The organism is Pantoea sp. UYEF8 (genome assembly GCF_040546285.1).
GTDB lineage: Bacteria > Pseudomonadota > Gammaproteobacteria > Enterobacterales > Enterobacteriaceae > Pantoea > Pantoea brenneri.
In genome coordinates, this window is the sequence record NZ_JBEPNM010000013.1 from 57672 (window position 1) to 114753 (window position 57082).

Genomic DNA, 57082 nt, shown 5'->3' on the forward strand with positions numbered 1-57082 from the left:
TTGTTCCTACGCTAAAATCCACCGCGCGCAGTCAGAAAAACCAGATGAATGCGATGGACGTTACGCAGGATCTTAAACAATTGTCTCTGGTCCGATCGGAGGGGTATGACAATATCAAGATCCTCGGTGCCCGGCTGGATATGGATAACGATTTCAAAACGTGGGTGGGGATCATCCGTGCTTTTGCCACGCACGAGTGTCTGGGAGACACGGTAACGCTTTCTTTTGTCGAATTCGCCAAACTGTGTGGCATTCCCTCTGTTCGTCTCTCGTCGAAGCTCAGGAACCGTCTGGACGCTTCCCTGACGCGTATCGCCTCCAATACCTTAACCTTCACCAGCAAGGGCGGCGAAAACTACACGACGCACCTGGTGCAGTCCGCCAAATACAGTATTAAAAAAGATACCGTGACGTTGCAGGCCGATCCCAAGATCTTTGAGTTGTATCAGTTCGACCGTAAAGTGTTGTTGCAGCTCAAAGCCATCAATGAACTGGCGCGAAAAGAGTCCGCCCAGGCGTTATATACCTTCATCGAAAGCCTGCCGCCGAAGCCTGCGCCAATATCAATGGCCCGGCTGCGCGCCAGACTTAACCTGACCTCTCGCGTGATCACGCAAAATGCGACCGTCAGAAAAGCGATGGAGCAGTTGAAAGAGATCGGCTACCTCGACTACACCGAAACCAAGCGCGGCTCGTCAGTCTACTTCTGGGTCCACTATCGTCATCCGAAACTGCGGCCGGCAGAACTGCCGCTCAGTCAGTCAGGTTTAATTGACGATGATATGGATGATTATGACGATATCGACAGCGATACGGAGCTCATGGATATGAGTCTGCCGGATATCATTCCGGAAGAGGAGGAGAGCAGTGAGCTGGTGATGGTGTCGCGTGAAGAGAAAGAGCTCCTGAATAAAATCCGTAAAGAAAAAAAAGGCTAACTGCCTTGCGACACCAGCCGCGAGAATGTGAGCAATGTCGCAAACTAACCACTGTAGCGAGAAGGCTACCGTTTCAGGTAACCGCTGTAGTGAGTACTAACCACTATGGTGAGATAGATCACTCGCTATAGTGGTTATTCATTTCCTCCTTGGTGCCTGCTTACCTGCTAAGCCTTGCCATGTCTGCTGTTATTGATCACTGACACGGTTCTCCCCGCTATGCTGCTCTCGTTCAGCCTGCTGCTACCAGCCAGCGCGTTTGCGATGCTCATCACAGTGGTTATCCGTATTGGTACCACATACGCTGAAAAGGGAGCCTTGCCTGTGGTTCTGCTCCTGTGCAGCTTCACACGTCGCTCGTCAGTCTTAACGTTCTCGCTATAGTGGTTGTCAGCCACATCTGCCTTGTCTAAATCCTCTTTTAACTGCCTGAAAACAGCGATTTCCTCGCCGGTTTACACTTCACAGTGGTTAATTGCTGGTTTTTAAGCCAGATTAGCTACTTTTTTGTTCGGATAATGTTCAGTTACGCTGTTACTTTCTCGCTACAGTGGTTATCAAATGGGAACAAGCAGCGCTGGGCAGACTCAATACTCGCTATAGTGGTTATCAAACACAGCTGGCTTCAAATGATCTCTCCCAACAGGTTGATAACCCGGCTGAAAGCGGATTTTTACTCGCTACAGTGGTTAGCACAAATATGCGAGGCTTCTCGCTATAGTGGATATTGAGCGGTCAGGATGGTGCTGCCTGAGACCGACAGCTAAAAAAGGCTGCAAACCGGGCAGGGAATCACTCGCTATAGTGGTTAGCTTGCAACGAATGCAGACGATCACCCTACAGAGCGGGCTGAAAGGGCACGCTGCCGTGTTGAATGAAGGTGTCAATGCGCGTTATAACGCCGAGGTTAGCGGCTTCCCGCTTTCAGGCTACTCGCTACAGTGGTTGGCTGAGCGCGAAAAGCAGCGAGGAGGCATAAACAATTGCGATAAGTTGTTGTGTGAGTCAGTGCTCAGCGCTGAGTAAGAGAGTGATAGCGGAGAGAGAAGGACTTCTCGCTACAGTGGTTATGGGTGGCGATGTTGCGGTAGGCGGGCACTCACTATAGTGGTTATCCGCTGAAGAATTGATCGGCTAAGCCTCTTTCGCCGGAAACCCGGATATTTATTGCGCAAAATTACTCGCTACAGTGGTTGTTGATGATCTTTGCAGGCTATTTTTACTCGCTATAGTCGATATCTTTGCCGCAGGTGCTGAGGTTTATCAAAGCGAAACAGCGTCTCAGAAGTGATACGGTCACTCGCTACAGTGGTTAGTCTGGCTTTTTACTCGCTACAGTGGTTATGCAAATTAAAGCGTCTTTGCTGTCCCCTGAATCGAGGTCGCCCGGCAAGCATTGCTTCTCCCTGAGAATAACACCGGATCGCCTATCTTCAGGCTGAACACCATGACGACTGTTTGATCATCCGGATATCCTTCTCTGCCGCTGCTTCACCCGCCGTAATCCATCCTCTGTGACGATAGAATCCTGCGGCGCGGGTCGCTTCACCGGTTTCCAGCCAGATGAGGTCATGATGAAGAAACAGCTGGTTTTCAGCTTCCTCTGCCAGCCGTTTGCCAATGCCTGCGCCTTCATAAGCCGGAAGGACGAAAGCGGCAAACAGACAGCCTTCTTCCGGCAGGATCATAGAGAACCCCACCGCTTTGCAGCCAGACACTGCGATCCATGCACAGGTTGAGGTATTAATCATCGCTTCAATCGCGGCCGGGGTAATGCCCAGCGCCTGAAGATCCTGGTGAGACAGCACATTTTCAGTCACGGAAGTCCGGATATGAAACAGATCGGCTGTATCGGCGGCGGTCGCGGCTCTGACGTGAAGGTTCAATGTGGTACGCACTCCCGGCAAGGTTGTCGTCTGCGCGCGATCAATAGCAGAACAGGTGCCGCAGATCACGATAAAAAAAGGCCCGCCATACGGCGAGCCCCGTTCAGGTGTTGTCCCGCTGTGCGGCGATTACATCGCTTCGCGGTATTCCGGCCAGGCCACCGACTCTGGATCATAACGTCCAGCAGCGGCAAACAGCGTCCCCTGAAAGTTAATTACGCCCGCCGCTTCCAGCCACATCCACTCTTCAGCCTGCACAATACCGGCTGCGATCACCGTAATTTCCAGCGCTGAGCAGCATTTAATAATCGCCTGTACCACCGCTTGCTTTGGTCCGCTGCGGTGAACATCGCGGGTGATGCCGGCATCGATGCGGATACGATCTGGCTGAATATGGGTCAGTAGCGACAAGCCAGCTGAGCCGTCACCAAAGTTGTCGACAGATAAGCTGATCCCCACCGCTTTAAGCTCGCGCACGGCTTGTGAAAATGCATCAAGCTGTGAGATGACAGCAGTTTCGCTGACCCCGATAACCACCTGCTCGGGCACCAGACCCGCTTGCTCAATCGCCGCCACAATCAGCTTCACCGCATCCGGCACCACCACCAGCGTCATCGGCAGCAGGCTGACGTAAAGCGTCATGCCGTCCGGGCAGACCAGGCCGGCATGGGCAAAGGTCTTTTTCACCGTTTCAAGATCGTCAAAATAGAGCTGCTGGCTGGCTGAATCTTCAGACAGCGATCCTGCCGGACGGGTAGTGGTCGCTTCGATAGCGGTGACCTGACGGGCCAGCGGATCGACGACCGGGCGAAAGCTGACCCCTTCGGTGACGGGTCTGGAATCCGGCACATCGCTGCGTTCAGAAATAAACTCCCAGTAGCCTGGCGGGAGAACTTCGTAGTAGTTTTCTTTCTCGCGTGACTCAACGAAGGTACGCAGAAATTGCAGCGCCCGATCGTCATAGGTCAGGCGATATTTTGACGTGCCTTTATCGAGCACCGCCTGCAGTACGGAAGAACGATCGTGCTCGCGCAGATCGAACAGTTCCATGCCGGCGTTACCAAAACGGCGTGAAGGCGCATAGTCGCGCATCAACTCCACCACATTGTGATGGCGTTTATCAGCGCAAATCCGCCGGTAAACGGCGAGTATTCCCGCTTCAGGGCCTTCCAGCAGCTGAAAGAAATGGGTGCCGTTGAACAGTAAAATACCGGTCACATCGTGAGCCGCATTAATTTTGCTGGCATTTACGACCATTTCGGGCACCGTTTTGATCGGAAAGTCATCCGAAATATGGCTGCGATATATTATTGTGGTCAGCATGTGCAGCTCCGATTTAATGTGATTGTCGGGCACACGCTAACATTGTTCAAATAATGTTGCATCTAACCTTATTCACTGTCGCACACACTGCACCATCACAGGTGGCAGTAAGCGAAACGGCAAATTTGCCGTTAACCTGTTTTTAACCGTAGCGGCTAAACGCTGACCCGATGCGGCCCGTCTGAACCGGCAGTAATGAGGTTTAAGACGGAGTGTGAAAAGGGGGCACAGGCTGAGCGTGGTAAAAGCAGCAGGCAAAAAAAAAGCCGCCTTGCAGGCAGCCTTTATACAGAACAGATGGGCTTATTTAATCAGCTCAGCCGACACATAGGCGCGGTTGTCGACGCGGGCACCGGTAATTTTGTATGACGCGCCAGCATCTTTCGCCTGTGCAGCGACTTTTGCTTCAGCCGCGTCCAGAGTAGAGGCGGTAGCCGTGATGCTCTGGGCAAAACCAGCGAAAGAGATCAGGGAAAGTGCAGTAACAGCAACGAAAGTTTTGATGGTTTTCATGGTCATTTCCTCAGTTCATTTTAATTCGGAAGAGGCGTTCTGCCTCGATGGAATGAATAGTAGGCGCAATGACGGTAAAGAAAAATAGCCTTATTTTGCTGTTAAAGGTCAATTATTTTGAATGACTATCGTGGCGCCTGATTTCCCCCGCCTGATCGCCGACAATAAAAAAGCGCTGTCTGTTACAGACAACGCTTTGGCTATTCCCGGCCGGACCTGTGCCGTGCCAGCCTCAACGGCATTCGCCGCGTAGCTTCCAGTGAAGCCAGTGATTGAGGGCTTCTTCGGTTAACGGTTTCGAGTAGAAGTAGCCCTGTGCCTGATCGCAGCCATATTCAGTCAGCGAGGTCACATCATCCGGGCACTCGACGCCTTCTGCCAGCACCACATAGTCCAGCTCTTTCAGCATGGCGATAATGCTACGGGCGATGATACGGGAAGCGGTATCTGAAGAGAGCTCACTGATCAGTGAACGATCCAGCTTAATCACATCAAGCGGCAACCGTCGCAGATAACTGATATTGCTGTAGCCCGATCCGAAATCATCGAGTGAAATGCCAAAACCACGTTGTTTGAGCATTTCCAGCCCGCGTAACGCCGTGGGACTTTCAATAATGCGTTCGGTTTCGAGACACTCGATACCCAGCAGCGACGTCGGCAATTTTGCCTTCAGCATTTTATTTTCAAGCGCAGCGGCAAAGCCCTCGCGTGAGAAGTCGCGCACGCTGACATTGACGGTTAAAGGCAGCTGGATACAGTTATTCCGCAGTCGCCGCAGACGATCTACCGCCTGATCGATTACCCAGGCCGTCAGCGTCGACAGCAGGTCGGTTTGCTCCGCCAGCGGGAGAAAACTCGCCGGGGAGAGTTCGCCGCGCGTGGGGTGATGCCAGCGGACCAGCGCTTCCAGCCCGACCGGCTTACCGCTGTGCAGACAAATTTTTGGCTGATAGACCAGATAGAGCCCGATATTGTCACGCAGCGCTATTTTGAGATCGGTCATCAGAACGAAATCTTCGGTGCGCTGCATTTCGGTGGCGGCGTCAAAGCGTTGCGATGGCACTCCCCGGCCCACAGCTTCGTTGAGCGCACTGACGGCGCGACGGAGCACTTCCGGCGCCGGCACGCTGCCCGCAGTAAAGTCGGCTTCGCCGGTATGCGTAGTGAGCGCCACCGACAATCCTTCGTCCATATCGGCACTGATCCCTTCCAGACGCCCGGCGACCCACGCCGCACTCAGGCGGCTGTCCGCCCGGGTCAGGATAGCGAACCGGCCGGTGGCAACCGTATAGATCATTTCACCGACCGCCGGGCGCAGGCGCAGCGGCAGCAGGGTCGCCATATCTTTGAGCAGATTTTCAACCGGCCCCATACCCATGGTGCGAGCCAGTTCGTAAGCGCGTGACATATCGATGCAATCAATCAGCACCAGACGGCGCGGCGTGGTATCGCCCGCCACGGCCAGATATTGCAGATCGCGGATCAGCCGCTGACGGTTTGGCAGGCCGGTGACCGGATCGGCAAAGCCAGCGGAATGCCACGCCTCCAGAAACGACATGACCAGCGTTGAAAGTAATTTCAGCGTAGTGACCTGATCGGCACCAAAAGGGTGGGGATGGGTATCGGTGACGCATAAGGTCCCCAGAATAATACCTTCGCGGTTTTTTAACGGCACGCCAGCATAAAAACGAATAAAGGGAGCGCCGGTAATTAACGGATGAGTAACAAAGCGTGCATCAAGATAAGTATCAGGAACGATAACGGCGCTATCACTGTCGACCACGTGACGGCATAAGGAGTCCTGGCGTGATGAACGCTCAAGGGCAAAATTGTGTGCTGCACGTACCGTCTGATATTCATCATCCAGCACGGAAATAAAACTGCTCGGAATACTCAGCGCCTGGCTGGCTAACCTGACAAATTTCCTGAGGACATCGTCGCGGCTTTCGTCAGGCCGGCTGAGCGCCTGCAAAGCACGGGTACGGCGTTCATCGTCGCCGTTTAAATTTTTTAGCATCTGTGTGTGTCCTTCGTACTGTCTGGTGACGGCACGAAATAAAAAGAGAAATTGTACGGTAACTGACCGGAACCAGGTGCGGTTCGGGCGAAAGGAAATAACGCATATTTATTGTTTTCACAGTGATGATAAGTGACTCGACGGCGGGTGTCTCTTACTATTTTCTTTAACGCATTTCATGCCTGTTTACGATTCGGTAATTTTATCGACAGCCGTTTTTATTTTCACAGTCAGGGCGCAATACTCTGTAAAGAGGCTTAACGATTATTAGCCGACTGATAATCAATTATCATTCATTCTGCAGACAATTAATTTGGGATTATATTAATGGTTAAAAAGTAAACTCAGCGAATAAACCGTCAGCGCCCTGACGGACCAGGGCGGGTAACATCCTAAATTAACAGATAAAACCCCAGCAGGGCAGCCAGACTGATCTCAATTATCCCTCTCAGCCGTCCTCACTGCGGGGCCGTAAACCGCAGGAAGAACGACGCTGACGTTGACGCTCCGGCGGCCATCCGTTTAACGCTTGCCAGTCGTTTTTGGCTGCTGCGGCTGTCGCGGCGGTGGATTTTTCTCCAGCCAGTCACGCACGTGGTCAGCCTGCGGACCCGTCTCCCGGATGGCGCGTGTCAGCCGCTCCTGGGTAGTTTTCAGTTCCTGAGTCCAGTAAGTGATTTGCCATTGCTCTCGTATCTCCACCCGCGACAGATCTTCAGGTACGCGCCGCTGAATAGGGTTTTTCATCGCTTTATTCTCCTCTGCTTTGTTTGGTTATCGGTCCTGAAAATTATCCTCAGGTTAAACCGACCATCCTGATGAATGATGGGAAGGCAGAGTAGCGGAATAATCCCTGATTTAACGCACGCGAAAATATCAGGAAAATTCCTGGTGTTGGAAATAACACATTCTAAAAAACTGAAAAATGACGATTTACTGGCAGATTAAGCCGCTTCGCTTATTCACTGACTGCACATAAAAGATAAGCCTGACATTTGACATTTAATTAAAATGGTCAATTATTCTCATGTCAAAACATCCGGGCCGCGTCCATAACGCTTCGCTTTCGATAAAAAGCGGCGTTGAATTTTTTGCGCGGGTCACTCATTTCAAAGGAGTTTTTTTTGGTTAATCGTCCTTCCCAGCAGCCTGTAGTGGTTCAGAATAATGTCCGTGAACTTCGTCTTGCTGCGGGACTCTCTCAGCAGAGCGCCGCTGAGCGCTTCGACCTCAGCCTGCGCGTCTGGCAAACCAAAGAAGCCGCAGTAAACCCGACGCTGTTAAGTCAGGGCGAATATGAATTGCTGCTGCTGCTGGCCGGCCGACATCCGCACTTTTGCCTCGCTCCCCATTCAAAGAAATAGCGCTTCATCACGGGCGATATTATTTAATAAACGATTGCTTTTATTAGGATAAAAAATTTATTTACGGGACTTGAAAGCGCAGAGAAAGGCATTATTTATACCAGTGACCGGCGATTGATAACCGGTCAGATGAGCTTTTGGATGAACATTATTCAGGAGGTTGTCACCATGTCTTTACATCAGATCTCTGTCTTCCCATCGCTGGCCGATTCCGCGTTATCAGATCGCTTCAGCCGCATTGATAAACTGTTCAGCCAGCTTACCGGCGACCGTCAGGTCGCGTCTGTACCGGCTTACGATCTGCAGCGGCTTGACGATGCCCGCTACGCACTGACGGTGAGCGTGCCCGGCTGGAAAGAGCACGAGCTTGAAATCGAACTGAGCGGCGGACGCCTTTCGGTCGCCGGTAAGAAAGAAACCACGGCATCCGACGGGGCTGAGGAGGCGAAAGATGAGAAAAGCGGCTGGATCTACCGGGGCATCGCGCGTCACGATTTCCGGCTGAGCTTCTCGATCCCTGAACACATGAAAGTGACCGGCGCCAGCCTGGCAGATGGCCTGCTGAACGTAGGATTACTGCAGGAAATTCCGGAAAGCGAGAAACCTCGCCGTATTCCGATTGAGGTTGGCGGGGCACCCCGGACGCTGGAACATCAGGAATAAGCGGTGGGAGCTAAACAGTATGGCGGAAGGCGGCTCAGGAGGCCTTCCGCCTTTTTGATCGTCAGATCCGGCCGGAGGTTTATCCGACGACGCTGCCGCAGCGGGCGAGGATCAGGCGCTGGCAGCCAGCAGGGTTGTTTCTGCTTCTGCTTTGAGCCGGGTGTCGGTTCCGGTCAGCATCACCGGTTTGCCTGCCTCCAGCATCGATTGATACGCCGCGTTCATCAGCGGAGTGATCCCATCACTGCACCACATCAGGTGGTGCTCAAACCGGTGATGCGCCACGGCGGGTTCGCCAGACGCAATTGCAGCCACCTCAACCCGAAATCCCTGTCCATTCAGTCGAATGGCTTCCATCCAGATCTCAGTTTCATCGGTGACGCTCACCGCCTCAAGAAACAGCGGCACGGTGCTACGCCGCTGGGCAGCCAGCGCCAGATGTTGCCACTGGGTGACAATCGCAGAGTGGAAGCGTTGCTGACGTGCTGCTGCCCCTTCACTGGCGTCGCTACGTAGCCAGAGGTTTAGCGGTCGCAGATAGCGATTCACATAATCATCGCCACTGTAGTTCGCGCCCATCGTGCGTAATTCACGTGTGATGTCGTCATCGGCGTCATGCCGTAATAGCTGCAACAACTCTTCTTCCCGACAGGCCCAGCCTCCCTGCAGCTTAAGTGCAGGCCAGCGAAGCGAGGTGTGAATATCAAAAAGCGTATGCCCATCCGAGGTCATGTCGCGCACACACAGCGCACGCGTTAGCTGGCTGTCGGAATAACCGGCCGGGCCAGGAGGCGTCATGAGTCCGGCACGTCGCCAGCGGCGCAGCGTCTCAGGCAGAACACCGACGAGGCCGCAGACCGTGTCGGTAGAGTGTTGGGGCATGATAAATTTCCGGAGGGGATTCAGATCCCGCTGAAAGGGATGACGCCGGCAGTATGCGCGCCGTAACCGAATAAAGAAACAATCATTTCCATAAGAATTGCAGACAGATTAAGCGACTATCGGATAAAGGCAGAATGAAGAAAAAAGCGTGCAGCAGGTGGAGGAAGATGACGTGCCGGGCGCGACGTGGCCCGGCGAGAACAGCTATTACCAGCGGTATTTGTTCGAATCTTCCCACTCTTTCACTTCTTTTTCGGCCCGATCTTTCTCGTAACCGTAGCGTTCCTGAATTTTACCGACCAGCTGATCGCGCTTCCCTTCAACAACGGTCATATCGTCATCCGTCAGATCGCCCCATTTTTCCTTAACTTTACCTTTGAACTGCTTCCAGTTACCGCCAATGCGATCTTCGTTCATGGTGAACCTCCACTTTAAGGCTGTTATCCAGGGGACTAAATCATTACCGGTCAGGCGTTATGCCTGCGGGTGGATTAAGCCTGGCACAGCCTTTGCTGTTTGCAGCGAAGCGGTGTGAGCCAGGTCAAAGTTCGGAAAAAGAGTCGATTATCCCGGAAGACGCCGCTCAGGCCAGCTTACCGGCGGAATGGCATTAAGCGCTGGCCGGGCAAACAGGAAGCCCTGATAATAGCGAACGCCGGCGCTTTCCAGCCACAGCCACTCTTCAATCTTCTCTACGCCTTCTGCAATGACGGTGATTTCCAGCGCGTTGCAGCATTTAAGGATCGCCAGCACGATGGCCTGACGGGGACCACTGCGGTGAATATCCATAATCAGCTTGCGATCGATTTTGACCTTATCCGGCTGAAAATCCGCTAACAGCGACAGGCCGGCAAAGCCCGCGCCAAAATCATCCAGCGCCAGGCTGATCCCGGCGGCTTTCAGCTGCTGAACGGCAAACTGAAACTCATCAAAGCGCGAAATAACTTCATCTTCAGTCACCTCGACCACCACCTGCTCAGGACGTAAACCCTGTCGGGTGATCTGCCGGATTAGTCGATCAACCGCATGCTCAATCACCACCAGCGACATCGGCAGCAGGTTGACCGACAGGGTCTGATGCTGCATGCCCACGTGGCGAGCCAGCTGAAACGCATAGTTTTTTGAATCGAGATCGGCCTGGTAGATCATCTCTTCAGGCAGCGTGGCAAAGTAGTCTGCTGGCGACGCACCCTGCGGGCCGCGGATCAGCGCTTCACAGGAGACAATCCGGCGACTGGCGACATCGACAATCGGCTGTAACGCAAACTCACATGGCTGGCCGGGGGCAGGGCGATAAGTTAACGGTACCTCCGCTGATGGCGGAGTGATCAGTTGCCAGGCATCTGCCGGGTCAATCGCAATAAACGTCTCTTTATCGCGCCCTTCAACAAACGAACGTAAAAATTTCACCACCCGATCGCCTTTCACCCGCTCGGCATTCAGCGTGACACGACTAAGCAGCGCATCAACCACGGTGCTGTCCTGGTAGTCGCGCAGATCAAACAGCTCCATACCGGCGTGGCCAAAGCGGCGGGCTGGCGCGTAATCCCGCATTAATTCAATCAGGTTGAAATGCCGATCGTCCTGACTGATGCGCTGGTAGACAGTGAGAACCGCCTCCATGGTGCCTTCCAGCACCTGAAAAAAATGCTGACCATCAAATAACAGGATCCCGGTCACCTGAATGGCCGCATTTTTCGAACCGGCATGATCGACCAGCGCCTGCAATCTCTCAGACGAGACGCAGGACGTCAGCTGGCTGCGGTAAATGATGGTGGAAAGCATAGGCGGACTCACATGGCTGGTGTTGGCTTTGCAACCATAGCACAGCGTCGTTAGCGGTTAGCGGTTAGCGGTACAACAGCGGGGTATTCATGCCTCTGCTGGGCGCATGGTTTGCGTCAGTATCGGGGCAGAGGTTCACTATCCACACAGGCAACGGTAGTTTTGTTGGCAGAGCATTAGCGGGAGACGGCGGGAACACCGTGAAAAATAAAAGCCCCTGCCAGACAGGCAGGGGCAAGAAAACGGGCAGAACATTTTTTTATTGGTTGACGGCTTCCCTGGTGAGGCGCCGGTTAATAGGGTGTTAACGGGATTATTACGCTTTTTTATCGACAGTTTCCACGCCATTACTGACTAATTTTTAGACGCCAAAAAACTGCCGAAACGGTATTAAGGAAAAATTGCATTACTTTCAACGTAATATCATCCGTGATTTCGGCAATAACTCAGATTGTTGAATTATAACGTTACAAATAAATAACCGTTCCTAACTATATCGATCGTTAAATGCGCATTTGACTTGATTCTGCACGTGCTAATCCCCGCAATCAGGCGACGATTCAGCACGTTTCAGCGGATAGCGAAGCGGGAGATAAGGCCTGTATTGTGGAATAACATCTGAGCCAGCGGAAATAACCGGCGAGCAAAAAAGAGCCCCCGGTAAAAGGGGGCAAGGGTAGGAGTTAGATCACTCTGTAAATGAAGTGGATTTCGTTACAGAGCCATTTAAAGATAGGGCAAAACCGCCAGCTTTGCCGTTACGTTTACTCAGTTTTTTAATTAGATATCAAATGATTAAAAAGCGAAGGGTGGGTGATGTTGTTGCTTATCAATGCGTTACGCTTATATGAAAACGTTTTCTAAGATTTGGCTTAAAGTCACCGCTGCAGAAAGGCAAGCGGAGAACAGCGGGCGGAATGTGCTCAGCGGCGAATTAATTAAAAATCAATAAAATTAAAGGATTATAAAATTAATCGCTCGGGGCAGGCGCACCCCTTTTTCCCCGATCAGGCGCGTCAGGCAGGGGTCTGGCGTCCCAGCAGAGGCTGGAGTGTTACAGAGGCAGGAAAAGACCTTTCAGAACCAGCAATAAAGCAGCGAAAAAGAGAAGCCGCTTGATCAGATTGGCGATCGGTAATACTGTTTATCTATACAGTCTCTGTGAGAAAAGAAGAATGCCACAGTCAGATGAGATTCATAGCGCGTTCCATCAGGTCATGCGCCGCGGCGGCAATGGCAGGTGGACGGTAAGTACCCGTGATTTTGTCGCTGAACTGGAACGGCGTAACCGGCCGCATACTCTGCGGGCCGCTAATCAGTGGATAGAGATCCACATTACGTTGTTTCGTGACATCTCGATTGAGTCAGGTGACTATCGGCTGTTCGAGCTGTCGGAAACAGCGCTAACGGCAGGCTTTGCGGCAACAGCGATTCAGGTGTCCGACCAGCCTGACCGCTAGCGATCAGGCTGAAGAGACGGCCGCCGCCGCGATCAGAACTGGCGACTGGCTGAGTGCGCGACCGGACGATTCAGGCTGGCGGGATAACTCTTTTCACAATTGAGACGTGCAAGGTTCACCGCCACTTTGCGTTTTTTAAGCCGCAGTTTAGGTAACCACTCTTTAAACTGGGCGGTCAGCGATTCTGCCTGCTGCTCATTCAGTACGCGGCAGATGAACAGCTTACTTTTGGTCTGACGGCTGACATCAATGGCATAAATCTCGACACGATCGCCGCACACTTCATATTCCACATCGGTAAATTGCATATGTGGCCAAAGGCCGGTTCTTGCTTCAAAAGTGGCTAAATCCATAATGACTCCTTTTTTTATTGTAAACGCTATTGCTGTGGACCTGGCCTGAGCCTGGTCGGGCCAGTGAGCATAGACCACTATTCTGTTAATGCCAGCCCGATCACCGGTTTAATTTGGTCCTGACAGAATCAGCCCTGATTACCGGCCTGTTGTTCAGAGTGACTAAAAGAATCCCCCATTTTTTGATCAGATATTCTGATGTAATTCAGCCGCCATCCTCCGTGAGTTTTTTATGCCTTGTGGCGCGTAAGCTGAAAATCACCCTCAAATGCAGGGCTGCTGACTGCACTGGCAGACAATATTGTTTCGCTGTGAGAAATTCCGCACACCGCTAACCCAAATTAAAATTGCACAATAAGCGGGCTAATCATCAGGGGCCAGAAAGTTACTGCTGCACAGACTCTCACGCCCGGCAGATTAATTGTGGCACTGAGAAAAAAATCAATAATCGCAGATGTAAAATAATGTATCCCTTCCGGCATAAATAACGGTTAAATCATCCGCGTTGCATCGTTCAGAATGCACGGCTTGCAAGTAATAATAAAAAAATATAGTACCGGGAATTAATTAAAGTCAGGTTAAACAGCGCAGATAAGATCGATTCAGCTAATCACCTTGTTCTTTTTTTAATCTATTACACAGAGAGCACCTATGACTATTACACAGCGACTGGTATCGCTATTTTCACTGCTTGCAATGTCCCTGATCGTGCAGGTAATTATTTCTTTATCAGTGATATCGGGCTTCCAGTCTCGTTTTGAATATGTGCAGGTGAACGCGATTTCCAGCATCCGTGATTTAAACAAATCGATCAGTGCCACCAATCAGCTCGGCATTGCGTTGTATCGTCATCAAAGCATGATGGATAGTGCAAAACAGCCGGCGGCGGAGCAGCGAATCGATCAGCTGATGCTTGATATCTCTGCGACGTCAGAAGAACAAAACAGTGGCATTGCGCAAATCAACGTTGCGGTTAACCAGATGGACCAGGCAACGCAGCAAAATGCGATACTGCTTGAACAGTCTGCTTCCTCGGCGAATGAGCTGGCCACTGTTTATCCCGGTTCTGCGGTTACCCGTCGCGGTCCTGCAGACAGTCCAGATAGATTTGCCCCGATCGCATCACCTTCTCTTTCGCCTGCTGGCGAATATCCTGACCTTCGAATGCGCCGTAAACCTGCCCGAACGTCACGCCCGCCAGCCGTTGCATTATGCGCTGCACCGCGGCAGCCGGGAGCGGCAGCATATTCGGGTAACTCCACATAAATGAAACGCCATGCGCCCCGGGCGTGACCTGCAGAATGTCGCCCGCCAGGATCACGCCGTCACCTTCGGCCCAATGCAGCACGCAGCCGCCGGGAAAATGGCCGCCCAGCCGCAACAGCGTCAGTGAAGGCAGCAGCGGCAATGAGTCGCCCTGCCATAGTTTGAGATGCGGGCTGTCACGCACAATCCATTCGCGATCGCGATCGTGCAGATATATCGGTGCGTTAAATGCGGCGGCCCACTCCTGCATCGTGGTGTAGTAGTGCGGATGAGAAATGGCGATGGCGTGCAGGCCACCCAGCGCGTTCACCAGCGCCAGGGTCGCCTGGTCAAGATTGGCAATGCAGTCCCACAATACGTTTCCGTGCGGCGTGCGCAGCAGAAACGCCCGTTGATCGATAGCAAATTTCGGCACAGTTTTGATACTTAGCAGTGCCTCGCCGTGCGCCGTCCATTTATTGGCGTGGCGCGCGGTCAGCTGATCGAAATCGATCCAGCTCTGTCCGCCTGCAGGCACGTACTGACGCGGGTCGTCGCAGATTTTACAGCGATCTGTCGGGCTGTGCGGTGGCTGATACGCGGTGCCACAGGCGGTACATAGCCTGATCATGCTGAACTCCTTCTCTCCCGGCTGGGAATGGGTGAATTATGATGCGAATCGGCCACGCCACGCCTGCATCAGTCGCGCGCCATACAGGCCGATCGTCAGACCGCTGACAATAATTAGCAGTGCAGCCAGTTTCAGCGCTGACAGCTGCTCGTCGAAAATCCAGAACGATCCCAGTAAGCCAAACACCGGCACCAGCAACGAAAGCGGCGCGACGGTCGAAACCGGATAGCGTTTCAGTAAGGCGTTCCAGACCCAATAGCCGAACAGGGTGTTGGGATAGACCTGGAAAAGGATCGACAGCAGCGTTGTCCCATGGGCGTGAGTCAGTAAACCGTGAAAGCCACTCAGCCCATTAACAGCATAAGACAGAATGAATAACGGGATCGGGGCGAACAGGCTCGACCAGATTAAAAAAGCGAATACCTGATGACTGTTCGCTTTCTTATACAGGATATTGGCCACGCTCCAGGCGATAGCGCCGAACAACACACAACCCAGCCCGAGCACTGAAACAGAGCCATCGGTCAGAAAAATGATGCACGACAAACCGGTGAGCGCAATGGCGATACCTGCCGACTGAAAGCGCGACAGCGGTTCGCGAAACGCCCAACTTCCCAGTAACAGGGTAAACAGCGCGCTGAATTGCAGCACCAGCGAGGTGACGCCGGCAGACAATCCGAGCCGGATGCCCAGATTGACCATGCCCCATAGGCCGACGCCGAATACCAGCCCATAGCCGATCAGCTAGCGCCATTTCACCGCGGGTTTAGCGATAAAAAACAGCGCGGGCAGGGCGCACAACAGAAAGCGAATGCCAGCAAGGACAAAGGGATCAACTTCCTTCAGCCCCAGTTTAATCACTGAAAAGTTAATTCCCCAGATTGCGGTGATCACTACCGCCAGCAGCAGATGGTGCATTTTCATTTTATCGATCCTGCAGGAGAGTGAGCGTCAGCAGAAGAGGGACGTAAAGTCGCCCACCAGAACAGCAGTGCCGCCAGGCTGATGGCGCTGCCGAGCAGACAGACTCCCGGCCACTGCCAGCCGGCATAGACCCGGGTGGCGGCGCTGGCCCCGAGGGCGCTACCGACAGAGTAGAAACACATATAGGCAGCGATCAGCCGGTGATTTGCGTCGGGCCGGCCATGAAGCAGCAGGCTCTGACTGCTGACGTGTACCGCCTGCACCGCAAAATCGAGCAGGATCACCCCGGCGATAAACAGCCAGATTGAGTGATGTAGCCACGCAAGCGGCAGCCATGAGAGCGTCAGCAGCAGCAGGCCGATGCCGGTGGTACGTTGGCCATATCCCTGATCCGCCCAGCGTCCGGCCCGGATGGCGGCCAGCGCCCCTGCGATACCCGCCAGGCCAAACAATCCGGTTTCGGTATGGCTAAAGTGAAGCTGGCTTAACGGCAGCACCATGGCGGTCCAGAACACGCTGAAAGCCGCAAAAATCAGCATGGCGAGGATTCCGCGCACCCGTAATAGCGGCTCATCCAAAAATAGCCGGAAGAAGGCACGCATCAGCGTTCGCCAGGCGGGCCTTTTCATCGGCACGCTCTGGCCGGGCGCGGTTCGCCAGAGGATCGCGGCCAGCAGTACCAGCAGCGCGGCAGAAGAGAGATAAACCGCCCGCCAGCCAGCGAGATCGGCGATTGCGCCAGCGGTCAGTCGGGCTAAAAGTATTCCCAGCACCACTCCGCCGGTAACCATACCGACCACCTGACCGCGTTGCGCCGCAGAAGAGAGTGAGGCGGCGTAAGCCACTACCACCTGAACCACCACCGCCATCAGGCCGACCAGGCTCATGGCGATCAGCAAAGCATAAAAGTCCGGGGCAAGGCTGACCAGCAGTACGGCCAGTGCCAGCATCAGCAGCTGGCAGACAATCAGCAGCCTGCCATTAAAAAGGTCGCCCAGCGGCACGACAAACAGCAGCCCCAGCCCATAGCCGACCTGGGTGGCGGTTACCACCACGCCTGTCGAACCGGCGGAGACGGCAAAGGTCTGCGCCATGGCGGTCAGCAGCGGTTGCGCAAAATAGACGTTGCCCACCGCCAGCGCGCAGGTTACGCCCAGCAGCATCACCAGTTTCAGCGGCACCGGTTTGCTGCGGGTTGATGAGGCCAGACGGTCACCGTCTGATACCAGCGAACGGGGTGTGCTGTCGGGCTGAGCCATTTTTACCTCCTGCGGATTTGGTTTCAAATTAAAACCAGGTTGGCCATTATTAACGGTTTTGGTTTTTTTTAGCAACCAGATTACCGCACTAAGGTATACTCAGACGTAAGCAGAACAGAGCAGGAGAGAAGATGGCGAAGCAAACCGCATTGTTAAAAAGTGAATGCCCGGTAGCCCGCACTCTGGAAGCCGTGGGTGAGCGCTGGTGTTTGCTGATCGTTCGCGAGGCGTTCGACAACGTCCGCCGCTTCAGCGAGTTTCAGAAAAACCTCGGGCTGGCGAAAAATATCCTGGCCGCACGTCTGAAATTGCTGGTGGAGCTGGGCGTGTTTGATCTGCGTCCCGCTTCTGACGGCAGCGCCTACAGCGAATACGTGCTGACAGCACGCGGACGCGCGCTGTTCCCGATTATCGTGGCGATGCGTCAGTGGGGTGAGCAGAATATGTTCACCCCAGGCGAGACCCATTCGGTACTGAGGGATAACCGTGACCAACAGCCGTTGCAGCCGCTGGCCGTGGTATCCGCCAGCGGAGAGCCGCTGGGGCCGGAAGATTGCCACCGTGTGCGGGTGGTGAAGGGCGGCTAATCACTCTTGCCGGGCCTGCTGCGGCTGTGTCCCGCAGCAGGCCCGACCGGGTGAATCAGGGTTGCCGTCTGAGCGTGATGCGGGTCAGCTCTGACGGGCGGCCCAGCCGAACCGCCATGCCCGGCCAGAGCGCGGTGCCGTTATTGACATAGAGCTGCATTCCGTCCACCTGATAGAGACCGGAAACAAAGCCGCCGTTGGGTTTCGCAAACAGCCGGTCCAGTCCGACGATCAGACCGCCGTGAGTATGGCCCGACAGCTGCAGATCAACGCCCATCGCGGCGTTATGGCGGGCATTACGGGGCTGGTGATCCAGCAGGATCACCGGCGCATTGGCGGGCGCATGCTCCAGCGCTTTGGCCAGATCGGGCCCCTGTGCCTGCCTGGCCGGTGCGGATGCGTCGGGCAAACCGGCCACCACCAGCTTCGCCGTGCCGCGCTCGATCACCGTATGACTGTTGAGCAGTGGCTGAAGTCCCAGTGAAGCCAGATGTTCAGTCCAGATCGCCTGATGAAAGAAATACTCATGATTACCGGTGATCGCCCATACCCCATCAGGCGCCTGCAGGTCGCGCAGCGGAGCGACGTCGGCGCGCCGATGCTCAAGGCTGCCATCAATCACATCCCCGGTCACCACGATCAGGTCAACCCCCAGCGTCATCGCCTTCGCCACCGTGGCCTCACTCCACGCCGCATTAAACAGCCGCGTGATATGTAAATCTGTCAGCTGTAACAGCTGATAGCCATCAAATTCTGCCGGCAGGTCAGGGATCACCAGCGTCAGGTCTTTGACCGGCGGCACCCGTATCGCCTGGTAAACGCCGACGGTGGCCAGTCCCATGGCGAACAGCACCGCCAGATAGCGTACGCCGGGCACCAGTTCCAGCGGATGGCGCAGCAGCAGGGCCACCAGCGTCACCGCGTCAATCAGCATCTGGGTCAGCGCCAGCAACAGAACGGTGCTGTAAGCCCAGTTAAACAGAATAATAACGATCCGCGGCATCTCAGCCGAGAAAATGCCGCCCGAGGTGAAACGGCTGATCAGCAGATACTGGGAAGCCAGCAGCACCAGCATGGACCACAGAATTTTGACGACCAGCGGCAGGGATAAGGGAACAATGACGCGCGCAATAACGTACCAGCTGGGTAAGCTGAAAATCAGGTGAAACATAGCAATCTTCCCTTTGAGCGCTGAAGGTCAGCACAAGAAATAAGACCAGAATGTGCGTTATAAACCGCGAACTTTCACGGAATGCGCCGCTGTGTAGTGTATACGACTCTGGCGCTGCGGTGGCTTCACGACGAATGCTTTATGCAGAGATAACCGCGGGCAGCGGCAGGCGGGCAGAAGGGTTAAAGGAGACGCTGGTACGGGTTACCACAAGACGCCGTTGATAATGGCCGGAAAGCCGGCCATTGCGTTTAGCCGACGACCGGGCGTTTACTCTGCGACAGGGCTGCCATAAAGCTATCGTCCAGATGCAGATGCTGCTTAACCAGTTCCGGTGGCGTACTGGCCAGCCACTGATTGAGCGAGATATCGGCGTAATAGTCGCTCTTAAACAGCTCAAGGAAGCGTAACGGACCCTTGCCGGTATTTTCGATGTAATGACCCATGGCAAACGGCACGTAGCCGACATCACCAGCGCGATAATCAAAGGTGCGGGCCTGGCCTGACGAGGCGAATACGCCCATCCGGCCCTCGCCTTCCAGATAGTATTGCCATTCGTCGTTATTGGGATGCCAGTGCAGCTCGCGCAGCCCGCCGGGTTCGATTTCGACCAGCGCCGCGGCCACCTGCCGGGCTATCGGGAAGTTAGAGCTGTCAGTAATCCGCACCGTTCCGCCAGGTGCCTTTAACGGATCCTGAGCCAGCATCCGGTGGGTAAAACGCAGGGTGGATCGGGTGCCGCCCTGAACGCTGTCGGAGGCGGCGCGGTCAGGTGGCGTAGCGGCGAAAATATATTCGTCTGAGGGCGACGGCAGCTGAGAGAAGACAGAAACCGGGAGCTGAAAGTTTTTGGCGAGGATCTCTGGCGGAATGTGTTTAAACCAGTCTGAGAGCAGAAAGGTGCTGTCCTCATCAAATCCGCCATCGTCAAAGGCCAGCAAAAATTCACAGCCATCCGGTCCCAGCCCCTGAATGGAGTGCGGCACGCCGGGCGGGAAGTACCACAAATCGCCGACGCCGATATCATCGACAAACCAGCCGCCGTGAGTATCGAAGGCGGTCACCCGCGCCGTTCCGTAGGTCATGTAGGCCCATTCCGCTTGTTTGTGCCAGTGAAGTTCGCGGATGCCGCCAGCGTTGAGGCGCATATCGACCCCGGCAATGGTGGTGGAGATACCTAACTCGCGTTGTGTCACCTGCCGCGTCCAGCCGCCGCTGCCTTTACGCACGTGCGCATCGCTGAAGCTGTAACGCAGGTTAGGTAAGGTGCCGCTGTCGGTTGCGGGCGGATCAACCAGGTCGGGATTTTCTGCTTCGCGCATCGGGTCATGCGGGCCGGGATCGCGCCCGCCGGGTTTAGCACCGGCCGGGTAGGCTGTGACCTGATTATCATGGGCATGAACCTGACCCGCGGCCAGCGCCACGGTGCCACCGGCGGCAAAGGCCATAAAGCGTCGTCTGCTTAACGTTGTCATCGGCAATCTTCCTTCCGCTGTGAATAGAGTAAAGATGGTAATAGGTGCTGCCTATCCGTTATAAACAGAGAAGAAAGACGGCGTTTAACAAACTTGTAACGCGATCGGCGGCGGAGCAAACCAGTAAGCCCGGTTGATACATTTCCGGAGCGTCGGAAGAATGGTACATGTTGATTCAGGGTATAATTTCAGCCGGCCAGCCAGCGGGAAAAAGGCACGGAATGCCTAAATGTCAGGCGTACGTTTAACATCGGTTGAAGAAGCAGCAAGCGTTGCAGATGAAATAAAATGTTACGCATAAGGTTAGTGAAACTTATATCTTAGCCTGCTGATCGTGTTGTACCCCCGGCAGGGAGACGGTGAAATTATGCTCATAAAAAAGGTTGCCTGAGTCTCAGGCAACCTTTGCAGTGACGGCGCGGCCTCAATCCACAGCGTTAACGCAGTATGCCTGAGGTGGTTGTCGTCTCGTCGGTTACCCTGGTCATGGTTACCGGGATACTTTTATAGGCAGGAATACCGCTCTGCGTATCATGGCTGTCGAGCGGCACCATCACGTTAGCCTCGGGATAGTAAGCGCCGACCGAACCGGGAGCCATGTCGATGATTACAATCGTCAGGTTTTTCATCTGGCGTGAGGTCGGATTACCGTCCGGATCGAGCGCCATTAAATCGACCCGATCGCCGACGCGCAGCTGACGTTTCTCCGCCTCTTCGGCATTGATAAACAGCACGTCGCGGCGACCGGTGACGCCACGATAGCGGTCGTTGAGGCCGTATAACGTGGTGTTGTACTGGTCGTGGCTGCGTAGCGTAGTCAGCACCAGATCATGGCACTTCAGCGAACGCGGATCTTCATTAATCCCCTGCATCACCTTGAATTGCGCCCGACCGGATGGCGTATTCCACACGCGCTCAGAAGCGGCATTATAGAGCCGGAAGCCGCCCGGTTTTTTCACCCGCTCATTGAAGTTTTCAAACGCCGGGAAGACGGCTTCAATCGCATCACGGATGCGGTTGTAATCGGCCGCCATGGCGCGCCAGTCAACCACGCTGTCCGGCAGCGTGGCCTGAGCCAGCGCGGCCACCAGCGCCGGTTCAGATTTCAGGTGCGGTGAAGCCGGCTCCAGTGAGCCGCGCGAGGCATGCACCATCGACATGGAATCTTCCACCGTCACGCTTTGCGCGCCGGTAGCCTGAACATCGGTTTCGGTGCGGCCAAGAACCGGCAGCAGGTAGTTATGTTTGCCCAGCAGCAGGTGCGAGCGGTTGAGCTTGGTGGCCATATGTACCACCAGATCCAGCTTACGCATCGCCGGGAAGGTCACCTGAGGATCGGAAATGGCCTCCGCCAGGTTACCGCCTAGACAGAGCAGCGCTTTGGCTTTGCCATCACGCATCGCCTGTATTGCCTGAATAGCGCCGTGGCCGTGTTTCTGCGGCGGACGGAAGCCAAAAACGCGTTCCAGACTGTCGAGCAGCGACTGCGGCGGGATCTCGGTGATACCCACGGTGCGGTCGCCCTGCACATTAGAGTGGCCCCGCAGCGGACAGATGCCGGCACCGGGTTTACCGATGTTGCCGCGTAGCAGCAGCAGGTTGGCAATCTGCTGCACATTCTGGGTGCCATACTGATGCTGGGTAATGCCCATGCCATAACAGATGATGGTCCGCTCAGCGCTGGCATAGAGTCGGGCGATGTGCTGGATCTCTTCACGTGCCATGCCCGACACCTTCAGGATGTGCTGCCAGTCGGTGCTCTCCAGATCGGCCTTCAGCGCCTCGAACCCTTCGGTATGTTCATTAATAAAGGCTTCATCGATGACGCCGGGCTCGCCTTTACTCAGCGCCTCCTGATGCATCGACAGCAGGATCTTCATGACGCCTTTCAGCATCGCTGCATCGCCGCCGACCCGCACTTTGTAATAGGTCGATGCCAGCTCGGTCGAGCTGAGGGAGAGCATTTCAATCGGACTCTGGGGCGAGGTAAAGCGCTCGAGGCCACGTTCCCGCAGCGGGTTGATCGCAACGATGGTCGCGCCGCGTTTAGAGACTTCACGTAAGGTACCCAGCATGCGGGGATGGTTAGTGCCAGGGTTATGACCGATGCATAACACCAGATCGCAATGGTCAAAATCTTCCAGCTCTACCGTGCCTTTGCCGACGCCGATCGATTCCGGCAACCCGACGCTGGTCGGTTCGTGGCACATGTTGGAACAGTCGGGAAAATTATTGGTGCCATATTCGCGGGCGAATAGCTGCCACAGAAAAGCCGCTTCGTTGGAGGCGCGGCCCGAGGTGTAAAACTCTACGCTGTCGGGATCGTCATAACTGCGCAGATGTTCGCCGATCTCTTTAAACGCAGTCTCCCACTCGATTGGCTGGTAGGTGTCGGTGGCCGCATCATACTTCATCGGGTGCGTCAGTCGCCCTTCGCCTTCAAGGTGCAATGCGCTGCGCTGCCATAATTCAGTGACCGTATGCGCGGCAAAGAACGCCGGCGTGGTGCGTTTGCTGGTCGCTTCCCACGACACCGCTTTCGCGCCGTTTTCACAAAATTCAAACGAAGAGGCATGCTGAGGGTCGGGCCAGGCGCATCCCGGGCAGTCAAAGCCCTGTGGCTGGTTCACTTTGAACAGGGCAATCACATCCTGTTTGACTGACATCTGACCGCGAATGGCATCGGCAACCGCTTTCAGTGCGCCCCAGCCGCCTGCAGCGCCACCATAAGGGGCAATCCCGGTTGTGCGATTTTGCTCTTTCATAATGCTCCACATGGTCTGTATTGTTATTTTTGTAAGTCTGGTACACAAATAACCAACCCAGGGTGGATTCAGCGCATTATTTACTGAAATTTTTTCTCAAAATGTTTCTGGTATCACGATGTCGATTGCAGAGGTGTTGTTTGCGGATCAATAAAGCTGGCGCAGAATTGCGCCAGCAGAGAAATAAACGCAGCGAGGGAGCGAAACGTATTTACGCGGTTATCGCTACGCTATTATCGGCTCGCAGCAACAGCACGATTTCAGCTTACCGAAACCAGCGCTTTCGCCGGCTTCGCTTTCAGGCCAAAAAGTGTCGACAGGAAACTATTACGCTTGATGAGCATATAGCACAATGCACTCAATCCTGAAGCAATTGCCGTAACTATCAGCACATAGCTGACCGGATAATTATCCGGCAGGTAATCGTCCAGCAGCCAGGCAAAGCCAATCGCGATAGGGTAGTGAAGAATATAAACCACCAGCGCGGAATCAACCACCGTGTTCACGATGCGGCTCTCTTTCATCCGCAGCTTTTCAAAAAAGAAGATCACCCAATAAGAGAAGATCACCGAAAAGACGCTGCTTAGCAGTACCGGAATATATTTCGCTACTCCCTGCAGATTAAATTTCATCGTCAGGAAGAAAGCGCTATAACAGATTATCGCCAGCAGCGTGACAAAGGCGGTATTCAGCAGTGGATGTTTCGCTAATTGCGGAATCGCATCACGATTAAGATAAAGCGCATAGCCGGCTGCGTAATAAACGCAGAAACGTGCGGTCACTGGAATTAAGGTGATCAGCTCGCCCAGATCTTTAACTGCGAACTTCACCACAAACAGACTATTGGCGGCGATTATCAGGGCTGCCAGCCACAGCGGAAAGGGCAGGCGGCGGGCAAATGTCGCCAGCGTCTGGTACAGGCGGGCGGGCACAAAAAAGGAGATGGCCGACAGCGAGACCAGGAACCACAGATGGTGCAACTGCATGTAGGCTGCCAGCAGTCCACTGGCCGAAGTATCGACCCCTTTTATCGTCGAGCTCAGCCAGTACATGATGCCGGGAATGAAAGCAAAGGCAGCAAGCAGCGGCACCAGCACGCGTTTGCGACGGTTCTCAAAGAAAAAGGACTGGCCTTTGCGTAAAAAAACCATGGCGGAGAACATGCCGGAGAGAAAGAAAAACGCCTCCATCCGGAAAGTATGGATGAATTCAATCAGTGAACTAAAAATCAGCGACGGGTTTTTATCCGCGACGTAATACCAGCTATTGCCACCAGGCAGGCTGCGGGCGGCATGATATAAAACACCTTCCAGAATAAGGATAGCACGCAGAAAATCGAGGCCGATATTCCGGCTCGATAAAAAAGCGGGTGTAGTCATTTTTATTACCTTAATAAATGACGAAGCGATAGTGTATGAAGTGACAGCGGCAGAATATCACTCTGAAGGTTAATTAACATATTGCGCCACACTTTTCAGAATTCCGCCAGTATGCCCTTTTTGTTGATCGTTAAATTATGATAAACCGGCCTGGCCGTTTTTTAGCGTCACTTTTTTATCAGAATAGCACGCACTGCTGCTGCTTTTAATCGCCCATTCTGGCGCAGCCCTTGCGGGACGGGCAACCGGATGCGGGTTAAACCGCGAACCGGGTAAAGCCTCGCTTAACATAGGGTTAAAAAATGTGCAGTGAGTAAGCGTTTTACTGATGTTTATTCGTCGCCGAATCGGCTTTTTTTTCGCGGGCGGACATCGGAAGAGATAATCAATAAGCGCCACGGGTTTCGCTTATTGGCGATTTTTTCTGCGCAATACCGATTTAACCCGCATAACGCAGCGGCGACACGGCAAAATAATTTTGCAGCGGGTGAACTCTGGCTGATAATCTTTTTCAATTCGCCCTGCCAGAGTTATGCTCAATGAAGAATATTTTTTGTCATCTGCTTGTTTTCATCGCGTTCTGTTTATCTGCGGGCGTTGCGCTTGCCAGTCAGCAGGAGGATAAATTTATTATTGAAGCCTATGGCGGTTCCAGCACCAAAGGCGCGATGGCAGTCAGAAAAGACGGTAAATTGCGGGCGACCCTCACACCCAATAATGAAATTGCACAGTTAAACCAGATGCTGAAGGCCAGATATGGCACTGAGGTAGAGATTATCAATAAAGGTGCGCTGTCGGCGCAGTCGAAGGATCTGCTGAACGGGCGCAATTTTTACCGCAATAACAAAACCTGGCGTGAAGAGATGGCCGCCTCGCCGGCAGATCTTATCCTGCTCAACTTCGCCACCAATGACGCCCGCCACTATCACTTCAATGATACTGAATCTGACTATATCGTCAGTCCGCTGCAATATCGGGCGATCATGTCTGAGCTGATCCGCGTGGCGCAGCAGTACGGGAAAGCGGTGATTGTTCAGGAGCCTCATCCATTGTGCGGCCGGGCGGAAAAGTGGAACGTTGCGCCTTATGTTGCGCAAATCGACCGCCTGACGCGGGACGAAAATGTGCCGCTGGTTCCTCAGTATCAGCGCATTCAGCAAATTAAAAACTGGCAAACGCTGATGTCGCCGGATTGTATTCATCCCTCCGACGCGCTCTATCAGATTAAAGCGCAGGAGACCTTCAGAGTGTTAGAGAGTCATTATGACCAGCAGATTAAGGCCGCGGTAAATGCCTCGCCTGCCGCTGTCCCGCCACGTTCCCAGGCGGGCTCACTCAGCCGGACCGGCAAGCAGGCGGGATAGAAAGCAGCGTGAAGCGGCAATGCGCCGGATAATTGAAAAAATCCGGCTTGCTTTTCCAGCGTGATCAGTAAGCTAGCTAAGCTGATTAGCCTATTTGCCGCTTTGCTTAGACCGCTGCATCAGATGTAGTGCCGGATACCGTAAATCGCCCAGAATATGGCGTTAGCACCGAGGTAAGCCCAACATCCCCAATAGGCAATAGGCTCGCGTTTGGTTCTGAGTTTAGGCAGGAATGCCAATAAATAGAGCGCTGAAGCAATAAGCGAAACGAAGTAGAAAAATTTCATCATTCTCTCCTGTTTAATTTCCTTTATTTTCAGGATAGCCAGGCCTCGCTATTTTGCTTAATCCGTTCCACAGGGTTTCAGACTGAAACGGTTTTACCGTGGCGGCGGATTATTGCGTCACGCTGCAACAGCCTGCCGGAACCGGCTGGATTTGCGCTGGATTAACAAATGATAACGTCAGGATGTTTAGCGGGAAGGTTACAAACTATAATCAGCGCTGCACCGCTGTTACACAACCTGCAGGAATGCAGGCTTTGCGCCCGCCCTAAAAGGAAGAGACCCCGCTGATGTTTTCTCGTTTTTTTATTTATCGCCCCGTCTTCGCATGGGTCGTTGCCATTTTAATCATGCTGCTTGGCGCGCTCTCCATCACCTTGTTGCCGGTTGAGCAATATCCAGATGTGGCACCGCCGTCAGTGAATATCAGTGCTACCTATACCGGCGCCTCCGCTGAGACACTGGAAAACAGCGTCACCCAGGTGATTGAGCAGCAGCTGACCGGGCTGGATCATCTGCTCTACTTCACCTCCAGCAGCAGTTCGCAGGGCAATGTGACGGTTACGGTGACGTTCAGTCAGGGAACCGATCCCGACACGGCCCAGGTGCAGGTGCAGAACAAGGTGCAGCAGGCGCTGACCCGTCTGCCGAGCGAGGTGCAGCAGCTCGGCGTTACCGTGACCAAGTCCCAGTCCAACTTTTTGCTGGTGATGGGGCTGTATGACACCACCGGCAAAAGTAACAGCACCGACATCGGTGACTGGCTGGTGAGTAACATGCAGGAGCCGCTGGCAAGGATCGAAGGCGTCGGGGATATCCAGGTATTCGGCGGGCAATACGCGATGCGTATCTGGCTCGATCCGTTCAAACTCAACGCCTACGCACTGCAGCCTTCCGACGTGACGGCAGCGATTCGTTCGCAGAACATTCAGGTCTCCGCCGGTAAAATTGGCGGGCTGCCCTCGCCGCAGAATCAGCAGCTCACCGCCACGGTCAGGGCGCAGTCGCGGCTGCAGACGCCGGAACAGTTCCGCAACATCATCGTTAAAAGCGATACCCGCGGCGCCATTGTGCGGGTCGGTGATGTGGCGCGGGTCGAGCTGGGTGGTGAATCTTATGACATGACCACCCGGCTTAATGGTCATCCGGCGGCCGGTATCGGGGTGATGCTTGCCCCGGGCGCCAACGCGCTGGATACCGCCACTCTGGTGAAAAACAAAGTGGAAGAGTATCGCCACTCGATGCCGCAAGGTTACGAGGTGGCGTATGCGCTGGACAGCACCGACTTCATCAAAATCTCGGTGGAGGATGTGGTGATCACCCTGATCGAAGCGATAGCGCTGGTGGTGGTGGTGATGTACCTGTTCCTGCAAAACATCCGCGCCACGCTGATCCCGGCGCTGGCGGTGCCGGTGGTGCTGCTCGGGACCTTTGGCGTGCTGGCACTTTGCGGTTATACCATCAACACCCTGACCCTGTTTGCCATGGTGCTGGCGATCGGGCTGCTGGTGGATGACGCGATTGTGGTGGTCGAAAACGTCGAACGCATCATGCATGACGAAGGCTTGCCGGCCCGCGAGGCCACGGAAAAATCGATGAAAGAGATTTCCGGTGCGCTGATTGCTATCGCGCTGGTGTTGTCGGCGGTGTTTCTGCCAATGGCCTTTTTCGCTGGCTCGACCGGGGTGATCTATCGGCAATTCTCAGTCACCATCATCGCGGCGATGACCTTCTCGGTGCTGGTAGCGCTGACCCTGACGCCGGCGCTGTGCGGCATGTTGCTCCGCCCCGGCACGCCGCATCGCAAAGGATTCTTTGGCGGATTTAATCGCTTCTACGCCGCCACCGAGCGCCAGTATCGTCGCAAGGTTGTCAGCACTCTGCGTCGTCCGCTGATTATGGTGTCGCTGTATGCCGCGATGGGCGTGGTGCTGTTTGTGATGTTTACCCGCTTACCAGGCAGCTTTCTGCCAACCGAGGATCAGGGCAGCATTATGCTGCAGGCAACGCTGCCAGCGGGCGCCACTGCCAGTCGGACGGAAGCGGTCAATAAGCAGATCGTCGACTGGTTTCTTACTGAAGAGAAAGAGAACATCGACGTGGTGTTTACTATCAACGGCTTTAACTTCAGCGGCGCAGCGCAGAATGCCGGCATGGCGTTTATCAAGCTGAAAAACTGGGATCGGCGTCCCGGCAAGGAAAACTCGGCAGAGGCGATTGCCGGCCGCGCGACGTATGCGCTTTCCGCTATTCGTGATGCCCAGATATTTGCCCTGACGCCGCCGTCGGTGCCGGGCCTCGGACAGAATAATGGCTTTACCTATGAACTGCTGGCCAGTGGCGGCACCACCCGCGATGAGCTGGGCAAACTGCGCGATCGGCTGCTGCAAAACGCGGCGCAAAGCCCGGAACTGATCGGCGTACGGGCCAATATCCTGCCGCAGACGCCGCAGTTGCAGGTTGATATTGATACTAATAAGGCGGTCGCGCTCGGGCTGCAGCTGGATGACGTTACCGATACCCTGACCAGCGCCTGGGGCGGGGCCTATATCAATGACTTTATCGATCGCGGCCGCGTCAAACGGGTGTACGTGCAGGGTGACGGCCAGTACCGCTCGGCACCGTCCGATCTGGATAAATGGTTTATTCGCAACAGTGAAGGCAGCATGACGCCGTTCTCTGCCTTCGCCTCAACCCGCTGGACTATGGGGCCGGAAAGCCTTAATCGCTATAACGGTTCTGCTTCCTATGAAATCCAGGGGCAGAATGCGGAAGGCTACAGTTCCGGCGATGCGATGAACACCATTGAACGGTTGGCCGATCAGCTTCCGGCCGGGACGACCGGCGCGTGGAGTGGACTGTCACTGCAGGAGAAGCAGGCAGGCGGGCAGTCCACCACGTTGTATGCGATCTCTATTCTGGTGGTGTTCCTCTGTCTGGCGGCGCTGTATGAGAGCTGGTCAGTGCCGTTTTCGGTGCTGCTGGCGGTACCGCTCGGCGTGCTGGGGACGGTAGTAGCGGTTGCGTTACGCGGATTAAGCAACGACATCTATTTCCAGGTCGCGCTGCTTACCACCGTCGGCCTGACCTCTAAAAACGCCATCCTGATTATTGAGTTCGCCGAGGAGGCGGTGCGTCAGGGCAGTTCGCTGAGCGCGGCGGCACTGCAGGCGGCGCGGACCCGTTTACGGCCGATCATGATGACCTCACTGGCGTTTATCGCCGGGGTGATCCCGCTGGCGGTGGCGACGGGCGCGGGTGCCAACAGCCGTATCGCCATCGGTACCGGCATCATCGGCGGAACGCTGGCTGGCACGGTGCTGGCGCTGTTCTTTGTGCCGCTGTTCTTCGTGCTGGTGAAGCACTACCTCACCCGACATCGCGCGGCGAAATAACCACAGGCACGTCTGCCGGCTCGCCCACAGACGTGCTGATTTTTACCCACAGGCGTGATGAACCGGTTTACCGGCACGGCACGGCGGGTTTTCGCAATAAAATCGGGGAACGGGCTGTCCGCCGCTTAAGATGAGATGCCATTCCATGGCGTAAAACGTCCTAAGGCGCCTTATTCAGAATTACTGGCAGGACGCCGACTGATCCTGCCCCCTTTCCGGCCGGCTTCCCTGGCTTTTTCATGATCGTTTTTGAAATTGCCCCCACTGACTTTGCCTCCTGCACTGCCAGCTTCGCTCGCACGGCCCGGATCGTTGGCAAAATTGCCAGCACCACCTCGGTATTTCTGTTGTGTCATAGAGAGACCTCCTATCAACGTTCCATTAGATAAAAAGGACTAGCTAGTCACACCACGAAGCATAGATGACCGCTTCGTTTATGCCAATACAACCCCGGGAAAATGTTGTTTTCAGGCTGATTATCAGCGCGCACCGGGCGGGAAACGGCAGCGAGCCTGCGATCCCCAGGCTACCCTTATAAGCTCAACGAAAAAGGAGAACGCGATGACTGATGCAACCTTAATCGATACGCTTGAGTTTGGTTCTGACTCCCGGAAGCAAAAATATGAAATTTATGGCGTTGATGCTCAGACACCGACCCATGCGGTGATTTATCGTCAACAGGACGGCGAATGGCAGGCGCTGGATGAGACACTGAGCTTTGCTGCTCAGGATGAGCAGGAAGAAGTGACCGGCTCAATGGGCTATGGCGCCGGCGACAGTCTGCCTGACCTGCGCGACTTACCGGCCGAGGCCCGGGAGCGCTGTGAGCAGCACTGGCATGAAAGTCGCGACGAGTAAGCAGTAACGTTGCCGGGATCGCTTCCCGGCTTATTTTATGCTGCTTAAACGCGCTGTTTTCATCGTTTTCACCACCTACAGTAATTGTTAAAGCTTTTACCGCTATTGGCGATAACGAACAGGCGTTGAGCGTGCCGATCAATGATGATTCCGGCCCTCAGCCATGAGTTCTGAACGCGTACGGACCTGCTTTTAGCCCTCCTTTTAAACACACCAGAAAGCGCTTTCTTTAGCGCAAAATCATTCTTATCACAGCGAAAACAATAATATGTCGATTATTAAGGCGATAAAGAAACGCCTGCCTGCTGCCCGTTTTGGGCGTAGCAGCCAGCCTGCGAATGGCACTTTTGATTGTCGTGCGTTGCCGGCGTCGCTCAGCGCGGCGGGATTAAGCCAGCGCGCAGGCGGTCTGCTGATGACTTTTGTGCCGCCTGAAGCGGATTTTCAGCGGGCCAGTCAGGCCTGGCAACGCTTTACGTCCGCTGACCTGACGGTCCTGACGCTTTCCTCTAATGGCGCGCTAAGCAGCAGCGGCCGCCAGAGCACCTATTGCGACGGTGCCGGTCAGGAAGGAAGCTGGCTCTGGTTGCCTGACAGCCTGATTGCGCGGCATGAGACGCACATTATTGACCTGCACGTGCAGGATACCCACACCGCCAGCCAGCGGATCACAGCGATACAGCAGGAGCTGGAGCGGTTGCAGTTGCGGATGCCGCTCTCTGCCGATCGGACCTTCGCGATGATCTACTGCGACGGTCTTTCTGCCTCGGAAGGTTTCCTGATGCAGGCCTGGTACAACAGCGGACGTTTCCCCTGTCTGGCGATTGGCGGATCGGCCGGCGGTAAAATCAGCTTTGACGGCACCTGGATTGGGGTTGGCGGCAAGATACTACAGGGCAAAGCGGTGATTATTTTTTGCCAGATGGCAGCGGGAAAATCGTTTGCCCCGTTCAAAAGCCAGAACTTTACGCCGCTCGACAACAGCTGGTTGATCGCCGAGGCCGATCCGATCGCGCGCACCGTCAGTTCGGTATTTAACCGTCAGGGCCAGCAGCAATCGCTGGTTTCCGCGCTATGCACCCACCTGAACTGCAAACAGACCCAGCTGACAGAACGGCTACAGGGGCTGACCTTTGGCGTCAGGGTCGGGGATGAATACTTTATTCGTTCGGTGGCCAAAATTGAGTCTGACAGCGTGCAGTTTTTCTGCGATCTGGAGTTTGGCGACCGGCTGTTCCTGATGCAGGAAAAGGACTTCAAACACGCGACGCAGCTGGAGTGGCAGGCGTTTTCCCGTCAGCACGGCAAACCGGCGGCGATACTGATGAACGACTGTATTCTGCGTCGCGTCGGAAATGCCGGTCAGTTACACAACGCCCACTTTTTCAAAGGCATCCCGGCGGCGGGCTTCTCCAGCTTTGGCGAGATCCTTGGCGTGCCGATCAACCAGACGCTGTCGGCGCTGGTGTTCTTTAATCATGAGGTGAAAGCGATGAGTCAGTTTCCGGTGGAGTACGCCGGGTACGCGGCACACTATGCGCAACGGGCATTACGTCGCTGGGAAGCGCTGAACAGCGTACAGACGGGGGTGCTTGATCGGGTGATCAACTATCAGCAGGCGCTGACGCCGCTGATGGAGGCACTGCCGGTATTAGAGCGCGCCACCCAAAGTCAGGGCGAAACCCTGAGCCTGGCGGAAAACAGCATTCGCGCCATCAGCGACATCGCCACCCAGAGCCAGCAGGCGCAGGGCCGGCTGGATGACGGGCTGGACGATCTGGAGAAAATTTCGCACGGGATTAACGAGATAACCCACGGCATCAGTAACATCGCTTTCCAGACCAATATTCTGGCACTGAACGCGGCAGTGGAAGCCGCCCGTGCCGGTGAAGCGGGCCGGGGTTTTGCGGTGGTGGCTGGCGAAGTGCGTCGGCTGGCACACTCCTCCAAAGAGCAGACTGAGGCTACCGCCAGTAACATCAGTGAGGCGGTGAGCACCATCGCACGCATCCGGCTGGTGGCCAGTGACAGTGCGCAGACCGCGACCCAAATGGCCGCACGCAGCATCAGTGCCGCTGACACCCTGGCGACCATGAATCAGCAGACCCGTCATGAGCGCGCCGATATCGCTAAACACCTCGGTAGCCTGCGTGAATTAACCCAGGGTATGGATGCGATGCAGGATGCGGTGGCGCAGCTAAAAGTGTTACAGGTTCTGTCTGGCGGGCAGGTTAACGGCTGATTTTTCAGCAAAAAAGACAACAAAGTGCGGTGCAGGCGTATCGGCCAGGCAAGCCGCGCCTGCAGTTGTTACACTTGACGGTGATTAACCACGCAGAGGTACCAATGAAAATTAAAAGTTATGCAGCCATGCAGGCTGGTCAGGCGCTTGAACTTTATGAATATGATGTTGCTGAACTTGCAGCAGAAGAGGTTGAAGTAGAGGTTGAGTATTGTGGCGTCTGCCACTCTGACCTGTCGATGATCGACAACGAGTGGGGCATTTCACAGTTTCCCGTTATTGCCGGACATGAAGTGATTGGACGGGTTTCTGCGCTGGGCGACGCGGCAAAAAACAAAGGCCTGTCGATTGGTCAGCGGGTGGGCATTGGCTGGACCGCGAAAAGCTGTCAGCACTGCGACGCCTGTATCAATGGTGAGCAGGTTAACTGCCAGCAGGGCAGCATTCCGACCATCATGAACAAGGGTGGTTTTGCTGAGAAACTGCGTGCCGACTGGCAATGGGTGATCCCGCTGCCGGAGAAACTGGACGTTACCACCGCCGGTCCCCTGCTGTGCGGCGGTATCACCGTCTTCAAACCGCTGCTGATGAGCAACATCACCGCTACCAGCCGGGTTGGCGTGATCGGTATCGGTGGTCTCGGCCACATCGCCATTAAAATTCTGCATGCAATGGGTGCGGAAGTGGTGGCATTCAGCTCAACGCCAGACAAGAAACAATCGATTCTGGACATGGGCGCAGATGAAGTGGTTAACAGCCGTGACGCTGAAGCGCTGAAACAGCAGGCGGGTCGTTTCGATCTGATCCTCAGCACTGTCGCGGTCGATCTGGACTGGAAACCTTATTTCGCGGCGCTGGCACCTAAAGGTAAATTCCATACCGTCGGTGCAGTGATGAAGCCGTTCCAGGTGGGTGCGTTTGACCTGATCATGGGTGACAAAGCGGTAACCGGTTCTTCGACCGGCTCGCCGGGTCAGCTGCGTTCGTTACTGAAGCTGGCTTCGCGTGCTGATATTGCGCCGCAGGTTGAGTTCTTCCCGATGTCAGACATCAATAAAGCGCTGGAACACGTGCGCGCCGGTAAAGCTAATTACCGTGTGGTGTTGAAAGCCGATTTCTGATAATCGTCTTATGAAAACCGATGCCGCAGATTTCTGCGGCATTTTTTTTGCTTTCAGCGGGTTACCAGCCCGCAGTGGAGCCCGGCGGCGATCACTTCTTCCGCCGTCACGTTAAGCCATTTTTCCGGCGTTAAGACCGGAAGCTGATCGCGCCACGCGGCTACCAGCTGATAGCCCAGCGTGTAACCGTACCAGCGGGGATAGGTTCCGCTGCCAAAGAACCAGGCAGCATGATCGTAATGAGGGTTATTCAACGCCACCAGCGTGACCGGATTGTCCAGCAGCCACTGCCGTTCAGATGCCCGCTCCCACCGTTCGGGTGGTGAGTCCAGTAACCAGCAAACAAACTGTCCAGCCAGCCCTTCACTTACCAGCGCGTCGCCTGGCGTCCAGCCGTATCCGGGACCCGCCATGCGCAAACAGTGATGTACTTCGTGCAGGATAGTGCGCATCAGCGCACCGCTGCTAAGTGTCTGCGCCAGTTGAGGATTAGCCGGATCGATTGTCAGACCAAACAGCGTCGCACTATAGGCGTAGCCGCCGGTACCTGTTTCCGGAATCACCGCCGCTGGCGCGCACTGAACCAGAATATCGAGGCGCGGTGGCGGCATAACCGCTGACAGGATCTGGCATGCCGCATCAGCCTGGCGGGTAATCTCCGTTTGATAATCCTGTAAATCGCCTGACGCTTCCAGCCAGTGCAGTTTCCATTGTTCAGCCATTATTCACTCCTGCAGCGGATCAGATTGAGCCGGAAAAGCGGTCAGGTTTCGCTGCCCGGCCTGAACCTCAGCGACGCGGATATCCAAATGCGTCAGCCGATCGGTTTTGCCTTCGTGTCATCCAGCTTAGCTGCGACATGACGACACTGTCATCTCCGACGCGCGCGAATTTTGCCGATTGCGACGAGGGATTTGGCTGAGCCAGCAGGTTGGCCCGATTTCATCGATCACTGTCCATCGAGCCTGTCACGCCAGCGTTCGCAACCGGGTAAAGTCACTCCATCGCAGCAATGACGTCGCCGACGCTGGCTGCACTCGACTGAACACAGACCGGAGCCTGATTATGAAATTGACCCAAGTCCGTAACGCCACGCTGGTGCTGCACTATGCCGGCAAGAAATTCCTGATTGACCCGATGCTGGCTGAAAAAGAAGCCTGGCCGGGCTTTGTCGGCAACGCCCGTCCGCACCTGAGAAATCCGATGGTGGAACTGCCGATGCCGATTTCGCAGCTGCTGGATGTCGATGCGGTTATCCTTACCCACACCCATACCGATCACTGGGACGAGGCCGCGCAGCAGCTGGTGCCAAAAACGATGATGATTTATACCCAGAATCACAGCGATGCTGACCTGATTCGCTCTCAGGGTTTCCTCAACGTTCAGGTGCTGCAGGAAGAAAATGCGTTTGTCGACGGCCTGACGATCTATAAAACTGACGGCCAGCATGGCAGCAACGCGCTGTATGCCGACAAAGTCATGGCAGATCTGCTGGGCGATGCCTGCGGACTGGTGTTTACTCATCCGGCGGAAAAAACGCTCTATGTTGCGGGCGATACTGTCTGGGTTAAGCCATATGTAAGAAGCCTGCAACGTTTTCAGCCGGACGTGGTGGTGCTGAATATCGGTAATGCGACTAACGATCTCTATGGCCCGATTATTATGGGAAAAGAGGATACACTGCACACGCTGGAGATCGTGCCTGAAGCAACGCTGGTCGCGTCGCACATGGAAGCGATCAACCACTGTCTGCTGACCCGTGCCGAGCTGCGGGCCTATACCGATCAGCAGGGGATAACCGATAAAGTGCTTATCCCACAGGACGGTGAAACTATAACGTTCTGACCGGCACGCCGGATCAGAGCACTTTTCTCCTGCTCGCCAGCTGGGGGAGCCGACGATTAAGGGGGCGAGATGACTGCGTTGAATGTTGCAGTGGTAGCGACGGCTGGATTCAGTCCGTTCCACTTTTCGGTTCCCTGCATCCTGTTTGGATCAGCGATGCCGCAGCCGGATCTTTTCCGTGTCACAATCTGCGCCGAAAAGCCCGGCACGGTTCTGTCGGAGATCGGCCTGTCGATTAATGTGGAACATGGGCTTGAACAGCTGGATACGGCGGATATTATCATTCTGCCGTACTGGCACAATCCGGCTGAAAAGCCCGATCAGCGGCTGCTCGATAAGCTGGCCGCTGCCTGGCAGCGCGGCGCTGAAGTGGTCGGGCTGTGTCTGGGTACCTACGTGCTGGCCTATGCTGGTCTGCTCGACCAGCACCGTGCCGCGACCCACTGGGAATTTGAACGTGACTTCAGCCAGCGCTTTCCGCAGGTTCATCTCGACAGTAATGCGCTCTATACCCGCGACGATCGCCTGATTACCTCGGCAGGAACCGCCGCCGGCATCGACTGCTGTCTGGATATCATCCGTCAGCACTACGGCAGCGCTGTGGCTAATCGGGTGGCCAGAAGAATGGTGGTGCCGCCGTATCGTGAAGGAGGGCAGGCGCAGTTTATTGAGCGCCCGGTACCGGAGAATACCCGTGACGGCAAAATCAATACGCTGCTGGAGTCGCTGCGGCGCAACCTGCATCAGCCGCACGATCTGGATTCACTGGCGCGTTCGGCTGGTATGAGCCGGCGAACGCTGACGCGCCATTTTTTCAAGGCGACCGGGATGACGCTGGGCGACTGGCTGACGGCGGAGCGACTGCAACGCAGCCAGGAACTGCTGGAAACTACCGATATCAGTATTGAGAGCGTGGCCGAAAAAGTGGGCTTCACCTCACCTATCTCTTTTCGTCAGCGTTTCAAACATCGATTTGGCGTCGCCCCCAGCGAATGGCGGCGAACTTTCCGCGGGCCGTTGCCGGTCACCACCGCAGAACACGGCTAGTTATGACCAGACGCTCGCCATAACATCGACGGCGGATAAAAAAGCGTGCCGGAAAATTCAGCGTGCAGGCGCGGCCAAATTTTCCGGAACGGAATCAGCCAGGATTAAAGCAGAAAATCATCCAGTGACTGGCCGTTTTCGAGAGCGGTTTTAATCGGTGATGGCGTACGGCCCTGACCGGTCCAGTATTTCAGCTCGCCATTTTCATCGCGGTACTGATATTTTGCCGGGCGCCTGGTGCGCTTTTTACCGCTGCGGGTGGCCGGGGACAGGCCCGCTAACAGTTCAGTCGGGTCGATTCCGTCTTCCTTTAGCAGTTCACGGTACATCGCCAGTTTTTCAGCTTTTTCGCGCGCTTCGGCCGCCTGGGCTTCCTCTGCTTCGCGTCGTTCTCTGACCACTGTCTCTAATTTCTGCACCATCTCGTCCAGCACATCTAACGTTATATTGCGCGACTGCGCGCGCAGGGTGCGGATATTATTCAGGCTGCTCAGGTTTTCACTCATAAAAAAGGTCCTTCAGTACTCACATTAATTTACAGCGCACATTCACTGTAAGCGGTAAGGATACCATTCATCCCACTGATTTTTGAAGGGTTGCGGCCGATTCGGGGATGAGATCAAGGCAGACTGAATCAGGGCAGGCGGCTTTATGCACCAGGGTTTAGAATGCGGGCGCAAAAATGAAACACTCTGCATAACACAACAATGATATTTGTAATTTTGCCCTCCATTAACTGTGCTTAACTCAGTGAAAGGGTTTGAATAAGGATGGGCATGAAGTTTCGCAGCAAAAATGCGGCACCCGCGCCAAAGATTTCGCCGCTACTCAAAAGCATTACGTTATCAGGTCTGGTACTCACCGTGGTGGTCATCGGTATCAATCTGTGGACGCTGCGTGAAGACTGGCGTGAAGCCGTTAACCAGACTGAAGAGATGGCGGTCAATCTGTCCCTGTCACAGGCGCGACAGGCAGAAGATACCTTTCTGCAGACGGAACTGTCGCTGCGCGAAGTACAGCGCGACCTGCAAACCCAGATAGTGACCGATCGTGTCGATGGTGATGCGCTAAGTCAGACTATGCGCCTGTTGCAAAATCGGCTGCCGCAGCTGCACGGATTGTTCTATTACGATGCCCAGGGCCGCTGGATCGCTACCTCGATGAGCCGGACGCCGATCGGTATCAATAATTCCGATCGTGAGTATTTCAGTTATCACCGCGCCAGTCTGCGTAACAGCGTGCATGTCGGGCCGGTGCTCCGCAGTCGTACCACCGGCGATCTGGTGATTCCGGTATCGCTGCGCGTCAATGATGGTGCAAACGGTTTTGATGGTGTCCTGCTCGCGACCATTAAAGTGGACTACTTTCGCCGCTTCTACAGCTATTACGAGCTGGGCGCGCGCGACGTACTGGTGCTGATGCTGGCAGACAGCACGGTACTTTATGCCCGTCCGATGCCGGACAGTTATATTGGCAAAAACCTCTCCTCAAGCCCACTGTTCCGCAAAATGCTGGCCGCTGCCGATCAGGGCAGCGGGCAGTGGAAGGCCGCGCTTGATGGCGAAAAACGTATCTTCGGCTTTGCACGATCTGAACGTTATCCACTGATTGTCGCCGCCGGCTACGACAAATCTGCGCTGTTTAGTCGCTGGATGAATGGCCGGGTGCAGGATGTGATGCTGAGCCTCGCACTGCTGGCAGTGATCCTTTCGCTTAGCGTTTTTTTGCTGCGCCAGGCGCGACATACACTGCGCTACCAGCGGGAACTGACCCGACTGCGTGACGAGCTGACCGCGGCAAATCTTTCTCTGCAGAGCCTGGCAAATAGCGATGGCTTAACCGGCGTCGCTAACCGGCGCTACTTTGATCGGAGACTGTATGAAAGTCTGCAACAGGCCAGAGTTCAGGGCTGGCCGGTCTCTCTGATTCTGATCGATATTGACTATTTTAAACATTACAACGATACCTACGGACACGTAGCGGGCGATGAGTGCCTGAAAGCGGTCGCGTCGATTCTGAAAAATTTTGCACTGCGTAAAAATGATCTGCCGGCCCGTTATGGCGGTGAAGAATTTGCCATTATTCTGCCGCGCTACACCGCTGAAGAGGCGTTAAAACTGGCCAGGGCGATTGTTGAGGCGGTTTACCGGCTGAATATTCCGCACCTTACCAGCGGACTGCCGACAAAACGGATCACGCTCAGCGCTGGCTGTGCAACCCAGCGCGGCATTGCCGGACAGCAGGCATTGTCACACCTGATTGAACGGGCGGATGAAGCCCTGTACCGCGCTAAGCGGGAAGGGCGCAATCGTGCAGAATGTGAAAAGCCAGACGGTTAAGCACCGTTGATCACTTGCGGCGTTACCGCTGTGGCATGGTAGTCGCTCAACCAACTCAGGGAGTGACTATGTCAAACGATACGGGGTTCAGCCATCTTGCTCTGCAGGTCCGCGATCTGGAAAAAAGTGTGGATTTTTACCAGCGTTATGCCGGAATGCAGGTTATTCATCATCGCGAGCCTGGCATTGCGGAAGCGCAGAAAGTGGCGTGGCTGTCAGATTTAACCCGGCCATTTGCGCTGGTGCTGGTACAGTCGGCTCACCTGGAGGATACGCCGCTGGGGCCGTTTGGTCATATTGGCGTCGCCTGTGCCACTCGCGAAGAAATTGATGCCAAAGTAGCGCTGGCGCAGCAGGAAGGTGTATTACGTCGGCCCGCGCAGCAGTCCAGCGAACCGGTTGGTTACTGGGCTTTCTTCGCCGATCCTGACGGGAATACGCTTGAGCTTTCTTATGGTCAGCAAATTGGCCTGGAAATTATCATGGCGCGCAACGCCACCTCGCAACAGAACGATTAATCACTGCCCGCTATTGTGTAGCGCTATGGCCGGTTGGGTTACAGAGTGAAGCAAGAGCGTCGTCGGAATATGAGAACAGGCATTCGGGGAGGGCTGACGGCTGGAATTACCACATAATCAGACTTGGGTGAGGATAAGCTCCTGATTTTCAGCCCGGCAGAATAATCGAGGCCGGAAGTTACTGCGTCACTGCGGGTGAGGATGAATCCGCCCGACATCTATCGGGCGGATTTACTGCAAGGGATGCACTGCAATCAGATCAGGAAATCATCCAGTGATTTACCATTTTCAATCGCAGATTTAATCGCTGAAGGCGTACGTCCCTGACCGGTCCACTGCTTAACTTCACCGTTTTCGTCAGTGTACTGATATTTGGCAGGGCGAGGCGCACGCTTTTTCTTCTCAACCGGCGCCGACTGCATACCACTTAACAGTTCGTTAGGATCGATACCTTCCTGCAGCAGTAATTCGCGATATTTAGCCAGTTTTTCCGCTTTCTCACGATTAGCGGCTTCAGAAGCCTGCGCTTCTTCACGACGCTCACTAACAACAACAGAAAGTTTTTCCAGCATTTCTTCCAGGGCAGCAAGATCAAGTTCGCGTGCGTTTGCGCGAAGCGTACGGATATTATTCAAGCTGCTGAGAGTGTCACTCATCAAAGTCACCATAGTCTTGTTCAGATAATAAAATACAGAGCGGGTTCACGCTGATGCTTTTCGTCAGACCTGCTTTTTAAAATGCTTGCCTTCGAAGAATCTCAATACTGAACCAATAGTTCAACTCTGACATATTAATCGTTTTTTAAGAGAGTTGAAACTGTAATTAACGTGCAATAACACCGCAAAGGTAAAAGAACTTAAACCTGGTGGTAAGGTCGCTCAAAATGACAAAAACACCGCCTGTTTTATCCATGAGTTAAATCGGCCTGTGGCGGCATTATTCCTGCTGAGGCCGCGCTTTTTTAGCAATCTATCCACTTAGGCTGTGCCGGATATCACCCGGCTGGCAGTTAAAACCCGCAACATATTATATCAGGTGAAACAGTAAACGCGGCGTTGTTAAGTGTGATAATGACGCACTGGAGTATCGCAGCGGGTAACGGTTGAATTTATCTTAACGATAGTTTTCATTCGGTAAAAATAACTTATCTTTATGATTCGCCTATTTTTTTAAGGAGAGGATTCTGCTAAAAACCGGCGGCACTTTGGTCATACTCTGCTGCAGATGCTGTGCAGTCGCGGGCGGTGACGGCGCAACGGAGGAGCGACGAAATGGGGTATTGCTGCTTAAGGGAAACGCAGGCGGGTCGCGATGCAATTGAAACTGGTTAATCAGGGTAATAATAACCCTTAGTTCGGTTTTAGGCATGCTTATATATGCGCGATAAAGCAGCTAAAGGGGGATTATTGACAGTATACGATAACATTATTGCGTTATACGCATTAAACCGGTTTCCCCGGCCCGCCGTTGAACCGATAAGCTGCCAGCAATGGGGCTAATTCGCCGGACTTTATCCGACTTTAACCCGACTCAGCAGGCGATAAACAGGCAGAGAGGGATAAAAAACAGGGCGGATAATGCTTTTTGTGATGCAAATGCGGTTTTACCATTATGGTGCAACAGGATGTTGTCATCGGTTATTAAAATCTCATGGCGAAAAGATTAATCGCTGCAGTGCTGGCGTCCTGAAAGATCGGTTTCGCGCTGAGCAGGTATAACGCGCATGGACGGCATGCGGATTATTCTGTCAAAAATGCCGCGCTGGCCCGGCAACTGAGCGCAATGGAACAGCAGTGAGGCGGCGGCTGAGTCTGAACTCTGTGCCTTCATCCACTCAGACTGATGTCCTGATACCGTTTCAGTCCCCTTTGATGAGGTAACCCTGATGACTTTTAAAGGAAATAAAAAATCACTGCCGGTCCGCTATTGCCAGACCTGCAATAAACCGATGACCTGGCGTAAGAAATGGGAAAACTGCTGGGATGAAGTGAAGTACTGCTCCGAACGCTGCCGGCGTGAGCGGCGTCAGCTGACCGTCGGGCGGGCGGACAGTGATAATCGCGAGTAAAGCGAGGGTGGGCGAGGCACATTATCAGGCGCGGTTTGAGTGACTGACGCAAACCGCGCGATTTTTACTGCTGGACTTTAATCTGCTGCCAGCCTTTTTTGAACATGCAGTCCTTCACCAGAATCGCCCGCTGCGTTTCATTTGCGTCACGGGTGGAGTAATCCGTGTCGGTCGTTTTGTACTTGCTGTCTTTAGAGGTGTATTTACCGCTGACCACGTTGTCAGGGGGTAAATCGCGTAATGCCTGAGCCTGACAGGCGATCTCAGCTCTGTTTTCCTGCTGGTCTGAAGCATCAGGTTTGACCCATTTATATTCTACGCAGCCGCTCAGGCTGAGCGTAAAGATCAGCAGTAATAACGCTTTCATCATTGGTTTCTCAGCGAGTTTACTCTGAAATCAGGCCGGCAGACCTTGCAGCGTACCGGCCAGTTGACAGAAAAAAGAGGGAGCAGGGTAAGCCGATCAGAAGGTAACACCGCCACCAATGAAGGGACCGTCAATCAGCGTATGACCGGGACGTCCATCTTTGCCATCCACGCCCGCATAGCGATAACCCGCTTTCAGCGTCAGTGGCAACATCGGTGTCCAGCTGATTCCGCCATCGGCCTCAACGAAATTTTTAACGCTGTTAGCGAAGGATTCGGGAGCCGAATATCCCTCTCCGTAGAGGGCAAAGTTAGCGGGCAGATTCAGCCTTATACCGCCACCGACCGGGAAGGCGACGCCGTTATCGCCTTTCTTACCGCCGATATAGGTGGCTTTGATGCCAGCGGACAGCATTACCGGGCCTAATTCCAGGCTATAACCGGTGCCTGCCTGTCCAATCTGCACGCCGTCATCGGTGTTTTTAACCCACTGGCTATCCAGATAAAGTCCGCCTGTAGATCGCCCGTTTTCTGCGTCGAGGGCAGTAAAGTTTTTACCCTGCTCTGCGCTCAGGCCGATGGCCATAGCCGATGACGAAGCACACAGCAGCAGGCTGATGCCAATCACAGTTGTTTTCATTTTTAGTAATCCCTGGTGTAACAATGGCTGCTTTGCAGTCTCGTTTTAAGTCAATAAATCGCTATTTTTCAACAATCTCTTTTACATCCTGCTGCTCCAGTTGATGCGTATTACCGTCGGTATCTTGATAGGAGATCAAACCGGTTTCTTTATCTTTGGCGGGTTTGCCGTGGGTGGAAATCATATGTCCGTCGCGGGTCGAGATGACGTAATTGCTTGAGCATCCTGCGACCAGTATCACCGCAGTGAGCAAACCAAGGGGAAATAACGTTTTTTTAACGGTTGCTGAGAATTTCATTTTTACTTCCTGATACAGTCTGTTAATGACGCCCGGTATTGTCGGGACGCTGCATTTTCACCCTCGTTTATTAAACCGGTCGTTAACGTTAAGGCCTGAGTTTGTTTTAATAAGCCTGTAATGATCCAGATCATTGTTGATCAATGAAGCCCTTTACTTACCGGCAGAGATGCACTTCCGCTACCGTATTAATGCTGGCGCACCCGCCGAGAAACAAGGCGGCTGAATTACAGTAGTGACAGCTGATGCTGTCAGAACATCACTGAATCGCGCCCATTATGTGCTTCGGTCCAGCAGCCCCTAACCCGGCGATAAAGAGCCGCGGAATAATCCCGGCTCGGGCAAATTTTCCTGCCTGAGCAGGCCAGTTTCTGAACAACGGCACGGTGAAATAGCGCAGCGTGAACGATTCGGCCAGCCGGTAATCGGTTTGAAAAGGGTATCTGCACGGGTTCGGTTAAATCTGTTGGAAAGAGAAATATATTACGGCCATTTTTTTTCGGAAAAATTCGACCAGACAAACGCTTTTGCCGGCGGGCTCAGCCTATTACATCGCCACCTTCTCCGCTTTCTCCGCTTTCTGCGGGTCGGCAAGCGAGGCAGTGACGTTAATTAGCCGAACCGGCTGCCGTAATGGTTACATTAAAAACCGGGTTTTAAGATTTCTGCCAGCATCAATCCGCTGTCCGGCTGCCTAAAATAGCGCTCGTTTAACGCTTCGGTTAATCCCCGAAGACGATTGGCGATAAATTTAACCGGCGGTGTAGCCGACTATGTTGGCTGGCAGATGTGACCCGTGAGCTGCGATACAGCGGCAGAAAACCGGCTGCGATCGTTCGCCTGGCGGGTCAGCATCAGAGAATCGCCCTTTAGCATCCGGGACAGCTTTCTTCTGCTGCTAACGGTTAAGGACAGGTATGAACAGTTCGGATCAGACAGTTATCAGCGCCACTTCATTCACGCAAGCCGCAACGCTACTGGAACAGGGCAGCCGGGCGCGCATCCGGCTTAGCTGGAATATTTCAGGCGATGAGTTTTTTCGTCTGGTTAATCTGGTTAAACAGGGCAGCGAGATGTCGATTGAAAAAGAAGAAGATGGTTTCTGGCTGACGCAGAAATAAGCCGCCGATTTCGTTTAGATTAAATGGCATAGCCGAAGCAGGCCGGGCGGGGAGGGGCCTGCGCAACAGATGTCGTATCGCGTTTTGCGAACAACCGCCAGTGACAGGCAAGGTGGTTACCGATAATAGTTACATCATCCTATAATAAGGTTTTTATTGTGGTAGCCCGGCGTTACCGCTGAGCCCCTCCATACAGAGTCCGCTGCGATGTGAAAGTACGGCGATCGACCTGATCGTTGTCGCGTGCAAACCTCAGACATGCGCCCGGAATGACCTCCTGACGAGGCGCGCCGCCGGGCCGTAGGCCCGATATGTTTATATCGCTGCATTGAATGATGTAACTAATCCGCTAACGGTTAACTGCCTGACCAGCAGCCAACCGCCAGCCCCCGGTGAGCTTAGTGCTTGGGGTCGGTCTGGAGATCGGAAATTATTGTACGGTAGGCCTGTTTTTTCAGCAGGGCAGGTTATCGCAATGGGGTGTATTCCTGCGCTTTACGCCGTTTGGCGTGGGTTTTGTCTGATCGGATAACCTAAATGCGATACTGCTAAGGCGATAATTTAAAAGCGATAGCCACTGGTACTAAATCAATCCCTTACGGACTGATGCGGTTAAATAATGTGCTAAACCTACAGCAGGTGTGTATTTGGATATTGCGGTTGAAATCATTAATGGGGATTTGCAGTCGGGCAGGACTTATTGAGAGAGGTCTTTACTGCTGGTTTGAAAAAGCCCGTGTTAGCGGGCTTTGAGCGTCATTTCAATATGTTATATCTGTAGAGCAACGTTCCAAAATCCTGCTTCATGCTGATAAAAAGAAGAATCTGGATAGCATCATCCTGAAAATCATATAAAACGCGATATTCTCCTTCAACATCAAGACGTTCACGTAACAGAAGACCACGCTCTGAAAGAAAGGCGTTGAAGCGATACCTTTCCGGGTCCTGACTGATGTTTTCGACTGACTCTATAAGGAGATTGTCGACAAATGCTGCCGCTTGCTGCGCCCCAACTGTCCCGCTCTTATAAGACTCAATGTCTTTGAGACACTGTTCAGCTAAAGGCGCGATTACTACCTGGTATTGTTCTGACACTCAAAGCCTCACTGTTATTTTCTTGCAGCACGCAACCTCCCCAGAACGTCGTCAGGGGACATGCCTTTGCCATCTGCGATTTCCTTTTTAGCTTGCATAGCGAGCTTAAAAAGGGCGTTTATGTTTCTTTCTTGCTCGATCTCCCTGATCTCAGCCTGACGCTCAGCTGCCGTCTGAATGAAGAGTTCCGAAACACCATTTTTTGTAACGTAAACTCCTCCTTCAAAAGTGGCCGCATTACCGAGACTGTCTCGGGCGAGCTTCTGGGACATGGTTTGAGTGGTGGATGTCATAGGTAATTGATTCCTGCTTACGCTTTAGAGGACCGTTATATAAAAAGACTGCCGGTAAAAGGCAGCTAAAATTTTTATTTATAAATCATCGCATGACGCGTGATTTGAATCGCTCCTCTCTGTTGCGAGGGGCAATGTGATGATTATAGATGCAAAATAAAATCGTGTACATATTTATCCACGCCTTGATTCTACCTTTTGATGATTTGTCTACTATAGAGGATAAAACAGTACGCAAAGGTATTGTTTAGCCCCTTATGGGGGTGGAGTAAGGGAGGTTAACAGCGAACCAGGGCCGCTGACGCACCGTGCAGGCACGCTGGAATTTGCTGAAAAAGTAGATAGAACAGCATGAGCTGCGGATTGTCAGCCTGGATATTCCCACCTCATGCTGGGGAAATACTGAGGCAACCAGTCCGATCAGGAGCACCATCAGAAAGTCCTGTACTACCGGCAGGTCAAGCAACTGAGTATCTGGGAAACAGCGGAAGCTGCCAGAAAAAGGGCTTCCATCAGGAAAGCCCTATGTCTTTTTACTGTTCGGTGAGTTCAATCTCTGCAATAACCGGCAGATGATCACTGGCTGCCGACCAGTTAAACGATGGAGAACTATGCGGAATTTCGACCTTTTTTACATTCCACTTTTGCCCTTTGAAGGTGAAAATATGGTCGATATCAATAGCGGGATTGACTGCTGGCCAACTGCGGGTATCGATACCTGGTTTCGAGACTTCATTAAAGAAATAACCAATCTCTTTTACCGGCTGCTCTTCGCGTGTGGAATTGAAATCACCGGCCAGGATCTTAATTGCAGAGGCAATGTCCTTAAAATCAGAAGTTGCATCGCCGATACTCAGATCCAACAGATAACGCGCCTGTTCGGTACGAATAGTGGGATTTTTTTGCCAGTCCAGATGCGTTACCATTATTATCGGTGCTGAATCAAATCCCGGCACCTCGACTTGCGCCAGCAGGGCGACACGCTGTTCGGCATTGCCCGATGGCAGCTTAACCACCTGCGAATGCAAAATTTTATATTTTGATAGCAGCCCCAGTCCATATTCGCCGTCGTCAAAATCCAGCGCCTTACCAAACACATAATACATTTTATTCGCATCGGCAATAGTCTTTAACTGATCGATTTTATGGCTACGCTGGGTTTTGTTATCCACCTCCGGCACCGCAATAATGTCAGCGTTTATTTTTTTAATCGCTGAATTAAGTACCGTAAAATCAGCTACGTTATCTGAAGCCTCATTCTTACCGATATTATAGGTGGCTATCCGCAGCGTCGGCTTATCCCTGGTGTAAACTTTATCGGGTACACCCCCTTTCTGCACGGCAAGTATCTCATTACCTGCAAGTTTTTCAGAGGCCTGTACGTTAGCCACCAAACATGCCAGTGCCACTATAGTTAGTGCAAATCTCATATTCATCACGCGTGATTACCTTTGTATAAACAACATGGCTGCGAGGATATCGAGTGAAGTCATCCATTTTCGTGATGCGTTCCACAAACTTAAAACGCAAAGAGAATTAAGTGAATTTATACCTGAAACGATACATAAATAGCCAAACTCGAGGTGCAGCAGAAATGTTATAAAAAGCACTAGTGTTAATGGGCTGCTATTGCAGTATGCAATTTACGTTATCAGTTCTTTAATCCATTATCCCGAGAGAAGAACTTATTGAAATAAAAAACCGACTGGTGAGATCGGATTTTCCTGGGTTCCGGTTTCGAGGTGGTGCTCTGGCCGGAATGGGATACTGAAGGGGTCAGTTTGGATATAGAGAATGATTGTTCGTTTAGCACATCATTTAACCACATCAGTCCGTGAGGGATTGATTTAGTACCAGTGGCTATCGCTTTTAAATTATCGCCTTAGCAGTATCGCATTTAGGTTATCTGATCAGACAAAACCCACGGCAACCGCCGTAAAGCGCAGGAGTACACCCTATTGCGATAACGTAGCCTGTTAAAAAACAGGCTTACCGTACAATAATTTCCGATCTCCAGACTGACCCCTGATTGTCTGGTGTGGCGGTAAATCCGTCATGTCTGGCAGGGCACGGTTTTAAGCGGCGGCCGGCACGGCTTGCGGGTATCTGACTACCCGCGAGCCTGTCAGATGCTGACGTTACGGACTCAATCTGCTGTTAGTTGAAACAGAGTTGACGTTTCCTGACATTAATCCGCTTCGCCTGATCTTAGATCAAATTCCGGAATGCTTATCATTTATATAATCACTGCCTCTTACCACCAACCAGATGGTTATATGTCGATGAACATGCACAGTACCTATCGAATCCTCGGCTATCAGCCCGCGGTGAATCCGGCCTGGCGTCAGAAATTACTCACCATGGGCATGCTCCCGGGGGCGGTGATTGAGATTATCCGTGTCGCACCAATGGGCGACCCGGTGCAAATCCGTACCCGCCGGGTGAGTCTGGCGGTGCGTCAGCGTGACCTCGATGCCATCGTTCTTGAGGAAATGGTCTCATGAAAAACATAACCATTGGGCTGATCGGTAATCCTAATACCGGTAAAACAACTTTATTCAATCAGCTCACTGGTGCCCGCCAGCGGGTCGGTAACTGGGCCGGTGTGACGGTCGAGCGTAAAGAAGGACAATTTTTTACTGCTCAGTCTGATGTACGGCTTATCGATCTGCCCGGCACCCGGTCTCTCACCACGCTCTCGGCTGAAAGCTCAATCGACGAAAGTATCGCCTGCCAGTATCTGTACAACGATCACGCCGATTTGGTGATTAACGTGGTGGATGCGTCGAACCTTGAAAGCAATCTGTTCCTGACGTTTCAGCTACTCGAACTCGGTGTCCCCTGCATTGTGGCCCTCAATATGCAGGATATCGCCGCCAGCCAGAATATCGTTATTGATGTTGATGCCTTGTCAGCGCGGCTGGGCTGCCCGGTGGTCTCGCTGACTTCGACCCGCGGCGAAGGCATCGCACAGCTCAAGGCGCTGATTGATCATCCGCACCGCTACACCGCACCAGAGCGGGTGCGCTATCCGGAAAATGTTGAAGCCGCGATTACTCAACTTTGCACGCTGATGCCTGCTTCGATATCGCCGCAAAAACGTTACTGGCTGGCATTACAGTTACTGGAAGGCGATATCAACAGTCAGCAGCTCTGCCCGACGCTGGTGCCGCAGTTGCCGGCGATCGTTCAGCAGGCCGGTGGTGATACCGGGGTGCTGATTGCCGATTACCGTTACCGTGCGATCCACGCACTGTGCGCCGCAGTCAGTAACATTCATCACGCCGCGCCCGGCAGCCTGACCAGCCGGATTGATAACATCGTGCTGAACCGCTGGCTGGGTATTCCGATCTTTCTGGCGGTGATGTACGTGATGTTTGTATTGTCGATTAATATCGGTGCCGCGTTACAGCCGCTGTTTGACAGCAGCTCGGTGGCGATATTTATCCACGGTGCGCAGTGGCTGGGCTACGTCTGTCATTTTCCGGCCTGGCTGACCGTTTTTCTGGCGCAGGGGATAGGGGCGGGCATCAACACCGTGCTGCCGATCATCCCACAGATTGGGCTGATGTTCCTTTTCCTCTCGTTTCTGGAAGATTCCGGTTATATGGCACGCGCCGCCTTTGTCATGGATCGCCTGATGCAATCACTGGGGCTGCCCGGTAAATCCTTTGTGCCGCTGATTGTTGGATTTGGCTGCAATGTGCCTTCGGTTATGGGAGCCCGTACTCTGGATACGCCGCGTGAACGGCTGCTCACGGTACTGATTGCGCCCTTTATGTCCTGCGGAGCGCGACTGGCCATCTTTGCAGTATTCGCTGCCACTTTCTTCAGCGCCCATGGCTCCAGCCTGGTCTTTTCACTCTATCTGCTGGGTATTGTGGTGGCGATCGTTACCGGCTTAGTTCTTAAGCACACTTTGCTGGGTGGCGAAGCCTCACCCTTTATCATGGAACTGCCGGTTTACCACCGACCGCATCTGAAGAGTCTGCTGATCCAGACCTGGCAGCGACTGAAGATGTTTGTGGTACGGGCCGGCCGGGTGATTATCCTGGTCAGTATGTTAATCGGCGTGCTGACCAGCTTCTCGTTTAACGGACAGCCGGTCGACGATATCAACCACTCTGCGCTGGCCACCACCAGTAAGCAGATCACCCCCGTTCTGCTGCCTATCGGCGTAATGCCGGATAACTGGCAGGCTACGGTCGGTTTAGTTAGCGGCATCATGGCCAAAGAAGTGGTGGTCGGTACGCTTAACAGCCTTTATACCAGTGAAGCCGTGCAGAGTGGCACCTTTGACCCACAGCAATTCAATCTGATTGACGAGCTGAAGGATTCGCTGACCGAGACCTGGGCTGGTCTGACAGCCGCATTCAGTATCGATGCGCTGGCCCATCCTATCGATGCCAGCAAAGGTGATGGCGAAATGGCGGCGGGCCAGATGAGCGTGATGTCGGCCAAATTTGGCGACGGCATTGCGGCCTACAGCTATCTGATTTTTGTCCTGCTGTATGTTCCCTGTGTATCGGTGATGGGCGCCATTGCCCGTGAAGCGGGCCGTAACTGGATGCTGTTCTCATTCTTCTGGGGACTCAACATCGCCTATACCACCGCCACTCTGTTTTATCAGAGCGTCACGTTTGCCGAGCATCCTGCGTTCAGCGCCACCTGCCTGATCAGCGTGCTCGCAGTGAATGCGCTGATCCTGCTGGCCATGCACAAATCGGGCAACCGGATAAAACAACATCCGCTTACGCTGCCCGTGGTCACCAGCGGCTCGGGCTGCGGTGGCTGCAAAAGCAGTTGTGGTAAACAGGATAGCTTCGCGCAGTAATCCTGACCTCTCCCGCCGGCGGTGCTGCAAAGGCCGCTGGCGGAGATGGAATCAGCCCCCAGCCGGCTTATTAAGTATGTGCGCACGGCATACCTGAAGTATTTCCTCTGCCAGCGGATCGTCATCCGGACAGGCCCGCGATAACACCATGGCACCGACCATCTGGGCAATGGTGGTGATTAATTCCGCCCGGTCGCTGGCGGCCTGCCCGCTTTCGGTGGTTAACGCGGCCAGTTGATTCTCCAGCCCGGCGGCAAAGGCCTGTTTAACCTCGTCCGGCTGGCGGGCGGTATCCGCGCCCAGCGCCGCCATCATACAACCTGTGGCCATTGAATCACGGTGGCGATGTGACAGGTAATCCGCAATAAACGCCTCCTTGTCTGCCCCTTTCAGCTGCGCGGCTGCCTGAGAAAATCCACCGGCCACCGCCTCCGTCATCAGATCGGCTTTTGACTGAAAGTGTTTGTAAAACCCACCGTGGGTGAATCCCGCCGCTGACATCAGTTCTGCCACGCCAATGCCGTCAAACCCTCGGGCACGAAACAGTTCTGACGCTGTTTTCACGATATGCGCCCGATTTGCCTGTACCTGCTGTTTAGACACTTTCATTGCTGACTACCTCCTGCTTATCGTGACGCCATCATACATTTATGATGATCGTAATCAAAGCGACTGACATTATAGATTATGAACATCATCATTGGTCCAGTTTCTGACCGCTGAATCTCATCATTGCCATTATTTAATCAAAGGATCCCGATATGAATGTTAAACCTGTGGCGCTGGTTACCGGGGCATCATCCGGTATCGGCAAAGTCACCGCTGACAAACTGATCGCTGCAGGTTACCGGGTATATGGGACCAGCCGGCGCGACAGGCCAGCAGGCGACCACGCTTTTCCATTGCTGATGCTGGATGTGACCAACGATGATTCGGTTACTGCGGCGATAGAAGAACTCCTGCAACGGGAAGGACGCATCGACCTGCTGGTGAATAACGCCGGATATGGCATTGCGCCGGCAGCCGCTGAAGAGAGTTCAATCGGCCAGGCAAAACATCTGTTCGATACCAATTTCTTCGGGATGGTACGGATGACCTGTGCCGTGATCCCTCAGATGCGCCGCCAGGGCGGGGGACGCATCATCAATATTGGCTCGATTATCGGCCTCATCCCGCTGCCTTATGTCGCGCTGTACGCCGCCAGTAAACATGCGGTTGAAGGCTATTCCGAAGCGCTGGATCACGAATTGCGCACTCAGGGAATACGAGTCTCTGTCATCGAGCCGGCGTATACCCGCACCGATTTTGAGAGCAACAGCCAGCAGGCGGACCTTCCGCTTGAGGAATATGCGGCGATACGCAACAAATTAACCGCCGTTGTCAGTCAGGCGATGGCGAAAGCAGAGCAGCCAGAGAGTGTGGCTGATGTGATTGTAAAAGTGGCGCAAAGCACTCAGCCAAAGCGGCGCTACACGGTCGGCAAATTAGCCGGCAGGCTGGCGTTTCTGCGCCGATTTGCACCCGCCGGCCTGCTTGATAAAGCGGTACGCAATAGCCTTCAGCTCGACGACCGACGGGCCACTGAACCGAAAGGGCAGAGAGCCAATGGAGAATAAAACCCACCGCGCGTTTACCTTTAAACGTTACGGCAAGCAACCTCAGAGCGGTTTTCAGTCGATAACCTTACCGGCGCCGGCGGCAGATCAGTTGCTGGTTGAAGTCTATGCCGCAGGCCTCAATCCCATCGATAATATGATACCTGCCGGTATATTTAAGCTGGTGCTGCCGTTAACCTTACCCGCGGTTATCGGAAGCGATCTGGCCGGGATTGTGGTTGCCACCGGAAGCCAGGTCACGCGCTTTAAGCCTGGCGATGCGATCATTGCCAGCACCTTTGACAGTGATTACGGCTCGCTGAGCGAATTTACCCTGGTGAATGAAACTGCGGCCGCGCTGAAGCCGGTCAATCTCGATTTTATTCAGGCCGCTTCGCTGCCGATGGTGAGCCTGACGGCCTGGCAGGCGTTGATCGAACGCGGCGGACTGCAGCCAGGCCAGAAAGTCTTCATCCCCGCCGGTGCAGGCGGCATCGGTTCGTTGGCTATTCAGCTGGCTAAACTGTCAGGTGCTACGGTTGCCACCACGACCAGCAGCGGCAATGTTGAATGGGTATCTCGCCTCGGCGCAGATCGGGTGCTGGACTACACCAGACAGCCGTTTGAGGCGGAACTGCGGGATTATGATCTGGTGCTGGCTACGTTGAGAGGAGACGAGATTGAAAAGTATCCGGATATTCTCAGGCCCGGCGGCAGGATAATCTCTCTGGTTGGTCCGTTAGACGTCGGGTTTGCCCGGGCACGCCGACTCAACGTCATCATTACCGCGATCGTCGGATTACTAAGCCGCCGGATAAAACGATTGGCGAAAAAACGCGGCGTGGCATATTCATTCCTTTTCGTCCGGCCTGATGGCCAGCAACTTCGTCAGATCGTCCAGTCTGTTGAGGCGGGAGATATCAGACCGGTTATCGATAGCGTATTCCCGTTTGATGAGGCGGCCGCGGCGCTGCTCCATTTGCAGCAGGGACATGCAAAAGGAAAAGTAGTGGTGGCCGTAAAGCCCGACCTGCTAAGCCGCGCCTGACAGAGGATGCGCGGGCGTTATTTCTGCTCATCGGCGGGAAACAGCGCCAGTTAGCCGTTATCGGGCTATGTCGCTGATCTGACAAGAACATCAGGATAGTGAGTACCGGCTTACACACAGGCTGTCCACTTTTTCTGTGGATAACTTCTGGCAGCAAAGCGAAAGACTGCGATCCGTTACCTGCGGTCAGTCTGTGTGCTGTTCCATGAAATCCACCATAGCGCCTTTATGGGCATCGACATGGCGAATATAACGCATCAGGGTTTCCGGTTTTTTCCAGGTACCCTCCTGCATAATCTGGGCGATAGAGTAGCCTTTGGCGGCCATATCCTGCGCTGCGCCGACGCGGGCGCTGTGCCCACTCCAGCCGGTGTAGCGGTTTTTATTGGCATTAACAGGACCGTTATTTCCAGCGGCAGACCAGGCGCGGGAGAAAATCTGTTCCAGTGCCCGGGTACTCATCGGCGCCCCGGCAGTGATCACCCGACCAGAGCGGTGCACTGCACTAAACAGGTAAGCATCAGGCTGGCTGGCAAGACCCGCCGCATCAATCCATGCTTCAAGCCGTTGCGTTGAACGGGAACTCAACGCTTTAACCAGTCCGCCGGTCTGAACAACGGTTTTGGTCCAGCCGACGTCGAGGATCACTCTTCCATCCGTGGCGTGAGAGACATCCCGCACCCGCAGTCGTGCCAGCTCACTGATACGCAGCAGAGTCGCGTACGCCACGTGTAAAAATGCTAAATCACGCAGCTCCTGCAAGCGGAGTGAACGGCTCCACCGCTCATCCAGCGCCAGCAGATCGGTCAGTCTGAACGGTACGGCTTGTCCGGCTCGTTCTCCTTTCATCACCGCTACCCGATTTATCTTCTTCATGGCACGAAAAACCAGCGGCGAGTGATTAGGGGCCGGCAGTCCGGCGTTACGGTGTAACATTGAGATCAGCGCGGCATGTGACGACACGGTTGAGGATGCCCGTCCGCTCTCTGCCAGAAACGACAGATAATCTCGCAGATCGTCGGCTGCCATAGGCAGAAAACTGCGCTGATTATCCTCTGCCCACTGGCTACAGATCCGCATTACGCTCAGCAGCTGCCGCCAGGTATTGGGTGAAAAAGCCTCTTTGTCCTGAACAAATTGTTTTAGCTGTTCCGTGATGTCAGCATGCGGCGGGTTACTCAGATTGGCCAGCGGGATTAACTTCGTCATTTCTGCTCGTTTATTGACCTTTTTTTGCCGGTGATCGCGCTACGTCAATTCTGTGATACCGGCAGGGGGATAACCGGCCAGAATTCACGTAGCGTTGCCATTTTTTACCCTGAGACTGGCGGGTATCCAGCCTGAGCGCACAGCATTTCATTAATCTGACTTCGTATAAGTACAATTATACGAACTCAGTTGCGTAATGAACAGCGATCATTGATCCGTACTGCGACAACCGCAGGAGAGGATTGCCGAAGCCAGCGGGTAGCCAGCTTCAGGCCATTTTGCGCTACGTCTTACCTGAGTCTATTCTGGCATTGGCATTGGCATTGGCATTGGCATTGGCATTCATCTCACACCTGCATACCAGGGATTGTGCGGCCAAAGTTCTGACATGTTATTTTTTTATACTTAACAAACTCGCTAATTAAAAAACCAGAGGCTTTGCTGTACCAGTCAGATTAAAAATAGATTAACAGTGCTGCAAATTTTAATATTAATTTTTTTATTAAAGGAACATGCATTTTTCAGAACAGCATTAATCTGATTGATAAGGTGATTCTGCCAGGCAGATTCATCATCGATATTAAACCCGTTAAAATTTATATGATGCACGTTGCCCTAAGCAGGCAAGATGATATTTCAATCGATCATCCTGCTATTTTTAAGATTAAACGTTCTGATAAAAAGGGAAGGCACCCAGTAACAGGCAGGTTAAAAAGAACACGATACTGGTAATAAATGACCAGCGTAACGTGAATCGCTGCGTCTGGGCGTAATCCAGTTTCAGCATGCCCACCAGCAGATAGGTCGATGCGACCAGCGGACTTAATATATGAACCGGCTGGCCCACCAGCGCAGCACGCGCCATCTCTACTGGCGCAATACCATAATGGCTGGCTGCCTGAACCAGAACGGGCAACATACCAAAGTAAAAAACATCATTTGAAACCAGCCAGGTTACCGGAATACTGATCAAGGCGGTAATCACGGCTAAATAAGGACCTAACGCCGCAGGAATAACGTTTACAATCGCCTGCGCGAGTGCATTTGCCATCCCTGTTTCTGAAAAAATCCCGGTAAATACCGCCGCCGCAAAAATTAAGCTGGCAACAGAAAGAATCGCCGGAGCATGCCGGCCAAGCTGCTCCTGCTGCTGGTCGAGACGAGGAAAATTAACCAGAAACATTATTGCCGTCGCCAGCATAAACAGATAGGCCATTGGCACCAGGTCCAGCACCAGCAGCGTAATGAGTGCAATGGTTAATACCCAGTTTGTCCAGAAGCGCCAGCTTGCACAGGCTTTAGCTTCGAAGACCAGCGGGGGCTTCTCTGCCGAATCGCCGTTCCAGCCAATTCGTTTGCGTTCATGCCGTCCCAGTATAAACGCCATGACAAAAGTCCAGATCACACAAGCCAGTAAGGGCAGCATTAAGGGAACAAACAGCGTGCTGATCTCTGCATGTACGGCTGTTGCAGCACGTGCCGTCGGGCCACCCCAGGGAAACATATTCCCCAGGCCGGTGCACTGTAATAGCAAACACGCTGATTTTAATTTCGACAACCCGATGCGCTCATAGATCGGCAGAAACGCGGAAAGCACAATCATATAAACGGTTGCACCATCGCCGTCCAGTGCGACGATAAAACCCAGCAGCACCGTGCCGAAAAATATTTTCACCGGATCACCATCTACGGCTGAAACAATTTTCTTAATGATCGGATCGAACATACCGGCATCTGTTACGCTCATAAAATAGAGCATGGCGAAAATCAGCATGACGCCGGTTGGCGCAACGGTGCGCAATCCTTTAATTACCATATCGCCCGTCTCTAAACCATTCCCTGCTAATAATGCAAACAGGGTTGGCACCACAATCAATGCCGTCAGGGCAGAGAGCTTTTTGGTCATTAACAGACCAATAAACACGGCTATCATGAGCAGACTGATAATAAGTAACATATTTTATCCTGTTGCAGGGAGATCGCCCGTCCGTCAGCGACAAACAGAAAACGTATCGGATTTTAATTCAATGCGATGTGCACTAACGTTATTATTAATGATTCAGCCATTATCAGAAAAAAATGATGCTGTTAACAATCAATAAAAAGATTATTCATGTGCGCTGACACATGTTTTTAAAAAATTTAAAATCACGCAAAGTGATGATGATTAAAGGCGATACTTACGCCTGAGAACGATTAATTACTTTCTGGCTAAAGCCTGATTATTCGGCCCGAATTAACGGGCCTGTCAATTATTGATGATCGCGCGGTGAAGGCGCGACCGGCAAACTCAGCCGATAGAGCTTAACCGGGTACTCCACCACAGACGGCTTACCGCCGGTTGTCGCCGGAGTCCGGTTAATCTGCGCCGATGGCATCCAGAGTTGCCCCTCAGAGATCCACATCGCATCAATCCAGACCAGTCGGGGATCCTGAATCACCGTGCTCACATCACCCTGCGGGGTAATACGTTTCACCGAACGCGTGTTGATATCCGATGCATAGAGATTGCCGTCAGCATCAATAGCGGTACCACCGGTGCTCCAGGTTTCAACAAACTTCTGTGTGTGACGGGCAACCTCTTCAGCCGTTAGCGTTGCATCATTAAGATAACGGGTCTCTATTCGCGCCATCGGCCCCGGAATAGCCTGGTAATAGAGCCATTTGCCATCAGGAGAGACTTCGAGCTGATCCAGTCCTACCCGCTTTTCACGCCCGTCGCGTAAGAAAAGCTTTTTCCCATCAGCATAGATTGGTTGATGATCGATGGAGAGCGGGTGATTATCCAGCACGCGCCAGCTTTGGCCATTTTTCAGGTTCAGCACCACCAGCCCGACTGCGCCTGGGTCAGTGATATAGGCAAAATCACCATTAAAACGGAC

At 53.6% G+C, this 57082-nt stretch carries 49 protein-coding genes and 3 pseudogenes (2 of these 52 only partly in view); 22 read left to right on the forward strand and 30 right to left on the reverse strand.

Going from position 1 to position 57082, the window contains the following annotated elements:
- Positions 1-938 carry the 3' portion of a RepB family plasmid replication initiator protein gene (locus ABIB18_RS19835; RefSeq protein WP_031377929.1) on the forward strand. It extends 139 nt beyond the left edge of the window, so the window shows 938 of its 1077 coding nt (coding positions 140-1077); the start codon falls outside the window, past its left edge; it ends in the stop codon at positions 936-938.
- 1433 nt (positions 939-2371) lie between these two features.
- On the opposite strand, the gene ABIB18_RS19840 is transcribed toward ABIB18_RS19835, so the two are convergent.
- The 5 genes from ABIB18_RS19840 to ABIB18_RS19860 all read right to left on the reverse strand — a co-directional run bounded on the left by ABIB18_RS19840 (position 2372) and on the right by ABIB18_RS19860 (position 7424).
- The gene (locus ABIB18_RS19840; protein ID WP_354475368.1) at positions 2372-2758 is read right to left on the reverse strand and encodes a GNAT family N-acetyltransferase; all 387 of its coding nucleotides are present in this window, start codon (positions 2756-2758) and stop codon (positions 2372-2374) included.
- A gap of 195 nt (positions 2759-2953) precedes the next feature.
- Positions 2954-4147, reverse strand: a complete 1194-nt coding sequence (locus ABIB18_RS19845) for a diguanylate phosphodiesterase (RefSeq protein WP_089562210.1) — start codon at positions 4145-4147, stop codon at positions 2954-2956.
- A gap of 303 nt (positions 4148-4450) precedes the next feature.
- Complete coding sequence (locus tag ABIB18_RS19850) at positions 4451-4660, reverse strand: DUF1471 domain-containing protein (RefSeq protein WP_069729821.1); 210 nt, start codon at positions 4658-4660, stop codon at positions 4451-4453.
- Positions 4661-4892: 232 nt separating this feature from the next.
- The gene (locus ABIB18_RS19855) at positions 4893-6677 is read right to left on the reverse strand and encodes an EAL domain-containing protein (RefSeq protein WP_354475371.1); all 1785 of its coding nucleotides are present in this window, start codon (positions 6675-6677) and stop codon (positions 4893-4895) included.
- A gap of 522 nt (positions 6678-7199) precedes the next feature.
- Positions 7200-7424 (reverse strand): DUF3606 domain-containing protein, encoded by a 225-nt coding sequence (locus ABIB18_RS19860; protein ID WP_031378206.1) that lies wholly within the window; start codon positions 7422-7424, stop codon positions 7200-7202.
- 377 nt (positions 7425-7801) lie between these two features.
- Between ABIB18_RS19860 and ABIB18_RS19865 the strand changes: the two genes are divergently transcribed.
- Together ABIB18_RS19865 and ABIB18_RS19870 are read left to right on the forward strand one after the other, a co-directional pair.
- Positions 7802-8041 carry a hypothetical protein gene (locus tag ABIB18_RS19865; protein WP_031378205.1) on the forward strand — a complete coding sequence of 80 codons (240 nt, stop codon included), beginning with the start codon at positions 7802-7804 and terminating at the stop codon, positions 8039-8041.
- A 168-nt stretch (positions 8042-8209) separates the two neighbouring features.
- Entirely contained in the window at positions 8210-8704 is a 495-nt protein-coding gene (locus ABIB18_RS19870) for an Hsp20 family protein (protein ID WP_031378204.1), read from the forward strand.
- Between the two features lie 111 nt (positions 8705-8815).
- Here the strand turns inward: ABIB18_RS19870 and ABIB18_RS19875 are convergent, their stop codons facing one another.
- From ABIB18_RS19875 to ABIB18_RS19885, 3 genes are all read right to left on the reverse strand, one after another.
- Complete coding sequence (locus ABIB18_RS19875; protein WP_354475373.1) at positions 8816-9586, reverse strand: MerR family transcriptional regulator; 771 nt, start codon at positions 9584-9586, stop codon at positions 8816-8818.
- Positions 9587-9793: 207 nt separating this feature from the next.
- Positions 9794-10003, reverse strand: coding sequence for a CsbD family protein (locus ABIB18_RS19880; protein ID WP_031378202.1), 210 nt, complete (start codon positions 10001-10003; stop codon positions 9794-9796).
- Between the two features lie 147 nt (positions 10004-10150).
- The gene (locus ABIB18_RS19885) at positions 10151-11371 is read right to left on the reverse strand and encodes a diguanylate phosphodiesterase (RefSeq protein ID WP_279810235.1); all 1221 of its coding nucleotides are present in this window, start codon (positions 11369-11371) and stop codon (positions 10151-10153) included.
- Positions 11372-12546: 1175 nt separating this feature from the next.
- Here ABIB18_RS19885 and ABIB18_RS19890 point away from each other — a divergent pair.
- Positions 12547-12831, forward strand: coding sequence for a DNA polymerase V subunit (locus tag ABIB18_RS19890; protein WP_354475376.1), 285 nt, complete (start codon positions 12547-12549; stop codon positions 12829-12831).
- 32 nt (positions 12832-12863) lie between these two features.
- On the opposite strand, the gene ABIB18_RS19895 is transcribed toward ABIB18_RS19890, so the two are convergent.
- Positions 12864-13184: a hypothetical protein gene (locus tag ABIB18_RS19895; protein ID WP_354475378.1), complete on the reverse strand. Its 321-nt coding sequence runs from the start codon at positions 13182-13184 to the stop codon at positions 12864-12866.
- Positions 13185-13835: 651 nt separating this feature from the next.
- Here ABIB18_RS19895 and ABIB18_RS19900 point away from each other — a divergent pair.
- Positions 13836-14094: pseudogene (locus ABIB18_RS19900) on the forward strand (methyl-accepting chemotaxis protein); the annotation flags it as partial.
- Positions 14095-14256: 162 nt separating this feature from the next.
- On the opposite strand, the gene ABIB18_RS19905 reads toward ABIB18_RS19900, so the two are convergent.
- The 3 genes and pseudogenes from ABIB18_RS19905 to ABIB18_RS19915 all read right to left on the reverse strand — a co-directional run bounded on the left by ABIB18_RS19905 (position 14257) and on the right by ABIB18_RS19915 (position 17243).
- Positions 14257-15060, reverse strand: a complete 804-nt coding sequence (locus ABIB18_RS19905; protein WP_354475380.1) for an MBL fold metallo-hydrolase — start codon at positions 15058-15060, stop codon at positions 14257-14259.
- Positions 15061-15096: 36 nt separating this feature from the next.
- Positions 15097-15984: pseudogene (locus ABIB18_RS19910) on the reverse strand (EamA family transporter).
- Complete coding sequence (locus ABIB18_RS19915) at positions 15981-17243, reverse strand: MFS transporter (RefSeq protein WP_354475382.1); 1263 nt, start codon at positions 17241-17243, stop codon at positions 15981-15983. Before ABIB18_RS19915 ends, ABIB18_RS19910 begins: the two are co-directional and overlap by 4 nt.
- 131 nt (positions 17244-17374) lie before the next feature.
- Here ABIB18_RS19915 and ABIB18_RS19920 point away from each other — a divergent pair, with 131 nt between their 5' ends.
- Positions 17375-17830, forward strand: coding sequence for a winged helix-turn-helix transcriptional regulator (locus ABIB18_RS19920; protein ID WP_354475384.1), 456 nt, complete (start codon positions 17375-17377; stop codon positions 17828-17830).
- Between the two features lie 55 nt (positions 17831-17885).
- Here the strand turns inward: ABIB18_RS19920 and ABIB18_RS19925 are convergent, their stop codons facing one another.
- The 4 genes from ABIB18_RS19925 to ABIB18_RS19940 all read right to left on the reverse strand — a co-directional run bounded on the left by ABIB18_RS19925 (position 17886) and on the right by ABIB18_RS19940 (position 24620).
- Positions 17886-19001, reverse strand: coding sequence for a metallophosphoesterase (locus tag ABIB18_RS19925; RefSeq protein ID WP_354475386.1), 1116 nt, complete (start codon positions 18999-19001; stop codon positions 17886-17888).
- A gap of 251 nt (positions 19002-19252) precedes the next feature.
- Complete coding sequence (locus ABIB18_RS19930) at positions 19253-20476, reverse strand: cupin domain-containing protein (RefSeq protein ID WP_089562185.1); 1224 nt, start codon at positions 20474-20476, stop codon at positions 19253-19255.
- Positions 20477-20913: 437 nt separating this feature from the next.
- Positions 20914-23241, reverse strand: coding sequence for an FdhF/YdeP family oxidoreductase (locus ABIB18_RS19935; protein WP_069729892.1), 2328 nt, complete (start codon positions 23239-23241; stop codon positions 20914-20916).
- 260 nt (positions 23242-23501) lie between these two features.
- On the reverse strand, positions 23502-24620 hold the full coding sequence (locus tag ABIB18_RS19940) for an acyltransferase family protein (RefSeq protein WP_279810228.1): 1119 nt from the start codon (positions 24618-24620) through the stop codon (positions 23502-23504).
- A 539-nt stretch (positions 24621-25159) separates the two neighbouring features.
- Between ABIB18_RS19940 and ABIB18_RS19945 the strand changes: the two genes are divergently transcribed.
- A complete protein-coding gene (locus ABIB18_RS19945) occupies positions 25160-25984 on the forward strand; it encodes an SGNH/GDSL hydrolase family protein (RefSeq protein ID WP_354475389.1) in 825 nt (274 codons plus the stop codon).
- A gap of 574 nt (positions 25985-26558) precedes the next feature.
- Complete coding sequence (locus ABIB18_RS19950) at positions 26559-29663, forward strand: efflux RND transporter permease subunit (RefSeq protein WP_089562188.1); 3105 nt, start codon at positions 26559-26561, stop codon at positions 29661-29663.
- Between the two features lie 170 nt (positions 29664-29833).
- Here the strand turns inward: ABIB18_RS19950 and ABIB18_RS19955 are convergent, their stop codons facing one another.
- On the reverse strand, positions 29834-30019 hold the full coding sequence (locus ABIB18_RS19955; RefSeq protein WP_072051034.1) for a con-10 family general stress protein: 186 nt from the start codon (positions 30017-30019) through the stop codon (positions 29834-29836).
- Positions 30020-30224: 205 nt separating this feature from the next.
- On the opposite strand from ABIB18_RS19955, the gene ABIB18_RS19960 reads away from it, so the two are divergent.
- The 3 genes from ABIB18_RS19960 to ahr all read left to right on the forward strand — a co-directional run bounded on the left by ABIB18_RS19960 (position 30225) and on the right by ahr (position 33884).
- Complete coding sequence (locus tag ABIB18_RS19960; RefSeq protein WP_069729896.1) at positions 30225-30521, forward strand: hypothetical protein; 297 nt, start codon at positions 30225-30227, stop codon at positions 30519-30521.
- A 268-nt stretch (positions 30522-30789) separates the two neighbouring features.
- Positions 30790-32763: a methyl-accepting chemotaxis protein gene (locus tag ABIB18_RS19965; RefSeq protein ID WP_354475392.1), complete on the forward strand. Its 1974-nt coding sequence runs from the start codon at positions 30790-30792 to the stop codon at positions 32761-32763.
- Between the two features lie 104 nt (positions 32764-32867).
- Positions 32868-33884: an NADPH-dependent aldehyde reductase Ahr gene (gene ahr, locus ABIB18_RS19970; protein WP_031378088.1), complete on the forward strand. Its 1017-nt coding sequence runs from the start codon at positions 32868-32870 to the stop codon at positions 33882-33884.
- Between the two features lie 53 nt (positions 33885-33937).
- Here ahr and ABIB18_RS19975 read toward each other — a convergent pair whose 3' ends face one another.
- On the reverse strand, positions 33938-34606 hold the full coding sequence (locus tag ABIB18_RS19975; protein WP_354475394.1) for a DUF2268 domain-containing putative Zn-dependent protease: 669 nt from the start codon (positions 34604-34606) through the stop codon (positions 33938-33940).
- 343 nt (positions 34607-34949) lie between these two features.
- Here ABIB18_RS19975 and ABIB18_RS19980 point away from each other — a divergent pair, with 343 nt between their 5' ends.
- Both ABIB18_RS19980 and ABIB18_RS19985 read left to right on the forward strand, forming a co-directional pair.
- Positions 34950-35729 carry an MBL fold metallo-hydrolase gene (locus tag ABIB18_RS19980; RefSeq protein ID WP_069729899.1) on the forward strand — a complete coding sequence of 260 codons (780 nt, stop codon included), beginning with the start codon at positions 34950-34952 and terminating at the stop codon, positions 35727-35729.
- A 69-nt stretch (positions 35730-35798) separates the two neighbouring features.
- Positions 35799-36776, forward strand: coding sequence for a GlxA family transcriptional regulator (locus ABIB18_RS19985; protein ID WP_089562192.1), 978 nt, complete (start codon positions 35799-35801; stop codon positions 36774-36776).
- Positions 36777-36880: 104 nt separating this feature from the next.
- Here ABIB18_RS19985 and ABIB18_RS19990 read toward each other — a convergent pair whose 3' ends face one another.
- Positions 36881-37282, reverse strand: a complete 402-nt coding sequence (locus tag ABIB18_RS19990; RefSeq protein WP_031378091.1) for an H-NS family histone-like protein — start codon at positions 37280-37282, stop codon at positions 36881-36883.
- Positions 37283-37552: 270 nt separating this feature from the next.
- Here ABIB18_RS19990 and ABIB18_RS19995 point away from each other — a divergent pair, with 270 nt between their 5' ends.
- Positions 37553-39115, forward strand: a complete 1563-nt coding sequence (locus ABIB18_RS19995; protein ID WP_354475397.1) for a GGDEF domain-containing protein — start codon at positions 37553-37555, stop codon at positions 39113-39115.
- 68 nt (positions 39116-39183) lie between these two features.
- Positions 39184-39633: a VOC family protein gene (locus ABIB18_RS20000; protein ID WP_354475399.1), complete on the forward strand. Its 450-nt coding sequence runs from the start codon at positions 39184-39186 to the stop codon at positions 39631-39633.
- Between the two features lie 254 nt (positions 39634-39887).
- Here the strand turns inward: ABIB18_RS20000 and ABIB18_RS20005 are convergent, their stop codons facing one another.
- Positions 39888-40289 (reverse strand): H-NS family histone-like protein, encoded by a 402-nt coding sequence (locus tag ABIB18_RS20005; protein WP_031378094.1) that lies wholly within the window; start codon positions 40287-40289, stop codon positions 39888-39890.
- A 1226-nt stretch (positions 40290-41515) separates the two neighbouring features.
- Here ABIB18_RS20005 and ABIB18_RS20010 point away from each other — a divergent pair.
- Entirely contained in the window at positions 41516-41701 is a 186-nt protein-coding gene (locus tag ABIB18_RS20010) for a DUF2256 domain-containing protein (protein WP_201306441.1), read from the forward strand.
- Between the two features lie 64 nt (positions 41702-41765).
- On the opposite strand, the gene ABIB18_RS20015 is transcribed toward ABIB18_RS20010, so the two are convergent.
- The 3 genes from ABIB18_RS20015 to ABIB18_RS20025 form a co-directional block, all read right to left on the reverse strand.
- Positions 41766-42071, reverse strand: a complete 306-nt coding sequence (locus tag ABIB18_RS20015; protein WP_069729905.1) for a hypothetical protein — start codon at positions 42069-42071, stop codon at positions 41766-41768.
- 93 nt (positions 42072-42164) lie between these two features.
- Complete coding sequence (locus tag ABIB18_RS20020) at positions 42165-42707, reverse strand: YfaZ family outer membrane protein (protein WP_354475401.1); 543 nt, start codon at positions 42705-42707, stop codon at positions 42165-42167.
- Positions 42708-42768: 61 nt separating this feature from the next.
- Positions 42769-43005 (reverse strand): YgdI/YgdR family lipoprotein, encoded by a 237-nt coding sequence (locus ABIB18_RS20025; RefSeq protein ID WP_354475403.1) that lies wholly within the window; start codon positions 43003-43005, stop codon positions 42769-42771.
- A 917-nt stretch (positions 43006-43922) separates the two neighbouring features.
- Here ABIB18_RS20025 and ABIB18_RS20030 point away from each other — a divergent pair.
- A complete protein-coding gene (locus ABIB18_RS20030; RefSeq protein WP_031378098.1) occupies positions 43923-44126 on the forward strand; it encodes a hypothetical protein in 204 nt (67 codons plus the stop codon).
- Positions 44127-44882: 756 nt separating this feature from the next.
- Here ABIB18_RS20030 and ABIB18_RS20035 read toward each other — a convergent pair.
- A complete protein-coding gene (locus ABIB18_RS20035; RefSeq protein ID WP_159224141.1) occupies positions 44883-45221 on the reverse strand; it encodes a type II toxin-antitoxin system RelE/ParE family toxin in 339 nt (112 codons plus the stop codon).
- A 14-nt stretch (positions 45222-45235) separates the two neighbouring features.
- Positions 45236-45514, reverse strand: coding sequence for a hypothetical protein (locus ABIB18_RS20040; protein WP_159224140.1), 279 nt, complete (start codon positions 45512-45514; stop codon positions 45236-45238).
- Between the two features lie 341 nt (positions 45515-45855).
- Between ABIB18_RS20040 and ABIB18_RS20045 the strand changes: the two are divergent.
- Positions 45856-46061: pseudogene (locus ABIB18_RS20045) on the forward strand (hypothetical protein); the annotation flags it as partial.
- Here the strand turns inward: ABIB18_RS20045 and ABIB18_RS20050 are convergent.
- Positions 46048-46950, reverse strand: a complete 903-nt coding sequence (locus tag ABIB18_RS20050) for an endonuclease/exonuclease/phosphatase family protein (protein ID WP_354475431.1) — start codon at positions 46948-46950, stop codon at positions 46048-46050. The pseudogene ABIB18_RS20045 and the gene ABIB18_RS20050 sit on opposite strands and share 14 nt — an antisense overlap.
- Positions 46951-47790: 840 nt before the next feature.
- On the opposite strand from ABIB18_RS20050, the gene feoA reads away from it, so the two are divergent.
- Positions 47791-48018 (forward strand): ferrous iron transporter A, encoded by a 228-nt coding sequence (gene feoA, locus ABIB18_RS20055; RefSeq protein WP_046289418.1) that lies wholly within the window; start codon positions 47791-47793, stop codon positions 48016-48018.
- Entirely contained in the window at positions 48015-50348 is a 2334-nt protein-coding gene (gene feoB, locus ABIB18_RS20060) for a Fe(2+) transporter permease subunit FeoB (protein WP_256150699.1), read from the forward strand. The genes feoA and feoB overlap by 4 nt, the downstream gene beginning before the upstream one ends.
- A gap of 51 nt (positions 50349-50399) precedes the next feature.
- Here feoB and ABIB18_RS20065 read toward each other — a convergent pair whose 3' ends face one another.
- On the reverse strand, positions 50400-50957 hold the full coding sequence (locus ABIB18_RS20065) for a TetR/AcrR family transcriptional regulator (RefSeq protein WP_069729908.1): 558 nt from the start codon (positions 50955-50957) through the stop codon (positions 50400-50402).
- A 152-nt stretch (positions 50958-51109) separates the two neighbouring features.
- On the opposite strand from ABIB18_RS20065, the gene ABIB18_RS20070 reads away from it, so the two are divergent.
- Positions 51110-51964 carry an oxidoreductase gene (locus ABIB18_RS20070; RefSeq protein ID WP_354475409.1) on the forward strand — a complete coding sequence of 285 codons (855 nt, stop codon included), beginning with the start codon at positions 51110-51112 and terminating at the stop codon, positions 51962-51964.
- Positions 51954-52991, forward strand: coding sequence for an NADP-dependent oxidoreductase (locus tag ABIB18_RS20075; RefSeq protein WP_031378101.1), 1038 nt, complete (start codon positions 51954-51956; stop codon positions 52989-52991). The genes ABIB18_RS20070 and ABIB18_RS20075 overlap by 11 nt, the downstream gene beginning before the upstream one ends.
- A gap of 186 nt (positions 52992-53177) precedes the next feature.
- Here ABIB18_RS20075 and ABIB18_RS20080 read toward each other — a convergent pair whose 3' ends face one another.
- From ABIB18_RS20080 to ABIB18_RS20090, 3 genes are all read right to left on the reverse strand, one after another.
- Positions 53178-54200: a tyrosine-type recombinase/integrase gene (locus tag ABIB18_RS20080; protein ID WP_354475411.1), complete on the reverse strand. Its 1023-nt coding sequence runs from the start codon at positions 54198-54200 to the stop codon at positions 53178-53180.
- A 664-nt stretch (positions 54201-54864) separates the two neighbouring features.
- Complete coding sequence (locus ABIB18_RS20085; RefSeq protein WP_031378103.1) at positions 54865-56157, reverse strand: CitMHS family transporter; 1293 nt, start codon at positions 56155-56157, stop codon at positions 54865-54867.
- A gap of 295 nt (positions 56158-56452) precedes the next feature.
- Positions 56453-57082: the 3' portion of an L-dopachrome tautomerase-related protein gene (locus ABIB18_RS20090; RefSeq protein ID WP_238585860.1), read on the reverse strand. 516 nt of this gene lie beyond the right edge of the window; 630 of the gene's 1146 nt are visible here — the last part of the coding sequence; its start codon lies off the right edge, out of view; it ends in the stop codon at positions 56453-56455.

What these genes read in the sequence shown, in the direction of transcription:
- ABIB18_RS19950 (WP_089562188.1), top strand. Translation starts at nt 26,559, where the DNA reads ATGTTTTCTCGTTTTTTTATTTATCGCCCCGTCTTCGCATGGGTCGTT.
- ABIB18_RS20020 (WP_354475401.1), bottom strand. Translation starts at nt 42,707, where the DNA reads ATGAAAACAACTGTGATTGGCATCAGCCTGCTGCTGTGTGCTTCGTCA.
- ABIB18_RS19880 (WP_031378202.1), bottom strand. Translation starts at nt 10,003, where the DNA reads ATGAACGAAGATCGCATTGGCGGTAACTGGAAGCAGTTCAAAGGTAAA.
- ABIB18_RS20000 (WP_354475399.1), top strand. Translation starts at nt 39,184, where the DNA reads ATGTCAAACGATACGGGGTTCAGCCATCTTGCTCTGCAGGTCCGCGAT.
- ABIB18_RS19845 (WP_089562210.1), bottom strand. Translation starts at nt 4,147, where the DNA reads ATGCTGACCACAATAATATATCGCAGCCATATTTCGGATGACTTTCCG.
- feoA (WP_046289418.1), top strand. Translation starts at nt 47,791, where the DNA reads ATGTCGATGAACATGCACAGTACCTATCGAATCCTCGGCTATCAGCCC.
- ABIB18_RS19960 (WP_069729896.1), top strand. Translation starts at nt 30,225, where the DNA reads ATGACTGATGCAACCTTAATCGATACGCTTGAGTTTGGTTCTGACTCC.
- feoB (WP_256150699.1), top strand. Translation starts at nt 48,015, where the DNA reads ATGAAAAACATAACCATTGGGCTGATCGGTAATCCTAATACCGGTAAA.
- ABIB18_RS19920 (WP_354475384.1), top strand. Translation starts at nt 17,375, where the DNA reads ATGGCGAAGCAAACCGCATTGTTAAAAAGTGAATGCCCGGTAGCCCGC.
- ABIB18_RS19885 (WP_279810235.1), bottom strand. Translation starts at nt 11,371, where the DNA reads ATGCTTTCCACCATCATTTACCGCAGCCAGCTGACGTCCTGCGTCTCG.
- ABIB18_RS19860 (WP_031378206.1), bottom strand. Translation starts at nt 7,424, where the DNA reads ATGAAAAACCCTATTCAGCGGCGCGTACCTGAAGATCTGTCGCGGGTG.
- ABIB18_RS20070 (WP_354475409.1), top strand. Translation starts at nt 51,110, where the DNA reads ATGAATGTTAAACCTGTGGCGCTGGTTACCGGGGCATCATCCGGTATC.
- ABIB18_RS20015 (WP_069729905.1), bottom strand. Translation starts at nt 42,071, where the DNA reads ATGATGAAAGCGTTATTACTGCTGATCTTTACGCTCAGCCTGAGCGGC.
- ABIB18_RS19985 (WP_089562192.1), top strand. Translation starts at nt 35,799, where the DNA reads ATGACTGCGTTGAATGTTGCAGTGGTAGCGACGGCTGGATTCAGTCCG.
- ABIB18_RS19965 (WP_354475392.1), top strand. Translation starts at nt 30,790, where the DNA reads ATGTCGATTATTAAGGCGATAAAGAAACGCCTGCCTGCTGCCCGTTTT.
- ABIB18_RS19945 (WP_354475389.1), top strand. Translation starts at nt 25,160, where the DNA reads ATGAAGAATATTTTTTGTCATCTGCTTGTTTTCATCGCGTTCTGTTTA.
- ABIB18_RS20005 (WP_031378094.1), bottom strand. Translation starts at nt 40,289, where the DNA reads ATGAGTGACACTCTCAGCAGCTTGAATAATATCCGTACGCTTCGCGCA.
- ABIB18_RS19855 (WP_354475371.1), bottom strand. Translation starts at nt 6,677, where the DNA reads ATGCTAAAAAATTTAAACGGCGACGATGAACGCCGTACCCGTGCTTTG.
- ABIB18_RS19875 (WP_354475373.1), bottom strand. Translation starts at nt 9,586, where the DNA reads ATGCCCCAACACTCTACCGACACGGTCTGCGGCCTCGTCGGTGTTCTG.
- ABIB18_RS20025 (WP_354475403.1), bottom strand. Translation starts at nt 43,005, where the DNA reads ATGAAATTCTCAGCAACCGTTAAAAAAACGTTATTTCCCCTTGGTTTG.
- ABIB18_RS19915 (WP_354475382.1), bottom strand. Translation starts at nt 17,243, where the DNA reads ATGGCTCAGCCCGACAGCACACCCCGTTCGCTGGTATCAGACGGTGAC.
- ABIB18_RS19890 (WP_354475376.1), top strand. Translation starts at nt 12,547, where the DNA reads ATGCCACAGTCAGATGAGATTCATAGCGCGTTCCATCAGGTCATGCGC.
- ABIB18_RS19895 (WP_354475378.1), bottom strand. Translation starts at nt 13,184, where the DNA reads ATGGATTTAGCCACTTTTGAAGCAAGAACCGGCCTTTGGCCACATATG.
- ABIB18_RS19935 (WP_069729892.1), bottom strand. Translation starts at nt 23,241, where the DNA reads ATGAAAGAGCAAAATCGCACAACCGGGATTGCCCCTTATGGTGGCGCT.
- ABIB18_RS19905 (WP_354475380.1), bottom strand. Translation starts at nt 15,060, where the DNA reads ATGATCAGGCTATGTACCGCCTGTGGCACCGCGTATCAGCCACCGCAC.
- ABIB18_RS19850 (WP_069729821.1), bottom strand. Translation starts at nt 4,660, where the DNA reads ATGAAAACCATCAAAACTTTCGTTGCTGTTACTGCACTTTCCCTGATC.
- ABIB18_RS19925 (WP_354475386.1), bottom strand. Translation starts at nt 19,001, where the DNA reads ATGTTTCACCTGATTTTCAGCTTACCCAGCTGGTACGTTATTGCGCGC.
- ahr (WP_031378088.1), top strand. Translation starts at nt 32,868, where the DNA reads ATGAAAATTAAAAGTTATGCAGCCATGCAGGCTGGTCAGGCGCTTGAA.
- ABIB18_RS20065 (WP_069729908.1), bottom strand. Translation starts at nt 50,957, where the DNA reads ATGAAAGTGTCTAAACAGCAGGTACAGGCAAATCGGGCGCATATCGTG.
- ABIB18_RS19870 (WP_031378204.1), top strand. Translation starts at nt 8,210, where the DNA reads ATGTCTTTACATCAGATCTCTGTCTTCCCATCGCTGGCCGATTCCGCG.
- ABIB18_RS19990 (WP_031378091.1), bottom strand. Translation starts at nt 37,282, where the DNA reads ATGAGTGAAAACCTGAGCAGCCTGAATAATATCCGCACCCTGCGCGCG.
- ABIB18_RS20030 (WP_031378098.1), top strand. Translation starts at nt 43,923, where the DNA reads ATGAACAGTTCGGATCAGACAGTTATCAGCGCCACTTCATTCACGCAA.
- ABIB18_RS19955 (WP_072051034.1), bottom strand. Translation starts at nt 30,019, where the DNA reads ATGACACAACAGAAATACCGAGGTGGTGCTGGCAATTTTGCCAACGAT.
- ABIB18_RS19930 (WP_089562185.1), bottom strand. Translation starts at nt 20,476, where the DNA reads ATGACAACGTTAAGCAGACGACGCTTTATGGCCTTTGCCGCCGGTGGC.
- ABIB18_RS20040 (WP_159224140.1), bottom strand. Translation starts at nt 45,514, where the DNA reads ATGACATCCACCACTCAAACCATGTCCCAGAAGCTCGCCCGAGACAGT.
- ABIB18_RS20085 (WP_031378103.1), bottom strand. Translation starts at nt 56,157, where the DNA reads ATGTTACTTATTATCAGTCTGCTCATGATAGCCGTGTTTATTGGTCTG.
- ABIB18_RS19980 (WP_069729899.1), top strand. Translation starts at nt 34,950, where the DNA reads ATGAAATTGACCCAAGTCCGTAACGCCACGCTGGTGCTGCACTATGCC.
- ABIB18_RS19995 (WP_354475397.1), top strand. Translation starts at nt 37,553, where the DNA reads ATGAAGTTTCGCAGCAAAAATGCGGCACCCGCGCCAAAGATTTCGCCG.
- ABIB18_RS19940 (WP_279810228.1), bottom strand. Translation starts at nt 24,620, where the DNA reads ATGACTACACCCGCTTTTTTATCGAGCCGGAATATCGGCCTCGATTTT.
- ABIB18_RS20050 (WP_354475431.1), bottom strand. Translation starts at nt 46,950, where the DNA reads ATGAATATGAGATTTGCACTAACTATAGTGGCACTGGCATGTTTGGTG.
- ABIB18_RS19975 (WP_354475394.1), bottom strand. Translation starts at nt 34,606, where the DNA reads ATGGCTGAACAATGGAAACTGCACTGGCTGGAAGCGTCAGGCGATTTA.
- ABIB18_RS20075 (WP_031378101.1), top strand. Translation starts at nt 51,954, where the DNA reads ATGGAGAATAAAACCCACCGCGCGTTTACCTTTAAACGTTACGGCAAG.
- ABIB18_RS20080 (WP_354475411.1), bottom strand. Translation starts at nt 54,200, where the DNA reads ATGACGAAGTTAATCCCGCTGGCCAATCTGAGTAACCCGCCGCATGCT.